This is a genomic window from Massilia sp. (genome assembly GCF_031995545.1).
Taxonomy (GTDB): Bacteria; Pseudomonadota; Gammaproteobacteria; order Burkholderiales; family Burkholderiaceae_D; genus Telluria.
The window spans coordinates 1-57,671 of sequence record NZ_DAMAGA010000013.1 but is presented as its reverse complement, the minus strand read 5'-3'; the positions used below and the strand labels follow the sequence as shown (position 1 = coordinate 57,671).

The following is a 57,671-nucleotide window of genomic DNA, read 5'->3' as shown; positions in this document are numbered from 1 at the left end:
GATGCTCAATGCGCACCAGGACTGGGTCGACGGCATCGCCCGCGCTGTGCTGGCGCCAAGCGTGAAATCAAACTGAGCTATCCGCACAGGCGCGATACAGCACGTCGCGCAGCCAGCGCTGGGCCGGATCGTGGTGGGTGCGCTCGTGCCAGGCCATCACCTTGGTGAACCCCTCGATCGCCAGCGGCGGCTCGCGCAGCGCCAGCCCGCCGATGCCTGCTGCCAGCCGGCTCGGTGCCACCGCCACCAGGTCGCTGGCGCGCAGGATCTCGGGCAGGATCAGGAACGAGGCCACCGACAGCGCCACCCGGCGCCGGCGCCCGATGCGCGCCAGCGCTTCATCGGTGATGCCCTCGAAACGGTCGCCCGCGTACGACACCAGCGCATGTTCGAGCGCGCAGAACCGGTCCAGCGTCAGTTCGCCCTGCGCGGCCGGGTGATCCTCGCGCATCACGCACACGTAGCGCTCGTCGAACAAAGGGCGCGCATGCAGGTCGGGCGGGGTGCTGTGTGTGGTCACCAGGGCCAGGTCGATGTCGCCGCGCTCGAGCTGCGACTGCACCTGGGCGGCATCGACCGGCGCCAGCGCCACCCGTACCTGCGGCGCGCTGGCGCGCAGCGCCGCCAGGAAGGGCAGGGCGATCGCGCGCAGCGCGTAATCGGTGGCGGCCACCGACACCGTCAGCGTGGCCTGGGCCGGATCGAAGGCGGGCGGCTGCAGCAGCGCGTCGATATCGGCCAGCACCTGCTTGAGCGGTGCCGCCAGCGCCAGTGCGCGCGCGGTCGGCACCACGCCGCGCTGGGCGCGCACGAACAGCGGATCGCCGAAGCTGTCGCGCAGGCGCTGCAGGATGCCGCTCATGGCCGGCTGGGTCAGCGCCAGGCGCGCGGCGGCGCGGGTGACGTTGCGTTCGTCGAGCAGGGCGTCGAGTGCGTGCAGCAGATTCAGGTCCATGTTTCGCAGGCTGGTCATGCGCGGATTGTGCCATAGGCGAACATCGCATCCCCGCTGCCGCTGGCGTTCGTGACCGTAGTGCTTGCTAGAATGGCAGCCCTTTCGGATTGTTATCAAGGAAACGATATGCTGTTGACGGCGTGGGCTACATTGGCGGTGCTGGGCGTTTATTTCTGGACCTGGGGCATGGCGGCGCGCGCCCGCATCACGCACCGCGTGCCGGCGCCATCGATGGAGGGACCGGAAGGTTTCCTGCGCGCGCACCGGGTGCAGATGAACACGCTCGAGATGCTGCCGCTGGTGCTGGTACCGCTGTGGCTGTGCGCCGTGTTCACCGGCGACCTGTGGGCCGCGGCCGGTGGACTGGTGTGGTGCGTGGCGCGCATCATGTATGCGCTGGGCTATTACCGCGACCCGGCAAAGCGCGAAAAAGGCTTCATCCTCGGCATGCTTGCTTGCGCAATGTTAATTGGCGCCACAATCTGTGGTCTCTTGGTGCAATAACTCGCAGAAACTGCGAACAATCATCGACAAAGTTCCCGTATGGAAATAAGCTTGAGGGCTGACCAACCAACAAGCAAATCGCGCATGACTCCGAGGGTCACCCGCGCGACAGGAGAACGATATGTTGTTTCTGAAGAGCACGAGTGTGACCAAGGCTCCCGGCATTTACGAAGTCGATGTCGCGGCCAAGCCGCCGGGCAAGACCTTCGGTGTGTTCCTGGCCACCGATCCGGATAATCCGCCAAACGCCGTCCTTGCCGGCCTGGCCGAACTCGGCTTCGCCAATATCCACCAGCAAAGCTATATCCACCGCGACAAGGGCAAAGTGCTCGACCTGCACTTCCAGAAAGACGGTACCGATATGTTCAAGGGCTGGAAGGCGGACGAGTGCAGTGCCAATCTGGCGGCAATCGACACGCTGTTCGGCAATGTCGGCATCAAGGTCGAGCCGCGCGTGATGAGCCTGGCCGAAGCCTACGCCTGATCGCCCGGCAAACTCGTCCGGGCGCTGCGCCGTCGTCGAACCACGTCGGTTCACGATAGTCCTGTATCCTTGAAACGTCGTTCCTGCAGCAGCGGGACCGGCGTTTTTCGTTCGTGGACTCGTTACCAAAGCACCGTGGATCTCTTTGCCGCAGACACCTCGCTCACCTCCATCCCTCTCGAAGACGGTGAACTGGCCTGGCTTGCCCAGCTGCCGCTGCCCTGGTCCAATGCCGACGTCATGGCACGCCTGGTGCGGGAAACCGACTGGCGTGAAGAAACCATCGTCGTCTATGGCAAGCGCCACCTGCAACCGCGCCTGAGCGCCTGGTACGGCGACGCCGCGTATTCCTATTCCGGCTTGCGTCTGGACCCGGCGCCGTTCACTCCCTTGCTGGAGACACTGCGTACGGCAGTGCAGGACGTTACGGGCCACGGTTTCAACAGCGTGCTGCTGAATCTGTACCGCAACGAACGAGACAGCATGGGCATGCACAGCGACGACGAACCCGAACTGGGACCCGAGCCGGTCATCGCATCGCTCAGCTTTGGCGATGTCCGCACCTTTATCCTGAAGCATAAACACAACAAGAAAACGGTTCGCCTCGATCTCACTGATGGCAGTCTGTTACTGATGTCAGGTTCTACTCAGAAATATTGGTTGCATGGCATTAATAAAGTGGCGCGAACGTTACAACCGCGTATCAACCTAACTTTCAGGAAAATCGGCTAACTCTCTGGTAATTATATCGATTCTGCTAGCAATTTAAGTTACTGACTGGTCAGTAAGTTACACTTTATTACAGTTCTTACCGAATCAGCACGGACTTGCGCTTTTGGCAGTGCTATCTTGGTCACATCGCGATTCGTTGGGAATTGCGAACCAGTTGAACAAGAAGAGGAATTCTGAGATGAAAAAGCTGATCATTGCACTGCTCGCAACCACCGCCGCCGTGTCGGCAGTCCAGGCCCAGGAAATCGCACCGCGCTTCTACCTCGGCGCCGGCGTCGTGGGTACCGACTATAAAGACGGCATGCGCGCTGGCGCAACCAACACCGACATCGACACCTATAAAGCTTCCGGCAAGATCTTCGGCGGTTACGAGTTCAATCGTAACTGGGGCGTCGAAATCGGCCACACCGACTTCCGTAGCGCCGACATCCACTACAACTTCGCCGGTGCCCCGGGCAACGGCCAGATCGACGGTCGTTCGAGCTATATCGCAGCCAAGTTCAGCACTCCTCTGAACGAACGTTTCGTGGGCTACGCCAAGCTGGGCGCCGCGCACAACAAGAACGAACTGTCGGCCGTCAACGCTTCGCTGAGCCAGCGTGAAAGCGACAACACCGTCTACGGCGGCCTGGGCGTGCAGTACAACATCAACCAGGACGTGTCGGTGATCGCCGAATACGAACGCTACGGCAAGAACCGTGACTGGGGTGTCAGCCCGAACAACTTCACCATCGGCGCGAAGTACGCTTTCTAAGCTGAACGCTCCCATGACAAAAAAGGCCCTGCGGGGCCTTTTTTGTTGCTCGTGGATAGCAAGCAGGATCGGTGCGCGGCTGGCGCCGCTGCTCACAGGCGCGCCAGCACCTGCTCCTGCGGCCGGGTAACCCACGGCGGCACGATCAGGCTCGGCGCCGGCGTGTCATGGCCGGCCGAGACGAAGCGATGCAGCGACGACCACGGCCAGTCGCGCGCTTCGTCACAATGGCCATGACGTACGGCGTCGGTATGGACGTAGTCGACCAGCGCGGCGTAATCGTCGTCGTCGCCGACGCGGTAATGGCGATAGTGGCGTTCCCACACGGCGCCGTCGTCGACCTCGGGACGGCCGGTCTTGCGCAGCGCTTTCGAGAATGCGATCTTGACCGCGCGCCAGCGGCTGGAACAGTCGTGGTCGCCCGGTGGCAGGGTCCAGATCGCATGGGCATGGTCGGGCAGCACGGCCCAGGCATCGACGTGGAAGGGGCGGCGCGTGCGCGCCAGCCGCATGGCTTCGCCGAATGCGGAAATATGTTCGGTCAACAGGGTACTGCCGCGGTCAAGCAGGCGCACCGTGAAGAAGAACGTCCCGCCCGGGACGCGGTTATGACAGTAATCTGGCATGGTCTGGTCGGCACCAGGCACGCATGGCGGCCGTGGTCGACAAACTTCCGGTAGTCCTCATCCACGAAGATTCTACACACAGTTATTTTATGACCGTGATTCGTTTCCGCTAATAAAAAAAGCCCGCCAGATGGCGGGCTTTCCTTTACGAAACAAGTGCTTGCGTCAGGATCAGGTGGTCAGCGGCTTGTAGCGGATACGCTTCGGCTTGGCGCCTTCTTCGCCCAGGCGTTTCTTCTTGTCGGCTTCGTATTCCTGATAATTACCGTCAAAGAAGGTGACTTGCGAATTGCCTTCGAAGGCCAGGATGTGGGTCGCGATACGGTCCAGGAACCAGCGATCGTGCGAGATCACCATCACGCTGCCGGCGAACTCGAGCAGCGCGTCTTCCAGCGCGCGCAGGGTTTCCACGTCCAGGTCGTTCGACGGTTCATCCAGCAGCAGCACGTTGCCACCTTGCAGCAGGGTCTTGGCCAGGTGCAGACGGCCGCGTTCGCCGCCCGACAGGTTGCCCACCACTTTTTGCTGGTCCGAACCCTTGAAGTTGAAGCGGCCCAGGTAGGCGCGCGACGGCATCTCGAAGCGGCCGACGCTGAGCATGTCGGCGCCGCCGGAGACGTCGTCGAACACGGTCTTGGTATTGGCCAGTTCGTCGCGGTGCTGGTCGACCAGCGACACGCGCGCGGTCTGGCCGATCTTGACTTCGCCGCTGTCCGGCTGCTCTTTGCCGGCGATCATCTTGAACAGGGTCGACTTACCGGCGCCGTTGGGGCCGATAATGCCGACGATCGCGCCTGGCGGCACGGTGAACGAGAGGTTGTCGATCAACAGGCGGTCGCCAAAGGCCTTCGAGACGTTCTTGAATTCGATGACTTCATTGCCCAGGCGCTCGGCCACGGGGATGAAAATCTCTTGCGTCTCGTTGCGCTTCTGGTATTCGAATTCGCTCAGTTCGTTGAAGCGGGCCAGGCGGGCTTTCGACTTGGCCTGGCGCGCCTTCGGATTCTGGCGCGACCATTCGAGTTCTTTCTGCAGCGCTTTCTGGCGCGCCGATTCGGTGGCTTCTTCCTGCTTCAGGCGTGCCTGCTTCTGGTCCAGCCACGACGAGTAATTGCCCTTCCATGGGATGCCATGGCCGCGGTCCAGTTCCAGGATCCATTCGGCGGCGTTGTCGAGGAAGTAGCGGTCGTGGGTGATGCCGACCACGGTGCCCGGGAAGCGCAGCAGGAACTGCTCCAGCCACTCGACCGATTCGGCGTCCAGGTGGTTGGTCGGTTCGTCGAGCAGCAGCATATCGGGCTTGCTCAGCAGCAGTTTGCACAGCGCCACGCGGCGCTTCTCGCCGCCCGACAGCACGCCGATCTTCTGGTCCCACGGCGGCAGGCGCAGCGCATCGGCCGCCATTTCCATCTGCAGGTTGAGGTTGCCGCCATCGGCCGCGGCGATGATCGATTCCAGACGCTCCTGCTCCTTGGCCAGGGCGTCGAAGTCGGCGTCTTCCTCGGCGTAGGCCGCGTACACGGCTTCCAGCTTGGCTTGCGCTTCGAAGGCTTCGCCCAGGCCGCTTTCGACTTCCTGGCGCACGGTTTTTTCAGGATCCAGCTGCGGTTCCTGCGGCAGGTAGCCGATGTTCAGGTTCGGCATCGGGCGTGCTTCGCCCTGGATGTCGGTGTCGATGCCGGCCATGATTTTCAGCAGGGTCGACTTGCCCGAGCCGTTCAGGCCCAGCACGCCGATCTTCGCGCCCGGGAAGAAGGACAGCGAAATATCCTTGAGGATCTGGCGTTTCGGTGGGACGATTTTGCCCACGCGATTCATGGTATAGACGTAATTGGCCATGCTTTAACTCTGGTGTTGTTCAAGGAGCACAGGATACGACAGAACCTGCGCCCGACACAGGATTTATTGGACCTCGCGGCCGAAATCCGGTGCCGGAATGCGCGCGCTCAGGATTTGGCCGGTGCGGGCGTACGGCGCAGCAAGCCTTCGCCGGCGAACAGGATCAGCGCGCCCCAGATCAGCGCGAAGCCGACCAGGCGGTCCGCCGTGAACGCTTCCTTGAACAGCAGCACGCCGAGCAGGAACTGCAGCGTCGGCGACAGGTATTGCAGCAGCCCCAGGATCGACAGCGGAATCTTGCGCGCGCCGGTGGCGAACAGCAGCAGCGGAATCGCGGTGAAGGGACCGGCCATGACCAGCAGCCATTGGGTGGTGGCGGACTCGGTGGTCAGGAACACGTTCTGGCCATTCACGGTCAGCCAGACCACATAGCCGGCCGCCAGCGGGAACAGCACCATGGTCTCGAACGACAATCCTTCCAGCGCACCCAGCGCCGCGGTCTTGCGCAGCAGGCCGTAGGCGCCGAACGAGAAGGCCAGGATCAGCGCGATCCACGGCACCGTGCCGGCCTGCCAGGTCAGCCAGCCGACGCCCAGGGCGGCGACTGCAATCGCCGCCCACTGGGCCGGCCGCATGCGTTCCTTCAGGATCAGGTAGCCGAGCATGATGTTGACCAGCGGATTGATGAAGTAGCCGAGGCTGGCTTCGATCACGTGGTGATTGGTGACCGACCAGATGTACACCAGCCAATTGGCGCTAAGCAGCAATGCCGACAGTACGAAGCTGAAGAACACGCGTGGCTGGCGTACCTGCTCCAGCCATTTCCACTGGCGCCGAAGTATCAGCAGGATCAGCAGGAAAGCGAGCGACCACACCATGCGGTGCGCCAGGATCTGCAGCGGCGGCACTTCATCGAGGGCGTGGAAATACAGGGGGAACAAGCCCCAGCACAGGAAGGCCAGAGCGGCGTAGAGGATGCCAGAGCGCATGGAAATGAAGAGAGGGGAATCGATTGCAAGAGCGGCATTATCCGCCAATCCGCACGAGGTTGCTGGCGCAGCCAATATTTACGGGGGTGTATGATGCCTCACGAAATGTTCTTGCAATTTAACGAGCGATATTCTATGGTGCGCCGCACCAATACAACAGCAATGGTGCAATCTTGACGCCTGAAAACAAGAAGAGCAGCCTGGCCGCACTAACCCTGGCGGCGGTCGGTATCGTCTACGGCGATATCGGAACCAGCCCGCTGTACACGCTGCGCGCGGTATTCGACCAGGAACATGGACTGCCTCTGCATCAGGCCAATATCATGGGCGTCATCTCGCTGATCTTCTGGGCCCTGACGATCATCGTCTCGCTCAAATACGTGACCCTGGTGCTGCGCGCCGACAACCGCGGCGAAGGCGGGATCATGGCGTTGATGGCGCTGGCCACCAATTCGGTGACGCGCCATTCGCGCTGGAGTTATCCGCTGCTGTTCATCGGCGTGGTCGGCGCCACCATGTTCTATGGCGACAGCGTGATCACCCCTGCGATTTCGGTGCTGGGCGCGATCGAGGGCCTGGAAGTAGCGGCGCCCGGCATGTCGCATTACGTGGTGCCGCTGGCGGTGGTGGTGCTGGTGGTGCTGTACAGCGTGCAGCGCCACGGCACGGCCGGCATCGGCCGCTTCTTCGGTCCGGTGATGCTGGTCTGGTTCCTGGCGCTGGCGGCGATGGGCATCATCAATATCCTCGAAGCGCCGGTGATCCTGAACGCGCTCAATCCGTATCACGCGCTGCACTTCATGCTGGCCAACAAGATGCTGGCCTTCGTCGCGCTCGGCGCGGTGGTGCTGGCGATCACCGGCGCCGAAGCGCTGTACGCCGACATGGGCCACTTCGGCCGCAAGCCGATCCGCATGGCCTGGTTCCTGATCGCCTATCCGGCGCTGACCCTGAACTACCTGGGCCAGGGCGGCCTCTTGATCGTCGACCCGACCGCGGTGGAAAACCCGTTCTTCCACCAGCTCGGCACCTGGAGCGTGATCCCGCTGGTGATCCTGTCGACCATGGCGGCCGTGATCGCGTCGCAGGCGACCATTTCCGGTACCTATTCGATGACCAAGCAGGCGATCGCGCTCGGCCTGCTGCCGCGCATGCGCATCATGCACACCTCGGAAAGCGAGATCGGCCAGATCTATATCCCGGCCGTGAACTGGCTGCAGCTGGTGGTGGTGCTGATCGCCGTGATCGGCTTCGGTTCCTCGGACGAACTGGCAGGGGCATATGGCATCGCGGTCACCGCGACCATGACGATGACCACCATCCTCACCTTCTTCGTGACGCGCTACCGCTGGCACCTGCCGCTGTGGGTGTGCCTGGGCGCGACCGGTTTCTTCCTGACCATCGACATCCTGCTGTTCTCGTCCACCGCGTTGAAACTGTTCCACGGCGGCTGGTTCCCGCTGCTGATGGGCCTGACGCTATTGATCCTGATGCTGACTTGGAAGCGCGGCCGCGAGCTGGTGTTCCAGAACCTGCAGAAGCATGCGATTCCGCTGGAAGCGTTCATGGAGTCGTTGTTCGTGGCGCCGCCGACGCGGGTGCCCGGCACCGCGATCTTCCTGCGCGGCGAAAGCGACGGCGTGCCGCATGCGATGCTGCACAACCTGTCGCACAACAAGGTGCTGCACGAGCGCGTGGTGTTTCTTACGGTGCACATCCGCGAGGAGCCGTGGGTGGCGCCGGACGAGCAGATCCAGATCGTCGACCTTGGCCACAACTGCTACCAGCTGAACATCCACTACGGTTTCAAGGACGAGGCCGACATTCCGGACATCCTGGAACGCAGCGGCGAGCTCGGCCTGCAGTTCGAGATGATGGAAACCTCGTTCTTCATCGCGCGCCAGACCGTGATCTCGGCCCCGGGCGGCGGCATGGCGCCGTGGCGCGAGAACCTGTACGTGGCGATGTCGCGCAATGCGCGCAGCGCGGCCGACTATTACCAGATCCGTACCAACCGCGTGATCGAGCTGGGGACGCAGATCGAGATCTGATGTGGGGACAGGAGGCAGGGAGGGCGTCGGAATTTCCCCACAGAATACAAATCGCTGACAAATTCACCACAGTTTCATGGAGCCGCTCCGGTAAGGTACAAAGTTTCGTTTCGCAAACTTTGTTTGCCCTTACCTTCCAAGGACCTACCATGAAGCTGAAGTTCCCAGTGATCGCCGCCTTCGCCGCCATGCTCGCCCTGAGCGCCTGCGGCGGCGGCAGCGACGACAATGGCGGCAACACCGCGGTCAGCAGCCCGACCACCCTGACCAAGACCGACATCGCCGTCGGCACCGGCGCCGAGGCCGTGACCGGCAAGCGCGCCACCGTCGATTACACCCTATGGCTGTACGACGCGTCGAAATCGGACTTCAAGGGCGTGCAGAAGGATGCCGGCAAGGGCTTCCAGTTCGCCGTCGGCAGCCAGGGCGTGATCCGTGGCTTCGACCAGGGCGTGACCGGCATGAAGGTCGGCGGCAAGCGCACCGTGCTGGTACCGTCCAGCCTGGGCTATGGCTCCACCGGTTCGAACGGCATTCCACCGAACGCCGGCCTGGTGTTCGAAGTGACGCTGACCAAGGTCGAGTAATCTGGTAGTGACGCCGGCCGGACCGGCGTCGATGGGCGGCGCGCACGACTGATCTGGCGCACGGTCCGCCATCCTGCAACGGGCGATGCTCGGGGCCCCGATTGGAGCCTCGAGCATGCGCCCGTTTTCTTTTTGTCTGCCCCTTTGCTTCCTGCTGATCCTGGGTGCTCCCGGCGCCGTGGCCGGCGAGCCGCCTGCCGGCAGGGCCGAGCGCGTCATCGGTCGCGCCTGCGATGCCGGTGCGCGCGCTGCGGACGCATCCACGCATGCCGCCGATGAGCCGCCGGCCTGGCTGCTGCTGGCCTCGGCCGTGGTGCTGTTGGGCGCCGGCCGCCTGGCGGGACGTCCCTGAGTCCACGCGTACTCCTGCGCTGGCGCAGAACCGCACCCATTCCTTTGCGCGATGGTTGAGATTCGTCGCACATGCAAAGGATCCGACATGTTTCTCCGCAAATATTTCTCAGATATCTGGACAACGTTTTCGCTGACGAGGCTGCTGCTGGTGCTTGCATATGCGTCGCCGTTGGCTGCGACGGCCGCGCCGATCTACCGCATGACGCTGCTGCCGCAGGACTTCAGCGCCGCGGCGCTCAACCGCGCCGGCCTGGTGGTCGGCACCGCGCAGGGCGGGGCGGCGATCTGGTCGCCCGAGACCACCACCTATCTCGGCGCGCTGCTGCCGGGCAGCCAGGGGCTGGCGATCAACGGCAGCGGCGCCATCGCCGGCATCGCCGGCGACGGCGTCTTCGTCTATGCCGGCGGCGCGCTCTCCAGTTTCAGCCTGCCACTGAGTACTTGGGCCACCTCGATCAACGATGCCGGCCAGGTGGCCGGCTTCTCCAGCGAAGCGTTCGGCATCCGGCGTGGCTTCGTGTATGCCGGCGGCGCCTTTACCGACCTGCCCACCTTCGGCGGCGAGATCAGCGTGGCGAATGCCATCAACGCCGGCGGCCAGGTGGCGGGTTACGCCAGCGTGGCAACCGATGGCAATGACTGGCCCGACCCGCAGCGCTACGCCGCGCTGTACAGCAACGGCCAGGGACGCAATCTCGGCTCGCTCGGCGGCCTGATCAGCGAAGCGAACGATGTCAGCGACAGCGGCTTCGTCGCTGGCTGGTCGACCCTGGCCGATGGCATCGGCGAGCGGCCCTTCCTGTTTTCGCCGCTTGAAGACAGCATGCGCGACCTCGGCACGCTCGGCGGCGTGGTCGCGCGCGCGAATGCGCTCAACAATGCGGGCGCCGTGGTCGGCCTGTCCGACATCGGCGGCGCCGACGGCTTCGATTACCACGCCTTCCTGTACCGGGCCGGCGGCATGGCAGACCTGAACGATCTGGTGGGCGGGCTGGGTGACTGGCGCTTGATCACCGCGACCGACATCAACGACGCCGGCCAGATCCTGGCCGAGGCTTGCCGCGACGGCCTGGGCGAGTGCCGCGCGGTACGGCTCGATCTGGTGACGTCGGTGCCGGAACCGGGCGTCTGGGCGCTGATGGCGGTGGGGCTGGTGGCGCTGCTGTGGCACGCGTGTCGGCGTGCGCGGTCCGGCGTGCAGCCCGATGCATCGGCGCCGGCAGCAGCAGGCGAGCATGTGCGCAAGAACATGCGCAAGGACATGCGCAAGAATGCAGGCAAACGCGCGCCGCTGGCGGCGGCTGCATTGGGCGCACTGCTGGCTGCGGGGCCGGCAGCTTCGGCCGCGCAGGCGCAAGCGGCTGCAGCGGCAGCGGTTGCACCGCCCGCGCCGCAGCAGGCGCCGCCCGGAGCGGGCCGTTTCCGCGTCACCTTCCTGCCGCCGGCGCTGGTCGCCAGCGCCATCAACAGCCGCGGCGACGTGGTCGGCTACAACGGCAGCGCCGCCGTTTGGGATGGCAGCACGCTGCGCGACTATGCGACGCTGGCGCCGGGATCGGCCGGATACGGGATCAACGGCCGCGGCGACGTTGCTGGCGGCTACCTGGGCGCGGCGTACGTGTTCTCGCCGGCGGGCGTGCGCAACGTGGCACGGCAGATCCTGCAGGGGTCGAGCTACGCCATCGCGCTCAACGACAGCGGCGTCGTGACCGGTGGCTCGTATTTCGGCGTGGGCGAGCGCTCGCGCGGCTTCGTGCTGACGGCCGGCGTGCTGCGCATGATCCCGAGCCTGGGCGGCGACTGGAGCAGCGCGGCGGCGATCAACCGCAGCGGCCAGGTGACCGGCACCGCCGCGCTCGAAGGCGATGCGATTCCCGAACCATTCCGCCACGCCTTCATCTTCCGCGACAAGACCATCGTCGACATCGGCACACTGGGCGGCAGGAACAGTACCGGCAACGACATCAACGATGCCGGCCAGGTGGCCGGCGGGGCCGAGACCGGGGCGCTGGACGAGAACGGCAATCCGGTGCAGCGGCCTTTTTTGTACAGCGGCGGTGCGATGCAAGACCTGAGCGTGCTGGGCGGCATCCCGAACGTCAGCTACGGCGTCGCGAACGGTCTCAACAATGCGGGAACGGTGGTCGGCGAATACGTGGCCGAGACGCCCGACGGCCCGGCATCGCGCGCCTTCCTGTACGAAGGCGGGCGGATGCGCGACCTCAACGAGCTGACCACGCTGCCGGCGGGCTGGGTGCTGAACTGGGCGCGCGACATCAACGATGCGCGCCAGGTGCTGGCGCAGGCTTGCGGCCCGCAGAGCTGCCTGTACGTGCGGCTCGATCCGGTGCCGTGAGCCCCGCCGCGTAGGTGCGATCAGCGCAGCATGTCGATGTGCATGATGCCGTCTTCGTCGTACGGCGCGGAGACGGTCTGGAAGCCGAAGCTCTGGTAGAAGCGTTCCAGGTATTGCTGGGCGCCGATGCGGATGCGGTGGCCCGGGTACAGCGCCTCGGCGCGGGCGATGCCTTCGTCCAGCAGGGCGCGGCCGGCGCCCGTGCCGCGTGCGGCGGCGGTGGTGACCACGCGTCCGAGCGACATCTCGTCGTACTTGGCGCCCGGCGCCAGCACCCGCAGGTAGGCGGCCAGCACACGCTTGCCGTCGACCGTGCGCCAGCCGAGCAGGTGGTGGGCTTCGAGGTCATGGCCGTCGATGTCGGGATACAGGCAGGTCTGCTCGAGGATGAAGACGTTCTGCCGCTGGGCCAGCACTTCGTACAGGTCGAACGGGGACAGGTCGGCGAAACGGGAGAATTGCCAGTCGATCAGGCTAGGAGTGGTCATGTGCGCAAAGGAATTGTCGGAAAGCGGACGGTATTGTGCCACGCCGCGCCGCCCTGGTTCGGCATCGCTTCGGCATCGATCAGGCCTCGCTTCGGCATCGGCTCGGCCCCGGTTGGCCGCCGGTTCGGCATCACTTCGGTATCACGTCGACCTCACTCGGCCGCGGTCTCGAAACCTTCCAGCACATTGACCGCATGAATACCCGCTTCCGCGCCGCCATGGCCGCCTTCGAACACGAAAGCGGTCGGCAGGCCGAGGTGGGCGATGCGCTCGCCCAGGCGCAGGAAGTCGCCGCTCTGCAGGCCGAAGCGAGCGTCCGCTCCGAGCGGGCAGGTATCGACGCCGAGCGACACCACCAGCGCCTGCGGCCGCGCCATCGCGAGCTTCACGCAGCCGGTCTCGAGCGCGGCGAACCAGTGGGCGGCCGTGCTGCCGGGCGGCAGCGGGATGTTCAGGTTGAAGCCGGCGCCGGCGCCGTTGCCGGTCTCGTCGGCGTGGCCGGTGTAGAACGGCCAGGCGCCGCGCGGGTCGGCGTGCAGCGAGACCACCAGCACGTCGTCGCGGCCGTAGAAGATGCCCTGCGTGCCGTTGCCGTGGTGGTAGCCGAGGTCGAGGATGGCGACTCGCTCCAGGCCGTCGTCCAGCAGGTGCTGGGCCGCCAGCGCGGCATTGTTCAGGAAGCAGGCGCCGCCGAAGAAGTCGATGCCGGCGTGGTGGCCGGGCGGGCGCGTCAGCGCGAAGGTACCGCGCTGGCCGCGGCGCAGCGCGTGCGCGGCGTTGACCGCGCAGTCGGCGCCGGTCTTGGCCGCGATCCAGGTGCCGGCAGTGAGCGGCGTGATGCAGTCGAACGAATACAGGCCTAGGCGGGCGATGAACGGATCGGGTTCGATGTCGGCGCGCAGGGTACGCACCGGCCAGGCGGCGGGCAGGGCGTCGCGGGCGGCATTGGCCGGGTCGAGCGCGATCCACTCGCTCCAGGCCGTGCGCAGGAAGTGCAGGTAGCGCGGGCTGTGCACCCGCTCGAGCGTCACCGGCGGCACGCCGTGCGGCGTCACGATCGCGCCCAGGCCGCGCCGCTCGCATTCGCGCAGCACTGCCGTAACTTGCTCGGGCCGGTCCAGCGGCAGCGCCTGATCACCGCGCCGGGGATCGGCGCGGCCGGCATGCTGGACGTGGTGTTCGTTATAAAACGTGAGCAAATTCACCTCGCGATCACGGCACCGGATGCCTCGGCCAACCGGTCGATCGGCCGGCCGGAACCAGCCCCGGCCTGCTTTCAGCGACTCCTACCTGCAGCGACAGGCTCTTAGTTGTTACCGCATAGTGTACTGCTGTTATAAGCGGCCACGAACTGATCGAAGCTGCCGGTATCCAGCCGTTCGATGGCCTCCTGCTCGGCGCGCGACGCGGCGGCGGTGTCGTCGAACAGCGCTTCCTCGGCCGGCATCAGCGGGCTTTCGCGCAGGGCGGCGGCGTGCAGCTTGCTTTGCTGCAGGCCGAAGGCGGCGGCCGAGCCGAGCGCGCGAATTTCTTCCAGCACCCGCGCCGACGGCGTTAGCGACGGATCCTCGACCTTGGCCTTCTGCCGGCCGAGCGCGGACTCGTGCACGCCTTCTTCGTTGTGGCCTTCGTCCAGCAGGCGTGCCACCGGGCGGATGCGCTCGATCAGTTCCAGCGCCCAGTCCTTGAGCGGCACCTCGATGCCGTCGCGGGTCAGGGTCAAGCCCGGCTTGCGGCCCTCCTTCACCGTGCGCGCGAAATTACGCGCGTGCAGCTGGCTGTCGTGGGCGCTGATCAGGGGGCTTTCCTCGAGCGCGCAGAACAGCAGGAAGGCATCCAGGAAGCGGCCGGTCTCGAGCGCGATGCCGACCGGTTCGAACGGATCGACGTCCAGGCAGCGCACCTCGATGTACTGCACGCCGCGGTTGCACAGCGCCTGCACCGGACGCTCGCCGGTGCGGATCACGCGCTTGGGACGGATGGTCGAGTAGTATTCGTTCTCGATCTGCAGCACATTGGTCGACAGCTGCACCCATTCGCCATCCTTGTGGGTGCCGATTTCCTGGTATGGACCATACGGACGATTCACCGCATCCATCAGGCTGGTGACATAGCTTTCCAGGCTGTTCTCGTGCGGGCTCAGGCCCGACTGGGCGTCGTTCTGGTAGCCCAGGTCGCTCATGCGCAGGCTGGTCGCATACGGCAGGTACAGGGTGTCGTCCGACAGCGTTTCCAGGTTGTGTTCGCGCCCGCGCAGGAAGCTGGTGGTCAGCGCCGGGGTGGCGCCGAACAGGTACATCAGCAGCCACGAATAACGGCGGAAATTGCGGATCATCGCAATATAGCTTTCCGACTGGAAGTCGCGCAGCGCATGGCGGCGCTCTTCGACGATGCCTTCGTCCTGCGCGAACAGCTGCCACATCTTTTCAGGCAGCGAATAGTTGTAGTGGATACCCGCGATGCATTGCATCGCCTTGCCGTAGCGCAGCGCCAGGCCGCGCCGGTACACGTGCTTGAGCATGCCGATGTTCGAGGTGCCGTAGTTGGCGATCTCGATCTCTTCCTCGGGCGGCAGTTCGCCTGGCATCGACACGCTCCACAGCATCTCGTCGCCCAGTTTGGCATAGGCGTAGCGGTGGATCGCGTCCAGGCGGTGCAGCGCCAGGCTGATGTCGTGCTCGGCCGGCGTGATGAATTCGAGCAGGCTTTCCGCGTAATCGGTGGTGATGTGCGGATGCGTCAGGGCCGAACCCATCGCCGCGGGATGCGGCGTGCGGGCCAGCTGGCCCCCCTGGTCGACACGCAGGGTTTCGCGTTCGATGCCGCGCAGGCCCTGGCCCAGCAAGGCGCGGTGTTCATCGTCGTCGAGCAGCGCCAGGCGGCGGTTGAATTGGTTCGACACAGTGTTTCCTTTCTTATACTGCCAGTTCTCGGTTGGTGCAGAGAGTAACCGAAAAACGGACGACGCGCCCGAGGGCGCCTCATTCCTGGCCGGCAGCGTCCACGGGTGGGGTTGTCACGGACTCGGGCGGCGCTGGCGCTGGTGTGATCGGCGGTGTAACGGGTGGCGCCGCCGGCGCCGGAACGGGTTCCGCAACCGGCGCCGTAGCCGGTTCCGATGCTGGCGCTGACGGTGACGTCGGCGCCGCAGGCTGCGCCGGCGGCGGCGCCTTCTCGGCCGCGATCCAGCGTCCCATCTGCCGCTCCAGTTCCGGCAGCGGCAGCGCGCCGCCGCCCAGCAGCGCGTCGTGGAAGCGGCGCAGGTCGAAGCGCGGGCCCAGCGCCGCCTGGGCCTGGGTGCGCAGCGCCAGGATGCGTAGCTGGCCGATCTTGTAGCCCAGCGCCTGGGCCGGGCGCGCGATGTAGCGGTCGACCTCGGCCGCATTGTCCGCCGGCGGATTGGCGGTATGCGCGTTCAGGTAGTCGATCGCCTGCCGGCGCGACCAGCCCTGGGCGTGGATGCCGGTATCGACCACCAGCCGCGCGGCGCGGAACATCTCTTCGTTCAAGTGCCCGAACAGCGAAAACGGATCCTGGAACAGGCCCAGCGTGGATCCCAGGCCCTCGGCATAGGTGGCCCAGCCTTCGCCGAAGGCGTCGTACCAGCCGTGGCGGCGAAACGCCGGCAAGCCTTGCAGCGCCTGGGCGCGCGCCACTTGCAGGTGGTGGCCGGGCACGGCTTCGTGCAGGGTCACGGTATCGACCTGCCAGATCGGCCGCGCCGCCAGCTGGGTGCTGTCGACCACCAGCGCCGCGGTGCGCTCGCCGCTGCCGGCTTCGTAAAAGGCGGCCGGCTGGCCCGGGCCGGGATTGCCGGAATAGGTCATCGGCTTGACCACGATGCCGGCGTCCGGAATCTCGTTCACCACCCGCCCCAGGCGGGCCTGGGCCAGCGCCAGCGTGCGCCGGTAGCGATCGAGCAGCGCTTCGGGCGAAGTAAAGAACAGGCGCCGGTCGCTGCGCGCGAAGGCGATGAAGGCGTCGAAGCCGCCGCGGAAACCGGTGCGCGGAATGATGCGCTCGATCTCCGCGCGCAGCCGCGCCACCTCCTGCAGGCCGAGCGCGTGCACCTGGGCCGGGCTCAGGGCGGTGGTGGTGGCACCCTGCACCAGGAAGGCGTACCAGTCGGCGCCGCCCGGCAGCGCGCCGGCGCCGATGCTCTCGCGCGCCAGCGGCACGTAATCCTGGCGCAGGAAGTTTTCCAGTCTGGCCAGCGCCGGCGCCACCTGGCTGTCCAGCGTGGCAGTGCCGATGGCGCGCAACTGCTCGCGCACGTCGGGCGCGATGGTGGCGGGAATCCGTTTGAACGGTGCGCCGAGCGGGCCGTCGGCCAGGCTTTCGCGCAGCGTGCGCAGGGCGTCCGGCACCGGCGCCACCACCGCGCGCGGCATTCGCCAGCCGGCGTTCAGGCCGGCGCGCAGCTGCGCCACCAGGCCGTCGACGTGGCCCGGGAGCGCCTGCAGGCGCGCCAGGTAGTCGAGGTAGTCGGCAGCGGTCTGGAACGGCATCTGCGCCACCAGCCGCGGCAGGCGCACCTGCAGGCCGTCGTAGGCGGTCACCGGTTGCGGATCGAAGGCGGTGAACATCAGGCTGGCCAGCGCACGCTCCTTGGCCGCGACGAACAGGTCGTACGAGACCTGGTCCTGGCCGGACAAGGCGCCGCGGTCGAGCGCGTGGGCGGCGTCCAGCATGCGCCGTTCGTGCTCGCGGGCGGCAGTGCGGGCGGCGAGCGAGGTGTCGTTCAGGCGTGCGTTGTAGCGCCGCTCGCCGAGTGCGGTGGCTTGTTCGGGATAATGGCGCAGTTGCCATTGCCAGTCGCGTTCATACAATTCGGCGGCCTGGTTTGCCACGGTCGTCGCCGCACCAGTGCCGGCCTCGACGTTGGCCGAGCAGGCCAATGGGGCGCACAGTAGGGCGGACGTGACGAGAGAGGCGAACAGGACGCGCATGCAGGCTCCGAAGTCGGGACTGGCCATTTTAGCAATCCCGCCCGAGGCGGCGCGCTCAGGAGATGCGGCGGTCGTCACCGCGGTCGATACCGAAGCGGCCTCCAGTGACGCGTTCGATATTGCCCAGGTCGCGCCAGCTCCCGATCTCGTCGAAGCCGCGCGCCTTGAGCAGGGCGCGCACGGCGGCGGCCTGGTCGTAGCCGTGTTCCAGCAGCAGCCAGCCGCCGTCTTCCAGGTGTTGCGGCGCGCCGTCGACGATGGTGCGCAGGGCCGCCAGGCCGTCGCCGTGGTCGGTCAGGGCATCGATCGGCTCGAAGCGCAGGTCGCCTTCGGCCAGGTGCCGGTCGCCCGCCACGATGTATGGGGGATTGGAGGCGATCACGCCGAAGCGTTCATCGCCGACCGCAGCGAACCAGTCGCTCTGCAGGAAGCGCACGCGGGCGCCGTTGGCGGCCGCATTCTCGCTGGCGATGGCCAGGGCTGCCTCGCTGACGTCGAGCGCGGTCACGTCGAGGTACGGCCGGTTGCTGGCCACCGCCACCGCGATGGCGCCGCTGCCGGTGCCCATGTCGAGCAGGCGGCTGCGCGGCGCGGCGCGCTCCAGGGCCAGTTCGACGATCAGTTCGGTATCCGGACGCGGGATCAATACCGCCGGCGTCACCCTGAACGACAGCCCGAAGAATTCGCGCTCGCCGGTGATGTAGGCGATCGGTTCGCCGTCCAGGCGGCGCTGCACCAGCGCCGTCACCTGGGCGGCTTCGGCGTCGGTGAGCACACGCTCGGACTGGGTGATCAGGGCCACGCGCGGCAGGTGCAGCGCGTGGCACAGCAGGATGCGGTTTTCGAGCGGGTCGAGCGGCAGCGCCTGGCGGGCCTGCGCGAGGGTGCTGCCGGGAGCGATCATGCCGGCGTATTACCTGCGTGCGCCTTGGCTGCGCGGCGCTGGCGCACCAGCACCCAGGCCAGCAGCACGGTCACCACCACGAACCACACGGCCGACCACTGCGGAATCGCCAGGCCCAGCACCTGGTCGACCGCGCCGGTGCACAGGCCGTCGGCGCGGAACAGCCACGGCAAGTATTCGGCAGTCGGGATCTTGTTGAGGAAGGTTTCCATCGGATCGATGCCGCACGAGAAGCCGGGGTTGGCGATCACGTACAGGTGCTTGCCGACCGTGTACAAGCCGCCCACGGCGCCCAGCAGCGCGACCAGGGTCCAGACCCGCACCTTGCCGCCGATCGCGCCGATCAGGCTGGCCACGCCGACCGCCAGGAACATATAGCGCTGGATCACGCACAGCGGGCACGGCTGCATCTCGAGTGCATGCTGCAGATAGAGGGCGACGGCGATCACGACAAAGCAGATCGCCGAGATGGCGTACAGGACCTGGCGGTTGGTGGGCAACATGGCGGTGGTTTCGTAAGAGAGAGCGGGAACGAGCGGGCCATTTTCGCATAAACGCGTGGCGCCGCTCCCGGCTATTTTCAGTCTGACAACTTAGCCGGGACTTAACGCCGGCACGCGACCACGCGAGCTCAATCGCCCAGCGCCGCCAGCTGCTCGGCCTGATGCTCGGCCGACAGCGCGGTGGTCAGTTCGGTCAGGTCGCCATCCATGATGAAGTCCAGCTTGTACAGCGTCAGGTTGATGCGGTGGTCGGTCAGCCGTCCCTGCGGGAAGTTGTAGGTGCGGATGCGTTCGCTGCGGTCGCCCGAGCCGATCAGGCTCTTGCGGGTGGCCGCCTCTTTCGATTGCTGCTCGCGCAATTGCGCATCTTTCAGACGCGCCGCCAGCACCTTCATGGCCGAGGCCTTGTTCTTGTGCTGGCTGCGGTCGTCCTGGCATTCCACCACCAGGCCGGTCGGCAGGTGGGTGATGCGCACCGCCGAGTCGGTCTTGTTGATGTGCTGGCCGCCGGCGCCGGACGCGCGGTAGGTGTCGATGCGCAGGTCGGCCGGGTTGATGTCGATGTCTTCCAGCTCGTCGGCCTCGGGCATCACCGCCACCGTGCAGGCCGAGGTGTGGATGCGGCCCTGCGTTTCGGTGGCCGGCACGCGCTGTACGCGGTGGCCGCCCGACTCGAACTTCAGTTTGGAATAGGCGCCGTTGCCGACGATGCGCACGATAACCTCGCGGTAGCCGCCCAGGTCGCTGGTCGATTCGGACACCATCTCCACCTGCCAGCGGTTGCGCTCGGCGTAGCGGGTGTACATGCGCAGCAGGTCGCCGGCGAACAGGGCCGATTCGTCGCCGCCGGTGCCGGCGCGGATCTCGAGGAAGATGTTGCGCTCGTCGTTGGCGTCCTTCGGCAGCAGCATCTTCTGCAGCTCGAGTTCCAGATCGGTCATACGCCCTTTCGCACCCTCGATCTCTTCCTGCGCGAACTCCTTCATGTCGGGATCCTGCAGCAGTTCCTGGGCCGCGGCGGTGTCGTCGAGTGCGCCCTGGTACTGGCGGTACACCGCCACCAGAGGCGACAGCTCGGCATGCTCGCGCGTCATCTTGCGGTAGTTGTCCATGTTCGCGGTCGCGTCCTGGCTCATCAGGAGTTCGTCGAGCTCGACCAGGCGGTTGGCGAGTTGGTCCAGCTTGAACAGCATGGAAGGTTTCATGGGCAATCTCTGGAATCGGGAAATCGAAGCCGCGTACTGATACGGCAGCGGGATGCGCCCGCAACGGGCGCGGATGGCACCCGGAGGCGCCGAAAGGAAAGGGCGCTAACGGCGCCCGCGGTACAGCTGCGGCAGCAGGTCGGCCAGGCGCGCGCGTTCGTCGCCCTGGGCGTGGTGCAGGGCCTGTTGCGGACCATGCAGGAATTTGGCGGTCAGGCCGCGCGACAGCGCTTCCAGCACCGCTTCGGCATCGTCGCCGCGCGCCAGCATCCTGCGTGCACGCTCGAGCTCGGCCAGGCGCAGCGCTTCGCTCGACTCGTGCAGCTCGCGGATCACCGGCACCACGGCGCGGTCGCCGACCCAGTGCATGAACGATTCGACCCGGGTCTCGATGATGGCTTCGGCCTGGCGCACCGCGGCCTGGCGGCTCTCCATGCCGGTCTGCACCACCTGCGCCAGGTCGTCGACGGTGTACAGGAACACGTCGTCCAGGCGCGCGACTTCCGGTTCGATGTCGCGCGGCACGGCCAGGTCGACCATGAAGATCGGACGGTGGCGGCGCGTCTTGACCGCGCGCTCGACCAGGCCGAGGCCGATCAGGGGCAGGGTCGAGGCGGTGCACGAGATCACGATGTCGAACTGGTGCAATTGCTCGGGCAAATCGGCGAGGCGGATCGCGCGGCCGTTGTAGCGCGTGGCCAGCGCTTCGCCGCGCTCCATGGTGCGGTTGGCGATGGTGACCGACTTCGGATTCTGGGCCGCGAAGTGGGCCGCGCACAGTTCGATCATTTCGCCGGCGCCGATGAACAGCACATGCTGGTCGGCGATGCGGTCAAAGATTCGATGCGCCAGGCGCACCGCGGCAGCGGCCATCGATACGCTGTGGGCGCCGATCTCGGTGGTAGTGCGTACTTCCTTCGCCACCGCGAAGCTGCGCTGGAACAACTGGTGCAGATAGGTGCCGAGGCCGCCGGCCTGCTCGGCGGTGCGCACCGCGTCCTTCATCTGGCCCAGGATCTGCGGCTCGCCCAGCACCATCGAATCCAGGCCGGAAGCGACGCGGAAGGCGTGGCGTACGGCGTCGTGCTGCGGCAGCAGATACAGGTGCGGACGCAGCTCGGCGTAGTTCAGGGCGTGGTAGTGGGCCAGGAACTGGGCCGATGCATCCAGCGGATTGGGCAGGCTGCTGGCCGCGTACATCTCGGTGCGGTTGCAGGTCGACAGGATCGCCGCTTCTTCGCCGCCGCTGGCATCATTGCCCGCACCCTGGCGCGCGAACCAGCTGCGCGCCGACTGCACCGCCTTGCCGATCTGGTCGGGCGCGAGCGCCAGCTGCTCGCGCAGCGAGACCGGAGCGGTGGTGTGGTTCAGGCCAACGGCAAGCAGTTGCATTCTGGAGGGGAAGAGTCAATGGACTGCCGCCATTATACCCTCTTGCTTTCAGGGTTTCAGGGAAGGCCCCCGGTTTTGCCGGTTTGTCAACCGGCGTACAGAAGGTCACTAAGGGTAACGAGCTTCAGGCGCCCAGTTTTTCCAGGCGGTAGCCGTAGCTGTACACCGGCACCAGGCGGAAGCCGTTCTCGGGGCGCAGGTGCAGCTTGTTGCGCACGCGCGAAACATGGGTGTCCATGGTGCGCGATGGGATGTCGGTATCGCGTACCCAGACCGACTCGTGGATGTAGGCGCGCGACAGCGGGCGGCCGATGTTACGGAAGAACAGCAGCGCCAGCGAGAATTCCTTTTGCGTGACGTCGATCGGCGCGCCATCCTTCAGCAGGCGGCCCGGACGGGTCTCGAAGGTGTAGGGGCCGAACTGCAGCTGCTCGGCGCTGTTCTGCGACGGGTAGGCGCGGCGCAGCAGGGCCGAAACGCGTGCCACCAGCTCGCCGCGGCGCAGCGGCTTGATCAGGTAGTCGTCGGCGCCGGCGGTGACGCCGGCGATGATGTCATCTTCCGCATTGCCACCGACCAGGAACATGGTGGGGGCATTAGAGGCCAGCTTTTCCTTGGCGCGGCGCAGTACCTCGGGCGCCTCCATGTCCGGCACGCCCCAGTCCATGACCAGCATGTCTGTGCTTTCCTTGCGCAACTGGGCGAGCAGATCGCGTGCGTTGTCGTAGGGCTGGCAGCTGTGGCCGGCGGCGCTCAGCACCTGGCAGATCAGGTCAGCTTGCTGGCGGTCTTGCTCGAGTACGGCGATCTTCATGATGACACGTTTATAATAAGTTGCCTATGTAGGAAGTCTCCTACAAGGGTTTAAGCAAAATATATCAGACTTTCACAAAACAGTGCTAACGGTAAACATCCAATTTGCATTTGAAGTCACGACCTGTTGTGTTAAGGGGACCACGTAGTATTTTTCCCTATAGACGTACACTGGAAACGTGATGTCATCCAGTTAAGAGAGGGAGAATGAATATGTTGTTTCCACGCAAAAGTGTGACTTTCGATGAGGATCGGGTACCGGTCAGCGGCGCCGAGGTCGATACGGTCCGGCAGCGCAGCCTGGCGCTGGTCAAAAAACGCGCCGCGATGTCGGCGGCGGTGGCCGCGGTGCCGGTGCCGGGCCTGGACGTGCTGGCCGATATTACCGGCTTCGCCAAGCTGGTCGACGAAATCAACGCCGAATTCGGCCTTACCCAGCAGCAGATCGAGCGCCTGCATCCGCGCCTGCGCGTGATCGCTTACAAGGCCGCGGCTTCGGTCGGCGGCATGCTGGTGGGCAAGCTGGTGACGCGCGGCGTGGTCGCGCGCATGTTCCGGCGCGTGGCGGGCCGCATGGCGGTCAAGACCACGGCCAAGATGGTGCCGCTGGCGGGGCAGATCGCCTCGGCCGCGATCGGCTACGCCCTGTTCAAGAAAATGGGCGAACAGCACGTCGAGGCCTGCGTGCGCGTGGTGCGCGAGCTCGACAAGGCGGGCGTGGACGATGTCGGCGCCCTGCCGCAGGTGCAGGCCAAGGAAGCGGCCGACGCGGTCGAGGAGACCGTCAAGGACATCCGGCGCGAGGCCGGCAAGGATGCCGCCCAGGCGCCGGGTTTGCCGACCTGAGCATGAGGACGTAGAAACGACAATGCCCGCACGGGCGGGCATTGTCGGTGCGTTGCTGGGCTGCGGATCAGCTATCCGGCAGCACCACGTTAACGTCGAGCACTTCCAGGTTGCCCTGGCGGTCGAGCGAGATCTTGATGTCGTCCGGGTTCACCTTGGCGTACTTCGAGATCACCGCGATCAGTTCCTGGTGCAGCGCGGGCAGGAAATCGGGCCCGGTACGGTTGGTCCGTTCGCGCGCGATGATGATCTGCAGGCGTTCCTTGGCGGCCGTCGCGCTCTTCTTTTTTTCGGGGAACAGGAAGGAAAGCAATGCCATCTCACTTGGCTCCGAAAATGCGCTGGAACAGTCCCGGCTTTTCGTAGTTGGTAAAGCGCAGCGGACGCTCTTCGCCCAGGAAGCGTGCGACCACGTCCTCGTAGGCGTCGGCCACGTCGGTGCCCTTGAAGTGGATCGCCGGGTTGCCTTGGTTCGAGGCGTGCAGCACCGATTCCGATTCCGGAATGATGCCGATCAGCGGAATGCGCAGGATTTCCTGCACGTCCTGGTACGACAGCATCTCATCGGCTTCGACGCGCTTCGGCGAATAGCGGGTGATCAAGAGGTGTTCCTTGACCGGCTCGGTGCCGCTCTGGGCGCGGCGCGACTTGGCCTGCAGGATGCCGAGGATGCGGTCCGAGTCGCGCACCGACGATACTTCCGGATTGGTGACCACGATCGCCTCGTCGGCGAAGGTCAGCGCCATCAGGGCGCCGTGCTCGATGCCGGCCGGCGAATCGCAGACGATGAAGTCGAAGTCCATCTTGACCAGGTCGTTGAGCACGCGCTCCACGCCGTCTTCGCTCAAGGCGTCCTTGTCGCGCGTCTGCGAGGCCGGCAGGATGAACAGGTTGTCGCAGTGCTTGTCCTTGATCAGCGCCTGGTTCAGGGTCGCTTCGCCATTGATGACGTTGATCAGGTCGTAGACCACGCGCCGTTCGCAGCCCATGATCAGGTCGAGGTTGCGCAGGCCGACGTCGAAGTCGATCACGGCGGTCTTGTGGCCGCGCATGGCCAGGCCGGTGGAAAAGCTCGCACTGGAGGTCGTTTTACCCACACCGCCCTTGCCGGACGTCACAACAATAATTCTTGCCACAAAAATGTCCTTTATTCAGTCACTGTGAGTTCGGTCAGGCGCGCGGTGACGCGCTCGCCAATGCCTGGATGTCGATGCGGTCGCCGACCAGGCGGATCTGGGTCGGCTGGCGCGCCAGGTCGCTCGGGAAGCCTTCGTCGAAGGTGCGGTACACGCCGGCGATCGATACTAGTTCGGGCTGCATCGACAGCGCGAAGATGCGCGCTTCGGCGTTGCCGGAAGCGCCGGCCAGCGCGCGGCCGTTGAGCGGCGCATACACGTGGATGCTGCCGTCGGCGATCAGTTCGGCGCCGTTGTTGACGGTCGCGGTGACAATCAGGTCGGCGCCGCGCGCATAGATGCGCTGGCCGGCGCGCACCGGGGTGTCGACGATCATGGCCGCGATCGCAGGCGGCAGGGCGGGCGCGGCCGGGATCGGCGCCGGCGCCGGTTCGGGTGCCGGCTCGGGCGCTACCGCCGCCGGCGCCGCTGGTGCCGCGGCCGGGGCCGCTTGCGGAGGCGTCGTTTCCGGCGGACGCGCGCCGCTGGTGCCGTCGTCCAGTGCCAGGCCGTTGGCGCGGATGGCGTCGATCATGGCCGGGCTGGCGCCGCGCACGGCGACCGCGTTCAGGCGGTATTTCTTCAGCAGCTGCACCAGCTTGGGCCAGTCGATCGCCGGCGCTTCGTGGGCGATGGCGGCGACATCGATCACCGCGAATTCGTCCTCGAAGAAATCCGAGACGCCGCCGGTCATCTGTTCCAGCGCCGTGTCGATCGCCTCCGGATCGGCCGAATGCAGGATCGTGGAAATGGCGACGACCGTGGAAATCTTGATCTCGATGGGCAGCGTGGTTTTGGGCATAAACAGGGATGGTTGGCGTTGCGCTCGTGCATTCTACTGTGAAAATTGTAGAAAAGGACAGAAGCGCACGCATCATTCCTAACGGAAATTGAACACGTACACGTTACTAATAATTAAGTTATGCGCTAGGTCAAACCTGCACGCTTGCTTTGTTGTTTGTGATGAATAAACTGCTAAGATTGATGTTGCTTAAACATCAGCCCGGACGGGCTCGCCGCCATTTGCATGTTTTAGTGCCTGCAATGTGCGGCCAGCCGCGATCCGCGCCTTGGGCGCCGCGCCAGTCGCGTCCGCCTGTCCTGGGGAAGTCTGAACAATGCCGGCTGGGGCCGGCTGAACGGAGAATGCACATGGAAGACGTAGTCATCGTGGCCGCCGGCCGCACCGCTGTCGGCAAGTTCGGCGGCACCCTGGCCAAGATCCCCGCCGCCGAACTGGGCGCGCAAGTCATCAAGCACCTGATCGAGAAGACGGGCATCGATCCCGCCGCGGTCAGCGAAGTCATCCTGGGCCAGGTGCTCACCGCCGGCGTCGGCCAGAACCCGGCGCGCCAGGCCGTGATCAAGGCCGGCCTGCCCGACATGGTGCCGGCCTACACCATCAATAAAGTCTGCGGCAGCGGCCTCAAGGCCACCCACCTGGCGACCCAGGCGATCCGCTGCGGCGACGCCCAGATCGTGATCGCCGGCGGGCAGGAGAACATGAGCGCCTCGCCGCACGTGCTGGCCGGTTCGCGCGACGGCTTCCGCATGGGCGACGCCAAGCTTACCGACACCATGATCGTCGACGGCCTGTGGGACGTCTACAACCAGTACCACATGGGCGTCACCGCCGAGAACGTCGCACGCAAGTACGAGATCTCGCGCGCCGAGCAGGACGAATTCGCGCTGCAGTCGCAGCTGAAAGCCGAAGCTGCCCAAAAAGAAGGCAAGTTCAAGGACGAGATCATCCCGATCGAGATCGCTTCCAAGAAGGGCACCACGATCTTCGACAGCGACGAGTATCCGAAGCACGGCAGCACCATCGAGGCATTGTCGAGCCTGCGTCCGGCGTTCAACAAGGAAGGTTCGGTCACCGCCGGCAATGCGTCGGGCATCAACGACGGCGCCGCCGCCGTGATCATGATGAGCGCGTCGAAAGCGAAAGAGCTGGGGCTCACGCCGCTGGCGCGCATCAAGGCGTATTCGTCGTCCGGCCTCGATCCGTCGGTGATGGGCATGGGCCCGGTCTCGGCGTCGCGCCTGTGCCTGCAGAAGGCCGGCTGGACCCACGAAGACGTCGACCTGATGGAAATCAACGAAGCCTTCGCGGCCCAGGCCATCGCCGTCAACAAGGAAATGGGCTGGGATACCTCCAAGATCAACGTCAACGGCGGCGCCATCGCGCTGGGCCACCCGATCGGCGCTTCCGGCGCGCGCGTGCTGGTGACCCTGCTGCACGAGATGGTCCGGCGCGACGCCAAGCGCGGGCTGGCCAGCCTGTGCATCGGCGGCGGCATGGGCGTGGCACTGGCGGTCGAGCGCGACTAAAGACGGTCGGGCGCGGCCGCACAAGCGGGCGCGCCCGACAGGAGTGGCACGCCGGCTGTTGCCCGATGTGGGACAGCCGGCGTTTTCAACCGATGGGCAAGTAGCACACAAAAAAACTGGAGAAGACAATGGCACGAGTGGCATTAGTAACCGGCGGCATGGGCGGCCTGGGCGAGGCGGTGTGCATCAAACTGGCCGCATTGGGATACACGGTGGTCACCACGCATTCGCCGGGCAACACCAAGGCCGATGCCTGGCTGCGCGCGATGCGCGAGCAGGGCTACGACTTCAAGGCCTACGCCTGCGACGTGGCCGACTACGATTCGGCCCAGGACTGCGTGCGCCAGGTCATGCAAGACGTCGGCCCGATCGACGTGCTGGTGAATAACGCCGGCATCACGCGCGACATGACCTTCAAGAAGATGGACAAGGTGAACTGGGACGCGGTGATGAAGACCAACCTCGATTCCGTGTTCAACATGACCAAGCCGGTGTGCGACGGCATGGTCGAGCGCGGCTGGGGCCGCATCATCAATATCTCGTCGGTCAACGGCCAGAAGGGCGCCTTCGGCCAGACCAACTACTCGGCGGCCAAGGCCGGCATGCATGGCTTCACCAAGGCGCTGGCGCTGGAAGTGGCGCGCAAGGGCGTGACCGTCAACACCATCTCGCCAGGCTATATCGGCACCAAGATGGTGATGGACATCCCGAGCGAAGTGCTGGAAACCAAGATCATTCCGCAAATCCCGATGGGCCGCCTGGGCAAGCCGGAAGAAGTGGCCGGCCTGGTCGCTTACCTGTCGTCGGACGAAGCGGCGTTCGTCACTGGCGCGAATATCGCGATCAATGGTGGACAGCACATGTCCTGATGGTTTTTTAAGCAGACAAGAAACACCGCTTCGGCGGTGTTTTTTTTGCCCGCTCCGGCAGACGGCCGCTATGCGGCGCTTCGGCGCCGGGTAGCAGGAAGAGAAATGCGTTACCCGATAAGCTTATTTCGTTTTCAAAAACACAATTTGTTAATTTATTGCATCGTGAAACGTGCGCGATGTGACATGTGCTAGAGTCAATGGATATCATTTAATTAATGCTTTTCGGCATTACGGTAGCCAGACTATATTACGCACAGGTGAGATCATGAAATTGAACAGGGAAGTCAGCCAGCGCATGAACATGCTGCGATTCCTCATGATCGTCGGCGTCGTCGTCCTGCACACGCCGCCGTTCCTGGCGCTGGGCGAGCAGCCGGTGACCTTGTTCGACCACTTCAAGTCCTTCTTCCAGGGCGCGGTGTTCCGTACCACGGTCCCGATCCTGACCTTCATCTCGGCCTACCTGGTGTTCACCGCCGGCCTGGACCGTGAGCCGCTCAAGCTGTACAAAAAAAAGTTCTATAGCCTGGTGGTGCCGTTCATCTTCTTCAATCTGGGCCTGCTGGCCATCACCTGGATCTGCCAGCGCTACCTGAACATCCATATCTTCCGCGAGCTGCTGCACGCCGACTTCATGGAGTGGATGGACGCCGCCTTCGGCCTGCGCGATTCGCCGGTCAACTATCCGCTGCACTTCCTGCGCAACCTGGTCGTGCTGGTGCTGGTCGCGCCGCTGCTCGGCATGCTGCTGCGCCGGGCGCCGTTCGCCGGTTTCGTCATCGTGTTCTGCATCGGCCATTTGAATCTCGATGGTCCGATCCTGTTGCGCGACAATATGCTGATCATGTTCTATATGGGCGGCATGGCCGCGCTGCTGCCGGTGAACATGCTGGCGCTGGACAAGTACCGGGTGCCGGCCCTGATCCTGTTCTGCCTGGCGTGCATCGCCGTGATCGAATTGCGCGTCAAGGATCTGAATTATCTGGTGTACGTGTCGCCATTCCTGGTGTGGCCGGCCGCCTCGCTGCTCACCAATACCCGGGTCGGGATCTGGATGACCCGCATGAGCTCGTACAGCTTCTTCATCTTCCTGGCGCACGCGCCGGTACTGGCGGCGGCCTGGTTCGTCTACAAGCGCTACCAGGCGCTGGTGCCGGCGCCGCTGTTCTGGTTCGTGACCCCGGTGCTGGTGGTGGCCTTCCTGGTAGTGACGTGGAAATTCCTGAACGCGGCCCTAGGCCCGGCGTTCGCCTTCGCCACCGGCTGCTACAAGAAAAAGAAACAGGCACGCCCGGCCGAGCAGCCGGCACTCGACATCGTGCCTGCCGCCAACCTGAAATAAGGCGTTGCCGCCCGCCTGGCCCGACGGCGACAAACGGCGGCCGGCGCGGCATCCCGGCGCGCTTCTAAAAGCGCATGTCGGTACGCTACAATCGGCACCTTGATTCCCTGAAAAGAGCTGCCATGCCCGTCACGCCGCCGTCCCTGTTTCCGCCGATCCAGCCCCTGCGCCACGGCATGCTCGCGGTCGACGAGCTGCACACGATCTACTGGGAAGAAGTCGGCAATCCGGACGGCATCCCGGTCGTCTTCCTGCATGGCGGCCCCGGCGCCGGGCTGTCGCCGCAGCACCGCCGCTTCTTCGATCCGCACACCTACCGCGTGATCCTGTTCGACCAGCGCGGCGCCGGCAAGTCGACGCCGCTGGGTGAGTGGCGCAACAACACCACGCAATTGCTGATCGAAGACATCGAGCGCTTGCGCGTCAAGTTCGGCATCGACAAGTGGCTGGTGTTCGGCGGCTCCTGGGGTTCGACCCTGGCGCTGGCCTACGGCGAAGCGCATCCCGAACGCTGCCTCGGCTTCGTGCTGCGCGGGATCTTCCTGTGCACGCGCGCCGAAGTCGACTGGTTCATCAACGGCGCCCAATGGTTCCACCCCGAGCTGTACGAGGAATTCGTGGCGCCGATCCCGCTCCAAGAACGGCATGACCTGCTGGGCGCCTACGCGCGCCGCCTGCTGTGCCACGACCCGGACGTCTACTGGCCGGCGGCGCGCGCCTGGAGCCGCTTCGAAGGACGGCGCGTGTTCCTGCTGCCGCAGCCCGAGGAAGTCGCATCCGACACGCTCGACCTGGGCGTCGGGCGGCTCGAGTCGCACTACATGCTCAACGGCGCCTTCGTCGACGACGACCAGCTGGTGCGCGACGTCGGGCGCATCGCGCATCTGCCGGCGATCATCGTGCAGGGCCGCTACGACGTGATCTGCCCGCCGCTGTCGGCCTGGCGCCTGCATGCGGCCTGGCCCGGCTCGAAGCTGGCGATGATTCCGGACGCCGGCCACGGCGCGCTGGAAGCGGGCATCGCGCGCGCCCTGGTGGCGGCCACCGAGCAGTTCAAGCGGCTCGGCCGCTTCGAATAGGGCAGCCCGGCGCGCCACGCAGCGCGCGCCGCGGGCTTGCCAGTGGCGCGGGCTGCTACACTAGGCATCAGGCACACCACAACAATTCGAACGTGTTTTCATGAATATCCAGATCAGCGACATCGGCCACGTCATCCAGCTGGCGATTGCTCCCGTCTTCCTGCTTACCGGCGTGGCCACCAAGCTGACCGTGCTGACCAACCGCCTGGCGCGCATCATCGACCGCACCCGGGTGCTGGAAGACCGCCTGAAGGTCAGCGCCAACGCCGAGTATTCGGAGGAGCTCGAACTGCTGTACCGGCGCTCGCACCTGGTCAACTTCGCGATCGCCTCCAGCACCGCCTGCGGCCTGCTGGTGTGCGTGGTCATCGCCATGCTGTTCGCGGGCGACACCACCGGCATCGTGCTCGACCAGTACATCGCGGCCTGCTTCGTGCTGGCGATGCTGGGCCTGACCAGCAGCTTCGTGTATTTCCTGCGCGAGATCTTCCTGTCGGCGCGCTTCATGCGCATGCAGCACCATAATTCGCTGCAGCAGCAGCCGCGCCCGACCATACCCGCTCCAAACGCATCATCAGAAAGCCCGTCATGAACGACTACCAACGTCCGCCGACCCTGCACCGCTACGCGCTGCGCACCGAACTCGAGAACTCGCTCAAGAACGGCCAGTTCCGCCTGGAGCCGAACGGCGGCTTCCTCAACCTGTCGTTCTCGACCGTGTGGGACAAGCGCCTGTTCGACATCATCACCCCGAGCGACGCCTGCCTGGTGATCCACAACACCGAGGAATTCGGCGAGCGCCTGCACCGCGCGGTGCAGCGCATGCTGCCCAACTGGGCCGGCATCGACGGCGCCATCGCCTACGGCGGCCGCTCGCCGCTGGGCGCCGCTTTTACCAAGAGCCCGGGCCAGGCACGCGAAAAGGAATGGCAGTTCGCCTGGCGCTCGATGTCGCCCGGCGCCAGCCTGAATCCGGTGGTGGTCAGCATCGGCAGCATCGAGCAGTTCGCCGAGCTGCGCGACCGCGAAAGCCATCTGGCCTGACAGGCCGCCGCTTCGCGCCTTCTTTATCAACCCCGCCCGCGCCGGCGGGGCGTCATGCCGTCATCGCTCCAGCCTGCCCGTCCTGCACGGGCAGCGCCCCGCTTACCCGCACCATCCGTCCAACGCCGGCCTCTGCGCACGATTGAACACGCGCTGCTCTGTGGAAAGAAAAAGACTATGATGTCTTTTTTTACACACACATTGTTGTAGTTTCGATATTTGTTTATCATTCCCTTCGATTAGCAGGAAACATTTCAGCCGTGCAGGCTCCTTCGGGAATGTCTTTATTGCCTTTGCGCGCACGTATCGCCACCGGAGTTGTGCCATGAATCTGACCACCGCCGTCAAAGAACGTATCGCGATCCTGCGTCCGTTACTGATCCTGGGAACCGTGTACGTGCATACCGGCGGAGTGGGCGATTCGATCGGCTGGGAGTGGAGCAATCCGTTCGAATACCTGATGGCGACGCTGCGCAACGGACTGTTCCGCTCGGGCGTGCCGATGCTGACGCTGATTTCCGGTTTCCTGCTGTTCGGCGCGGCGCTGGACAAGGCGCCACGCAAGATGCTCGCCAAGAAGTTCCGCACCCTGGTGATTCCATTCCTGGTGTTCAACCTGGCGTTCATCGCCCTGATGTTTCCGCTGGAAAGGTACTTCGGTTTCGCCTACCGCGTGCCGCTGACCGGCGTCGATCTGGCCGGCTGGCTCGACCGCGTGTTCGCGCTGACCGACACGCCGTTCAACATGCCCTTATACTTCCTGCGCGATATGGTGGTGCTGATCCTGCTGGCGCCCTTGTTCGGCTATGTCCTGCGCAAGGCGCCGTGGCTTGGCCTGGCGGTAGTGTCGGTGATCTTCTACTTCGACTACGACGGGCATCTGGTGCTGCGCAGTACCAGCGCCATCCTGTTCTACATCGGCGGCATGGCCGCGCTGTATGACTGGAAACTGGAAGCGTTCGACAAGCATGCGAAGCTGTGCGCGGTGCTGATCGCGGTGGCGTGCCTGACCTTCATCGCGCTGCGCGGAGAAAAGACGATCTGGCTGGCGCTGACCCTGCCATTCCTGCTGTGGCCGGCGGCCTCGCTGCTGCACGGCACCCGCATCGGGCGCTGGGCGCTGATGGGCAACAAGTACAGCTTCTTCGTCTTCGTCGCCCACTTCCCGCTGATGTTTTTGGGGTGGCAATTCATCCTGCACTACGCGCGCTGGGTGCCGTTCCCGATCTATTACGTGTTCTCGCCGCTGCTCACGGTGGCGTTCCTGGTCGTCGTCTACAACCTCTTGATGCGCATCGCGCCGTCGGTGTTCAGCGTCGTGATCGGCAACCGCGACAAGAGCGTGAAAGCCGGCACGCTGCAGCCGGGTGTGGTCAGCTACCGCCCGGTTCCGTGAAATCGGGGGCCAGGTACGCGCCGTAACCCGCGCACCCGCCGCTACTTATTTCTTGCGCACCACCACGCAGCCGATCGAATAACCGGCGCCGAACGAGCAGATCACGCCGTTCGAACCGGCCGCCAGATCGTCCTGGTACTTGTGGAAGGCGATGATCGACCCGGCCGACGAGGTGTTGGCATAGGTGTCGAGAATGACCGGCGCCTCGCCCGGCTCGGCGTCGCGCCCCAGCAGCGTGCGCACGATCAGCAGGTTCATGTTCAGATTGGCCTGGTGCAGCCAGTAGCGCGCCACATCCTTGGTTTCCAGTCCGGCCGCCTTGAGCGTGTTGGCGATGGTCTCGGCCGCCATCGGGCACACTTCCTTGAACACCTTGCGGCCTTGCTGGCGGAACAGCTTGTCGGGCGAGCCGACGCCGGCTTCGTCGAAGCGGTTCATGAAGCCGAAGTTGTTGCGGATATTGTTCGAGAAGCTGGTCTTGAGCTGGCTGTCCAGGATTTCCCACTGGTGCGCGCCGGTCGCCGTCTCGGCCGCTTCGATCACGATCGCGGTGCAGGCGTCGCCGAAGATGAAGTGGCTGTCGCGGTCGCGGAAGTTCAGGTGGCCGCTGGTGATTTCCGGGTTCAGCACCAGCACCGCGCGCGCACGGCCGCCGCGCACCGCGTCGACCGCAGTGGCGATGCCGAAGGTGGCCGAGGAGCAGGCCACGTTCATGTCGAAACCGAAGCCGTCGATGCCGAGCGCTTCCTGCACCTCGACCGCCATCGCCGGATACGGACGCTGCATATTGCTGCAGGCGACCAGCACCATGTCGATGTCGGATGGCTGCTTGCCGGCGCGCTCCAGCGCTTCGCGCGCCGCCGCCACGCACATCTCGGCCTGCAGCGAGACCTGGTCGTCCGGACGCTCGGCGATGCGCGCGGTCATGTGGGCCGGATCCAGGATGCCGCTCTTTTCCATCACGTAGCGCGACTTGATGCCCGACGCTTTTTCGATGAAGGCGCTGCTCGACGGCTCCAGTGCCGTCACTTCGCCGGCGGCGATGCGCACCGCGTTTTCCTGGTTGTGCAGTTCGACGTATGCGTTGAAGGCGGTGACCAGTTCGTCGTTCGAGATGGAGTGCGGCGGCGTAAACAGGCCGGTGCCGCTGATCACGACAGGTTTCATGTTGTTGAAACTTTCAAAGGAAATAACGGGACTTGCCCGCAAGATGCGCCGATTCTACACGCTCGGACCCAGCCTGGGAATTGGCGGCTTGGCTACTCTGGGAGCTACCCGAAACGCATGAGAGCTGGCGCAATGCGCGCTGAAGAATATGCAAGCGGCGGACGGCCCGCGAGGCCGCCGCCGGTGGCTTCGGGTCAGCGCGCGTGCTTCGCCAGCGTGGTGGCGCCCGCGCGCGGCGACAGCGCCACCTGCTGCCCCTTCAGGTGACGCAGCGCCTGCGCCAGCTGGAAATCGTCGCCGCTGCCGTAGTCGAGCGGTTTGCGCAGCCGTGCCTCGCCCAAGAGCCGCATCTGCTCTTCGATATCGTCCTCGCGGGTGGCGATTTCCTGCGCCTTGTCGTTCGACAGGTGGTGCTGCAGGTCGGCTTCGCGCATGCGCAGCGCGTTCAGGCCGTCGCCGTCGGCGGTTTCGTCGACCGCGAAGTCGGGCACGATGCCGCGCGCCTGGATCGAGCGTCCGGCCGGGGTGTAGTAGCGCGCCGTGGTCAGCTTGACCGCTGCTTCGCGCCCGATCGGGCGGATGGTCTGCACCGAGCCCTTGCCGAAGGTCTGGCTGCCCAGGATCGCGGCGCGCTTGTAGTCCTGCAGCGCGCCGGCCACGATCTCGGAGGCCGAGGCCGAACCGGTATTCACCAGCACCACCATCGGCAGCGACTTGAACGCCGCCGGCAGCGCCGCCAGCGGATCGGCGCCGCTGCGCAGCATGTAGAACTCGGGGCGGCCGTAGAAGCGCTGGCGCGAATCCTCGAGCTGGCCGTTGGTCGAAACGATTTCGGCGTTCTTCGGCAGGAAGGCGGCGGCGACCCCGATCGCGCCCTGCAGCAGGCCGCCGGGATCGTTGCGCAGGTCCAGCACCAGGCCTTTCATGTCGGGGTCCTCGCGGTACAGCGCCTGCAGTTTGGCCGCCATGTCGTCCACGGTCGGCTCCTGGAATTGCGAGATGCGCAGCCAGGCGTAGCCCGGCTCCACCATCTTCGCCTTGACGCTTTTCTGGACGATTTCGCGCCGTTCGACCGTCAGGCGCAGCGGCGCCGGCAGGTCCTTGCGCGCGATGGTGAGCGTGACCCGGGTGCCCGGCTCGCCGCGCATGCGCTTGATCGCGTCGTCGAGCGGCACGCCCTGCACCGCGAAGCCGTCGATGTGGGTGATCAGGTCGCCCTCCCTGATGCCGGCCTGCGCCGCCGGCGAGTCTTCCATTGGCGTGACGATTTCAATGAAACCTTCTTCGCTTTCGACGATCTCGATGCCGAGGCCGACAAAGCGGCCTTCGGTGCCTTCGCGCAGCTCGCGGTAGGCGCGCGGGTCGAGGTAGGCCGAGTGCGGGTCGAGCGATTCGACCATGCCGGCGATCGCCTGCGACAGCAGCTGCCCGTCCTGGACCGGCTCGACGTAGTCGGACTTGATCACGCCATAGGCGTCGGCCAGCTGGCGCAGCTCGGCGATCGGCATGCTGGCCTCGACCGGCGGCTTCAGGGCCAGGGCCGAAAACTGCATGGTGAGGCCGATGCCGGCGATCGCGCCCAGGCCGACGAGGCAGGAGTTCTTGAATGTGGAGCCCATGGAAAGCCAGTATAAACGCGATCGCGCGCCACTGCGGAGCAGGGCCTTGCGCTGCAACGCCCTACGATGCCGACGGCATCGGTGCGCCGGCGCGCGCCAACGTCAAGATAAGGGGGAGTTGCAAGAAGTAAAGACGTGTTGCACTTCACATGCCGTTAGTAAGCAATTGTAAGAATGCAAGCGAGCTGAGGGGAGGCAGCCTATAGTCGGAACCAGTTTTTCTCTCTCTCCACTTCTTGAAGTGGTCTTCGCCCGCGGCCCCCTCCGCGGGTTTTTTTTTGGTCCGTACCATCCGGCGCGCGCTGTGCCGGCAACGGGGCTGCCTCTGCGTTTGATTGTACTCGCCTGTCGCCGATCGGCCCGCGATTGCTTGTCATTCTGTTGTCATCGTCCAACACATGCATATGCCAAAAGGCCTGCGGACGATGTATCGAAAAGTAAAAAACACAGCAAGCCCCGTGCCGACTGTTTCTCACCCGCTAGAATGCTTTTCTGCCGGATGCCGTGCGTGCTTCCGGCGAAGCTGATTTTTGTCTGCAAAAACATCATTGCAAACCACATTGCAAGTAAGGACTTTCCCGTGAAGCGATACCTTCTGAGCACCCTGACCCTGTCCATGATGGCGGCCTTCGCCGCCCCGGCCATGGCCGCCGACGCCGCAGCTGCGGCCGTCGCCGCTACGGCTCCTGCCAAAGCAGGCCCGATCTCCGGCATCGACACCCAATTCATCGACACCAGCGTGCGCCCACAGGACGACTTCTTCACTTACCTGAACGGCAAGTGGCTGAAGGAAACTGAAATCCCGAGCGACAAGGCCAGCTGGGGTACCTTCATGAAGCTGCGCGACGACACCACGCCGCAGCTGCGCGCCATCATCGAGGGCGCCCAGAAGAGCCGCATCGGCGCCGGTACCGAAATGCGCAAGATCGGCGACATGTACACCAGCTACATGGATGAAGCGCAGCGCGAGACGCTGGGCGTCAAGCCGCTGAGCGCCGAACTGTCCAAAATCCGTTCGCTCAAGAACAAGCAGGGCCTGCCGGCGCTCGCCGCCCACCTGGCCAAGATCGGCGTCGCCACGCCGTACGGCATCTACGTCGGCCAGGACGCGCGCGAATCGACCCGCCACGTCACCTACATCAGCCAGAGCGGCCTGGGCATGCCCGACCGCGACTATTACCTGAAGCTGGACGACAAGCGCCTTGCCGAAACCCGCGCCGCCTACGAGCAGCACGTCGGCAAGACGCTGGCGCTGGCCGGAGCGAAGAATGCCGCGGCCCAGGCCAAGGCGATCGTCGACTTCGAGACCGAGCTGGCCAAGGTGCAGTGGACCAAGGTCGAGAACCGCGACCCGGTCAAGCGCTACAACAAGATGACGGTCGCCGAGCTGGCCAAGCTGGCGCCGGGCTACGACTGGAATGCGGCGCTGGCCGCGGCCGGCGTCGCCAACAAGCTGGATACCATCATCGTCTCGCAGCCGAGCTACTTCAGCGGCCTGAACGCGGTGCTGGCCAAGACCGACCTGGCTACCCTGAAGTCGTACTTCGAATGGCAGCTGCTGCGCGAATACTCGCCGTACCTGTCGAAAGCCTTCGTGGACCAGAACTTCGCCTTCTACGGCACCGCGCTGACCGGCGTCACCGAGCAGCAGCCGACCTGGAAGAAGGGGGTGGCCACCGTCGAAGGCACGCTGGGCGAGCCGCTCGGCAAACTGTACGTGGCCGAGCATTTCCCGGCCGAGCGCAAAGCGCGCATGGAAGAACTGGTGAAGAACCTGATCGTGGCCTACGGCCAGTCGATCGACAACCTCGAGTGGATGAGCCCGGCCACCAAGAAGGAAGCCCGCGCCAAGCTGGCCAAGTTCACCCCGAAGATCGGCTATCCGGACAAGTGGCGCGATTATTCGAAGCTCGACATCAAGGCCAATGACCTGGTCGGCAACGTGATGCGTTCCTCGACCTTCGAGTACAACCGCAACATCACCAAGCTGGGTAAACCGATCGACCACACCGAGTGGGGCATGACGCCGCAGACCGTGAACGCCTATTACCGCAGCTCGATGAACGAGATCGTGTTCCCGGCCGCGATCCTGCAGCCGCCGTTCTTCGACATGCGCGCCGACGATGCGGTGAACTACGGCGCGATCGGCGCCGTGATCGGCCACGAAATCGGCCACGGTTTCGACGACAAGGGCAGCCAGTCGGACGGCGACGGCAACCTGCGCGACTGGTGGACCGAGTCGGACCGCGCCGCCTTCAAGGCGCGCACCGACAAGCTGGTGAAGCAGTTCAACGGCTTCAGCCCGCTGCCGGGCTATAACGTCAACGGCGAACTGACGCTGGGCGAGAACATCGGCGACAACGCCGGCCTGTCGATCGGCTACAAGGCGTATAAATTGTCGCTGAACGGCAAACCGGCCCCGGTGATCGACGGCTTGACCGGCGACCAGCGCTTCTTCATGGGCTTCGCCCAGGTGTGGCGCTCGAAGATGCGCGAAGCGCAGCAGATCAACCAGGTCAAGACCGACCCGCACTCGCCAGGCCAGTTCCGCGCCAACGGCACGCTGTCGAACATGCCTGAATTCTACGAGGCGTTCAACGTGAAGCCGGGCGACAAGATGTACCTGGCGCCGGAAGATCGCGTGATTGTCTGGTAAGACAGCAGTTCGGACGGGCCGGCGCCATCGAATGCGCCGGCCCGTTTTCCATCAAAAAAACGGAGAGAACATGAAACGACATCTGATGAGCGCTGCCGCACTGCTGCTGGTGGCCTCGCTGGCACAGGCGCAGTCGAATGCGCCGGCTGCAAAGAACGCCACCCTCACCACCGGCATCGCGCTGCAATACATCGAGCCAAGCGCGCGCGCCCAGGACGACTTCTTTGAGCACGTCAACGGCAAGTGGCTGAAAAGCGTCGAGATCCCGGCCGACAAATCGAGCTGGGGCGCCTTCCACAAGCTGGCCGACGACACCCAGCCGCAGCTGCGCGCCATCATCGAGCGCGCCGTGGCCGACAAGAACGCCACCGCCGGCACCGAAGTGCGCAAGATCGGCGACTTCTACGCCAGCTACATGGACGAAGCACGCCTCGAGCAGCTGGGCGTGGCGCCGCTGAACGAGCAGCTGGCGCGCATTGCCGCGGTCAAGGACAAGGCCGCGCTGCCGGCGCTGTTCGCGCAGCTGAACCGCATCGGCGTCAACGTGCCGCTGTCGTTCTACATCCACCAGGACGCCAAGGATTCGACCAGATACGTGGCCGATCTGCACCAGGACGGCCTGGGCATGCCGGACCGCGACTACTACCTGAAAACGGACGACGCCAAGCTGGCGGAGATCCGCACCAAGTACCAGCAGCACATCGAGAAGATGCTGACGCTGGCCGGCGGCAAGAACGCCGCTGCCGATGCGAAAGCCATCGTCGAGCTGGAAACCGAACTGGCCAAGGTGCAGTGGACCAAGGTCGAGAACCGCGATCCAATCAAGACCTACAACAAGGTCGAACTGTCCAAGCTGGCCGCGATGGCCCCGGGCTTCGACTGGAACGCGTGGCTGGCCGCCTCCGGCATCCAGGGCAAGACCGACTACGTGATCGTCAGCCAGCCGAGCTTCTTCAAGGGCTTCGCCGAAGTCCTGAACCGCGTCCCGCTGTCGACCTGGCAGGCCTACCTGCAGCTGCACGTGGTGAACGGCTACGCCAGCTACCTGTCGAAGGCCTTCGTGGACCAGCGTTTCGCCTTCCACGGCACCACGCTGGCCGGCATCCCGCAGCTGGAACCGCGCTGGAAGCGCGGCGTGTCGACGCTGGAATCGAGCTTGGGCGACGCGGTGGGCAAGCTGTACGTGAAAGAGCACTTCCCGGCCGAGCGCAAGGCGCGCATGGAAGAGCTGGTGAACAACCTGCTGGCTGCCTACAAGCAGTCGATCGACACCCTCGACTGGATGAGCCCTGCGACCAAGAAGGAAGCGCAGGCCAAGCTGGCCAAGTTCACGCCCAAGATCGGCTACCCGAGCAAGTGGAAAGAGTACACCGCGCTGACGGTCAAGCGCGACGACCTGGTGGGCAACGTGATGCGTTCGCGCGAAGTCGAGTACAACCGCGAACTGAACAAGCTGGGCAAACCGATCGACCGCGACGAGTGGGGCATGACGCCGCAAACCGTCAACGCCTACTACAACCCGGAACTGAACGAGATCGTGTTCCCGGCCGCGATCCTGCAGCCGCCATTCTTCGACGCCAAGGCAGACGACGCGGTGAACTACGGCGGCATCGGCGCCGTGATCGGTCACGAGATCAGCCACGGCTTCGACGACCAGGGTTCGCAGTACGACGGCGACGGCAATATGCGCAACTGGTGGACCGAGGAAGACGGCAAGCGCTTCGGCGAAAAGACCAAGGCCCTGATCGCGCAGTACGCCGCCTTCAGCCCGCTGCCGGGCTACCATGTCAACGGTGAACTGACGCTGGGCGAAAACATCGGCGACAACTCGGGCTTGGCGATCGCCTATAAAGCTTACAAGCTGTCGCTGAAGGGCAAGCCGGCGCCGACCATCGACAAGCTCACCGGCGACCAGCGCTTCTACATGGGCTGGGCCCAGGTATGGCGCGCCAAGATGCGCGAGCCGGCGCAGATCGCCCAGATCAAGACCGACCCGCACTCGCCGGCGCAATACCGCGCCAACGGCACGGTGAAGAACCAGCCGGGCTTCTACGAGGCGTTCGGGGTCAAGGCAGGGGACAAGATGTACCTGGCGCCGAAGGAGCGCGTGATCATCTGGTAAGTGGTGTGGATAGTGCCGATAATATGTCGGCACCACCATGACACCTGTACCAGGATTGTTTGCCTCAAGACCGTCATTCCCGCGCAGGCGGGAACCTAAGTTCGATGCACACCGCTAGCTCAGAGCTAAGTGGCTGCGCACGAAAACTTGGGTTCCCGCCTGCGCGGGAATGACGGTTTTTAGGTGAGCGAAGGAACAGCGTTATTGCGACTCACGCCGCCTGACGCGCCATCCCGGCCGCGGCGCCGCGCCGGCCTTCGGCCAAGCGCGAGAAGATCGCCAGCTGGCCGGCGGTGGTGTCGTCCCAGCTGAACTTTTCGGCATAACGGCGCGTCGCCGCATGGTCCGGATAGTTGGCGCGCAGCTGCATCACCGCTTCGGCCAGCTTTTCATGGGTGCGCTCGGCCATCAGCACGCCCGCCTCGGGCGCGGCCACCACTTCCGGCGTGCCCCACACATTGCTGGCCACCACCGGCGTACCGCAGGCCATCGATTCGAGCAGCACATTGGCCCAGCCTTCGCGGCTCGAGGCCAGCACCATGGCGTCGGCGGCGTTGTAATACTTTTTCAGTTCGGTCTGCGCCACCGGGCCCAGGAACTTGACGCGATCGGCCACGCCCGTTTCCACGGCCAGGGTTTCCAGGCGCTTGCGCTCCGGGCCGATCCCCGCGATCAGGAGCTTCACGCCCGGCAGCAGGCCGAGGGCGCGGATGGTCATGTCGTGCGCCTTGCGCGGATCGAGCACGCCGACCGAAATCAGGGTGAAGCCGTCGATGCCCAGTTCGGCGCGCGCGGCGGCGCGGTCCAGCGGCGCGAAGCGCTGCAGGTCGACGCCGTTGCGCAGCGGCGTGATCAGGTCCGGCGCCACGCCCAGGCCCACCATCTCGTCCTTGAGCGCGTTGCACACCGTGATGATGCCGTCGGCCTGCGACGCCGCTTCCAGGATCATGGAGCGCGGCCGCGCGAACTGCGGGATCAGGTTGATGTCGGTACCGCGCGCGGTGATCACCACCGGCTTGTTGAAGTACTTGCCCAGTTTGACCGCGGCCACGCCGTCCGGATAGAAGTAGTGGGCGTCGAGCACGTCGAAATCGTAGCCTTCGTCGATCATGCGGCCGATGACCGGCTTGACGCAGGCCGCCATCAGGCCCGGCGCCATCTCCATGCCGATCTTCGGGAAGTGCAGGTAGCGCGGGTGCTGGACGTCGATGCCGTAGCGGACTTCGCGGTCCGGCACCTGGGCGAAGTGGGCATACTCGCCGAAGCGCGGGTGCTTGAACGGGAACCAGGGCACCGGGGCGACCACGCGCGACTCGACCTGGCCGCTGGCCAGCAGGTAGCGCAGGCGGGTCTCGACGAAGATGCCGTGATTCGGACGCACGGCATTCGGGAACAGGGAACTGAAGGTCAGGAGTTTCATGCTGAAAAATCGTGGGCCTAGCGTAACTTCTCGTAGGCAAGTATAGAAATGTTTGTTGCAAGATATTTCATTTCTTCTCAAACCTCAACCGAATCTCAATCGAATCGCGGGAAATTTACAATATAATAATTTCCGATCATCATTTTATGTGCTGAAACACAACCCGGAGCAGGGCCAGGCCGGGGCTGCCGCAACCGTGTGGCAGATTTCGCGCAAGCAACTCTACAATCCTCGTGCCTGCCACAGGCGTCTACTCTGGATAAGAACTCTCATGAAAATTTCAGTTATCGGTACCGGTTACGTGGGCTTGGTCTCGGGAGCATGTTTTGCCGACGTCGGCAATAACGTCCTGTGCCTCGACATCAACGCCAGCAAGATCCAGATGCTCAAGGACGGGCAGATCCCGATCCACGAGCCGGGCCTGGACAGCATGGTCATCGCCAATGCCGGCGCCGGCCGCCTGCATTTTTCGACCAGCTACGATGACGCGGTGGCGCATGCCGACGTGATCTTCCTGGCGGTCGGCACCCCGCCGGACGAAGACGGCAGCGCCGACCTGACCCACATCCTGGAAGCGGCGCGCCAGATCGGCCAGCGCATCGACAAGCCGATCGTGATCGTCGACAAGTCGACCGTGCCGGTCGGCACCGCCGACCTGGTGCGCCAGGCCGTCAAGGGAGAAATCGACAAGCGCGGCGCGCAGGTCGCCTTCACCGTGGTCAGCAATCCGGAATTCCTGAAGGAAGGCGCCGCCATCAACGACTTCATGCGGCCCGACCGCATCGTGGTCGGCAGCGACGACCAGGAAGCCACCACCCTGATGCGCCAGCTGTACGCGCCGTTCAGCCGCAACCACGAAAAGCTGGTGGTGATGGATGTGCGTTCGGCCGAGCTGACCAAGTACGCGGCGAACGCCATGCTGGCCACCCGCATCAGCTTCATGAACGAACTGGCGAACCTGGCCGAACTGCTGGGCGCCGACATCGAAGCGGTGCGCCAGGGCATCGGCATGGACCCGCGCATCGGTTCGCAATTCCTGTACGCCGGCATGGGCTATGGCGGTTCGTGCTTCCCGAAAGACGTCAAGGCGCTGGTCAAGACCGCAGGCGGCCACGGCCAGCAGCTGCACATCCTGGAAGCGACCGAGCGCGTCAACGACCTGCAGAAGAACGTGTTGTACCGCAAGGTGTGCCGCTTCTTCGATGGCGAAGCCAATCTGCGCGGCAAGACGATCGCCCTGTGGGGCCTGTCGTTCAAGCCGAACACCGACGACATGCGTGAAGCGCCGAGCCTGGTGCTGATCCGCGCCCTGTTCGCGGCCGGCGCGCGCGTGGTTGCCTACGATCCGGTGGCGAGCACGGAAGCGCTGCGCGTGCTGAACGCCGAGCATGGCGAAGGCAAGTGCGCCGAATTCCTGACCATCGCCGCCTCGGCCGAGGAAGCGGTGCGCGGCGCCGACGTGCTGGTCCTGGTGACCGAATGGAAGGAATTCCGCTCGCCGGACTGGAAATCGCTGGCCCAGACGCTGAAGCACCGCGCCGTGTTCGACGGCCGCAACATCTACGATCCGCACACCGTTGCCGCCGCCGGCCTGGCCTACGAAGGCATCGGGCGCGCGGTGCAGGCGAGGGCGCAATGAGCGGCCGCCGCATCCTGGTCACCGGCGCCGCCGGCTTCGTCGGCAGTTTCGTCGCCGCCCGCCTGGCGGCGATGGGCCACCAGGTGACCGGCTGCGACAATTTCAACGACTATTACGATCCGCAACTCAAGCATGACCGGGTCGCGGCCCTGCTGCAGCCTGGCGGCATCGCCTGCGAAAAAGTCGATATTGCCGACAACGCGGCACTGGTGGCGCTGTTCGAGCGCGTGCAGCCGGAACTGGTGGTGCACCTCGCGGCCCAGGCCGGCGTGCGCTATTCGCTGGAAAATCCGTCGGCGTATATCCAGTCGAACCTGGTCGGTTTCGGCAATATCCTGGAAGCCTGCCGCCAGCACAAGGTCGAGCACCTGCTGTACGCCAGCAGCAGCAGCGTCTACGGCAGCAATGCCAAGGTGCCGTTCAGCGAAGCCGACCAGGTCGACGAGCCGGTCTCGCTGTATGCGGCGACCAAGAAGGCCAACGAGCTGATGGCGTATTCGTACAGCCACCTGTACGGCTTCCCGGCCACCGGCCTGCGCTTCTTCACCGTCTACGGCCCTTGGGGCCGTCCGGACATGGCCTACTTCAGCTTTACCGAAAAGATGGTGCGCGGCGAGAAGATCCCGGTGTTCGCCGAAGGCAAGCTGACGCGCGACTTCACCTATATCGACGACATCGTCGAAGGCGTGGTGCGCCTGCTGTTCAAGCCGCAGCCGGAGCAGGGTGGCAAGGCGCGCCATGCGGTCTTCAATATCGGCAACAACCAGCCGGTGATGGTGCTGGACTTCGTGCGCACCCTCGAGCGCGTGCTGGGTGTGGAGGCGCAGCTGGATTTCCAGCCGATGCAGGCCGGCGACGTGCCGGCCACCCACGCCGACACCAGCCGCCTGCAGGAATGGGTCGGCTACAAGCCGGCCACGCCGCTGGAGACCGGGCTGTCGCATTACCGCGACTGGTACCGCGGCTGGCGCAGCTGAGCCGCAATCCGGCACACAAAGCAAAAGGGCAGCCTGGGCTGCCCTTTTTCGTTGCAGCGCCGCTTGCGCGGCGCCTGCCTGCAGACTCTTCTTACAGCGCCGACTCGTAGGCGCCGATATCGAGCTTGCCCACGACCGGACGGGTGGCGCCTGCGGCCGGGTGCACGTACACGGCGGTCGGCTTGAGCGCGAAGCCGCTGGCCGCCTTGCCCGGGTCCGACGCGGCGCCGATCACCAGCGCGTTGACGGTCGGGATCAGGTTGTAGGCGAGACGGTTGACGAAGCCCGGCGCCACCGAACGGTAGTTGGTCTTCTCGACCGCGCCGACCTGGTTGGTCAGGGTGCCGGTGCCGCTGAAGATATTGTTCTGCAGCAGGATCTTCTTGGTCACACCGCTGCCGACGAATACGAAGTTGCCACGCGCGCTGTCGTCGTTCAGGAAGGTGTTGTTCACCACGTACAGGTCGTGACCCGGGTTGCTCGCGCCTTCGACGCCGTACGACACCAGGGCCGGATTGCTGTGCGAGGCCGGCTGCTGGATCACGTTGCCGATCACGTACGAGGTGCCGGCGTTCGGCAGGTCGATCTCGTAGCTCGGCTTGCCGGTTGCGGTAGTGCCTTTTTCGCCCGGCGCGGTGGTCGAGAAGCGGTTGTAGGCGATGGTGTTGACCCGGGCGCGCGACTTCAGGTTGTGGCCGACCACGGCGTCGTGCGAGAAGTTGTAGCGGAAGGTCAGGCTGCCGACATTGCCGATGTACACGTTGTGGGTCTGGCCGCTGCCTTCGCCGTTGTGACCGAACTCGGTGTTTTCGATGACGATCTTGCTGGCGGTGTTGGCGCCGCTCAGGATGCCGTTTTCGTTATCGTGCAGGAAGGACGAACGCAGCGTGAAGTTGGTGCCTTCCAGGCGCAGTGCGGCGCCGTTCTTGTCCTTTACCTTGGCGCCGTACATCTCGACGTTTTCGATGGTGATGTTGTTGCCCTGGACTACCCAGATCGCCTTGCCCATTGCGTTCTTGCCGGCGGCATCGATCTTCGGGCGGCCGTTGACGCCGCGGATGGTCAGGTTGGCCGGCTTGATGCCGCACACGTCGCCGCTATAGGTGGCGTTGCCGGCGATTTCGACGATGTCGCCGGCCTTGGCCACGGCGAAAGCCTTGCATGGGGTGGTGTAGGTCTTGCCGGCACCGACCGACAGGGTGGCGGCCGAAGCCGGGACGATGGCAGCCAGCGACAACACGGCCAGCGACATGCGGGACAGGGAAAGGAGTTGAGCTTGCATGGGAAGAGAGTCCTTGACTTGACGATTGTGTAATCTGGAGATTTCCTGCGACACATTCAGAATACCCCAATTCCAGCCGGAAAGAACGTTACCAATTGTAAGAATCCAGCTTGGGGCAATGCTTTTCATAGGGAAAGCAAAGAATGCTTGTGATCTTATCAGCGCCTAAAAAGTCGCTAAAAAACGTCATTTTCTATTGATGGGCATGACGAAAAGTTGCTTGTTCGGGGTAACCGCGGCGGCGCAGCACAATGCTGAGCGGATATAAAAAACCCGGTAGTGATGAGCTACCGGGTTGGCTGACATGATCCGGAGATCAGCGCGGGATCACTGCGAACTGCGGTGCGCCGGTGTAGTCTGGCTGGCCGCCGCGGGTGATGAAGGTGTTCCAGGCTTTCTGGCCCTGGGCACCCGAGATCGAGACCGAGTACGCCAGTGCCGGCTGCATGTTCGACGGGTAGCCGATCGCCGACGACGAGTAGCCGGTCATTTCGCCCGTTTTCAGCTTGAGCAGCTTGGCCATCTCGGCGCTGGCGCAGGTCAGGGCGCGCAGTGCTTCGCTCTGGTTGGCGACGGCGACTTGCTTCATCGTCGAGTAGATCGCGCTCGAACCGCTGTCCTTGATCTTCATCGAGTACATCGCAGCATCGATCCAGCACAGGCCGCCATCATTCATGCGCTGCAGCGAGTATTTCGCTTTCCAGTTGAGCAGACGCTTGGCTTCGGTGAAGCCGAGGTCGGTAGCGTGGCCGATCACCGAGGTGAAGAAGTCGTCCTGCCATGGTGCGACACCGGTACCGCTCTGGTAAGCGAAGGCGCCGTTGAGCAGCACGCCGAGCTGGTTCGCCTGAGCATTGTCGCTATAGGTCTTGTTGTACCACGCCAGGTTATTGTTCACGAACGAGGTGAAGTGCGACTTCAGCTTGTCCGCATCCGGCGTGATGTAGGCCGCGTCGAGCAGCGAACGCAGACCCCATGCCTGGCCACGCACCTGGTTCGACTGCAGGATGCCCTTGGCCTGCTCGCGGTAGTTCGGGTTCGGTGCCAGCACGTTGTACATCGCCCAGAACTGCAGCTCTTCCAGATAGTAATAGTCACCGGTGACCATGTACGGCAGATAGGCCAGCGACGGCTGGTGCGACATGTCGTGCGTGAACGGCGAGGTGCAGCCGTCGGTCGTCGCGCAGGCCGGGAACGATTCGCGCTTCTTGGTGACCGGGTTCTGGGTGTCGCCCGGACGGCCCTGGATGGTCATGTACGGGAAATCGACGATGCTGATCGGACGGTCGGTCAGCTTGTCGCGGTAGTGCATCGACCAGGTGCCGCCGAGGTCGCCGTTGCCGAGGGTAACTTCCTTGGCGCGCTTGTCCATGGTCAGCAGATACATGACCGACCAGGCCGGCAGCAGGCCGATATCCGAACGGCCGCCGGTGCTCGGCATGTAGCCGTTGGCGCTGCCGACTTTCATCGGTTCCGATTTGTCCGCAGTCCAGCCGCTCTTCAGGGCGGCCAGACTGGCTTCCTTGATGGCCAGGTTCTGATCGTAGTTGGCGACGGCGCCGGTGGCGATCAGGTAAGCGGTGTCGTGCTTGACGACCACGGCGTCCGGATTGACGGCACCTTGCCAGAACACCTTGCGCCAGCGCGCGTGGTGCAGGTGGGTCAGGGCCGGCTTGGCGTACACGCTCTTGCCGCCGACCAGCACTTCCGCGTCATAGGTGAAGTTGCTCGGCGCTGCTTCATACGCCCAGTTGTTCTCGACGGTGACGTCGACACGCGCCTTCTTGGCGCTGTCGTACCAGCGCACGGCAAAGCGCGCGGTCAGGTGCGGGTGCTGCACGCCGCTGGCGGTCTTCAGCGGTGCCGAGACCAGCCATTCGTTGGCCGAGGCGCCGGCCAGCCAGCTGGTAGTCTTGCCGGCCTTGATCAGTTCGTCGGCCGACGCGCTGTAGCGCACGCCGGCGATGGTGGCGTTGACCGAGGCATTGAAGCCGCTGTTCAGGAGCTGGGCGGTGCTGGAGCCGGCCAATGCCGACTGGGAACCGGCGGTGACCAGGTCCATCTTGCGGGTCTGGCCGGCGGCGATGGTCGGGACCACGCCCGAGATGACCGCATGGCGCACCGAGCCGTCCGGGTGGAAGGCCTTGGCATCGACCTGCAGCGGCAGGGTTTCGCCATTGTCGAAACGGCCGATCAGGGCAGTGCCCTTGGCCAGATCGCCGGCCGCGAACACCTGGCCGAAGGTGAACGGCACGCTGGTCTGGACGGCGGCGGCGCCGTTTTCCAGACGTACGTTGGTGATGGTACGGGCTGGCGCGGTCATGGCCGGCGCGTTGGCGTCCGGCTTTGCTGGCGTCTGGCCCGATGCACCGCGGCCCGAATAAATGCTGGATGCGGTGGTGCCCATCGATGCGTTACTGATTGCATCGGTGGTGGCGACGCCGGCGGCGTCGGTGCTCACGGTGCCGGTCGCGCTGACGCTGGCGGCACTGCTGGAAAGGGTGTTGCCGGTGGTGGCATCGCCGCTACCGCCGCCGCAGGCGACGAGGATGGTACCGCAGAGGGTGACGGACAGGGTGCGTGCGACCAGGGTGTTCAGGGAGGTGGACATGTAATCTCTTCAGAAGTTGCTGTGGCTGTGAGAATTTTCCGCCACGGGACAACCAGAAGGTTACGCCAAAGCAAAAGAGATTCCCATAGGAATCAAACTTTCTGTGTGGAATTTCTCCCAAATGCAACACAAACTTATCCGCTATTTAACGAATATTATTCGTATGAAAAGCGTTGCATTGGCAGATTTATTTTGTTTGATTACAACAGACAAGCAATTGTGACAAGGTCTTGGACAGACGATGATGAAGGGAAATTATTTCTCAGCAATGACCACCAGTCAACTAAATAGTTAACTGTTGTAAATTAATTATGTAACGAATCGAAACGCTACTTGGCAGACAAGACCATGTAGTCGACCGCCGCCTTGACTTCGGCATCGGAGGCCGGCGATCCGCCTTTCGGCGGCATCACACCCACCTTGCCCTGGAAGCCCTTGATGGCATGCTCATATAAAGTGGCGCTGCCCTGGGCGATGCGCGCGCTCCAGGCCGCCTTGTCGCCCAGCTTCGGCGCACCGGCCACGCCGGCGGCGTGGCACACCATGCAGGCGCTGTCGTACAGGCGCTTGCCGTCGGCATTGGCCACGGCCGGGCCGGCCGCCGGCGTTGCGCCGGGGGCAGTTGCGGTTGCGGCGGCCGGTGCCGGTGCCGGGGCCGGCGTCGCGGCGGACGCCGGCGCACCCGCAGCTGTGTCGGAAGCGGTGTCCGAAGCAGGGGCGGGCGCCGGAGCTGAAGCCGCGGTTGCGGCCGGCGCTTCCGGTTCCTTGAAGCTGGCGCCGCTCTTGTTGGTCATGAACACCACGGCGCGCGCCACCTCGACTTCGTCCAGGTCGGGATTGCCGCCCTTGGCCGGCATCGCGCGGATGCCTTCGATCGCATGCTTGATCAGGGTGTCGTACCCCTGCGCCAGGCGCGCGCCCCAGCCGGCGTTGTCGCCGGTCTTCGGTGCGCCGGCCGCGCCGCTGTCGTGGCAGGCGGCGCAGGTGGCGGCATAGACGGCGGCGCCGGCCTGCAGCACGCGCGGCGCGTTGGGGTCGATCAGGGTAAAGCCGGCTTCGGCGACCGGCCGCAGGCGGGCTGCGATCGCTTCGGCATTCTGGCCGTCGGTACCGGCGCCGGTGACGGGCACGTTGGTGACAAAGGAAACCAGCAGGATGATGCCGAGGACAATGACCAGGAAGAAGCCGGCAACAGCAATGACCAGCTGTTTCGGTGTCCGGATCAGGGATTGGTGTTCTTGATGTGCGTCGCTCATGATTTCCTTAATAGGTATTAAAAAAACCTGCCACTCTGACGTTGGGACGACTAATTCAATGCCGGAATGCAAACTCCGGCAATCGGCCGATTATAGTCTCAAAGTTTGCAGACTGTAACTAAAATTGAAAGCAGAGCACGGCAGTTCCCCATGGACGGCACGGCGGAAAGACTGTATCCTTCGCTCACTCGTTGTACCCCCTCCCGCGCGGCTGTAGCTCAGTGGATAGAGTATTGGCCTCCGAAGCCAAGGGTCGCTGGTTCGATCCCAGCCAGCCGCGCCACCTTCCTCCCTATATTGTCCGCACCGTTGCTGTCACAGCCGCTGCCAGCCATGGCAATGCCTCATCAGTCGGATTGATTCCTCGTCCTTCCTTTCAGCAGACCGCAGGGATGCCGCCATGCCGCCGCTCTTCGCACACGTTTGCATGCTGCTCGCACGCCCTTGCACGCTGGCCGCGCCAGCGGGGGAGCACAATCCATTGTGGACATTTATCTAGATCAATCACTAGTTAATGCCCCTGCGCACGATTCGTGCAAATAAAAGCTTGTCCACCAGAAAATGCTAATATTGCACAAGAAGTACAGACATGCTAACTAAGCAATTTTCTTATGGTCGATATGGTGGTCATGCGCATGCAACCATGCGAACGTGACAACATTCTGTGTAGCGGACTGGTCTGAAAAGCCACAGTTCATGCAGTTTGCGTCGATAGTTAATGTATTGACGTAAAAAATTGGTAACAATATCTCGGTATTGTTGTTACTCTCCGACAAAACAGCTGAGCTTCGGTTGAGCACCGCCGCACCCCCGTGCTATAGTAAAGTTAGCATAATTGCAAAACCCAATTCTCGAACGGAACGATAATGAAAGCAGATGAGGTCGTAGCAGTAGTAGGACTGGGATATGTCGGCTTGCCGCTGGCAGTGGAATTTGGCAAGAAGGTACGCACCATCGGCTTCGACCTCTCCGTGAGCAAAACCGAGAATTACAAGAAATTCATCGATCCGACCGGCGAAGTCTCGACCGAGCAGCTGCAGGCGGCGCGTCACCTGGAAGTGACCACCGATCCGGCCATGCTGGCCCAGGCCGACTATGTCATCGTCGCCGTCCCGACCCCGGTCGACATCGCCCACGTGCCCGACTTCACGCCGCTGATCGGCGCCAGCACCTCGGTCGGCAAGAACCTCAAACGCGGCGCGGTCGTGATCTTCGAATCGACCGTGTATCCGGGCGCCACCGAGGAAGTCTGCATCCCGCTGCTGGAACAGCATTCCGGCCTCAAGTGGAAAGACGGCTTCAACGTCGGCTTCTCGCCGGAGCGCATCAACCCGGGCGACAAGGAACACACGCTGACCAACATCCTCAAGGTGGTGTCGGGCGACAACGACGAGTCGCTCGAGCGCATCGCGCAGATGTACGAGACGGTGGTCACCGCCGGCGTCTACCGCGCCTCGAGCATCAAGGTCGCCGAAGCGGCCAAGGTCATCGAAAACACCCAGCGCGACCTGAACATCGCGCTGATGAACGAACTGGCGATCATCTTCGACAAGATCGGCATCGACACGCTGGAAGTGCTGAAGGCCGCCGGCACCAAGTGGAACTTCCTGCCGTTCCGTCCGGGCCTGGTCGGCGGCCACTGCATCGGCGTCGATCCTTACTACCTGACCCACAAGGCCGAGATGATCGGCTACCACCCGCAGGTGATCCTGGCCGGGCGCCGCATCAACGACGGCATGGCCAAGTTCGTGGCCGAGAAGACCGTCAAGTCGATGATCTCGTCGGGCGTCAGCATCAAGGGCGCCAAGGTCAACCTGATCGGCCTGACCTTCAAGGAAAACTGCCCCGATCTGCGCAACTCGAAGGTCGCCGACATCGTCTATGAACTGCAAAGCTACGGCGTCGACGTGCACGTGTACGACCCGATCGCCGAAGCCGACGAAGCGCAGCACGAATACGGCATCGCGCTGGAGAGCTGGGACAGCCTGCCGAAGGCCGATGGCGTGATCGTGGCGGTGCCGCACAAGGAAGTGCTGGCGCTGTCGCTGACCGATTTCCAGTCCAAGCTGAACCCGGGCGGCTGCTTCATCGACGTCAAGTCGCAGTTCGATCCGAAGGCGCTGGGCGAAGCCGGTTACTGCGTCTGGCGTCTGTAAGCCGGTGGCCGCGCCCGCCCTGCGGGGGGCGGCCGGCGCAACCCGGAAAGTGCTTTATAAAGTGAACCAGCAGGTGGATAAGTAAGTGGACAAGTAAGTGGGAAAGTAAGTGGACAAGTTCCAGGACGTGCAGCAATACCTCGCCCGGAACAGCCATCGCTGGCTGGTCACCGGTGCGGCCGGATTCATCGGCTCGAACCTGGTCGAGGCCCTGCTGCGCCTGAACCAGCGGGTGGTCGGTCTCGATAATTTCGCGACCGGCCAGCGCCGCAACCTGGAACAGGTGCGCGCCGCGGTCGGCGCCGCGGCGTGGGAACGGTTCGAACTGGTCGAAGGCGACATCCGCCAGGCGCAGGATTGTGCTGCGGCGTGTGGCGGCAACGGCGCCGGCGTGGAGTATGTGCTGCACCAGGCCGCACTGGGGTCGGTGGCGCGCTCGTTCGACGATCCGGTCGCGACCAACGCGACCAATGTCGACGGCTTCCTGCAGGTGCTGGTGGCGGCGCGCGACGCCGGGGTCAGGCGCGTGGTATACGCCGCCTCCAGCGCCAGCTACGGCGACCAGCAGGATCTGCCGAAGGCCGAGGACCGGATCGGCGAGCCGCTGTCGCCGTACGCGGTGAGCAAGTATGTGGGCGAGCTGTATGCCAACGTGTTCGGCCGCAGCTATGGCCTGGAAACGATCGGCCTGCGCTACTTCAACGTGTTCGGCCCGCGCCAGAACCCGGAAGGAGTGGGCGCCGCGGTGATCGCGCGCTGGGCACGGGCGCTGATCCGCAACGACGCGCTGTACATCAACGGCGACGGCGAGACCAGCCGCGATTTCTGCTTCGTCGACAACGTCGTGCAGGCGAACATCCTGGCGGCGCTGGCCGATGGCGAAGCGGCCGGCCAGGTGTTCAACGTCGCGCTCGGCGAGCGCACCAGCCTGAATGCGCTGTATGGCATGATGCGCGACGCGCTGGCGCAGCGCTTCCCGCACGTGGGCGCGCACCGTCCGCAGTATGCCGAATTCCGGCGCGGCGACGTGCGCCACTCGCAGGCGAACATCGGCAAGGCCACCGCGCTGCTGGGCTACCGGCCCACGCACCGTATCGAAGCAGGTTTGAAGCAGACGATGGACTGGTATGTCCGTCACCTGGCGCAATGAAGCCGGCACCGGCCGGCACTATGAAGAATAACGCGATGCAGAACCAGAAAAGTAACAAGAAGCCCGGAGGTCACCGTGTTCAGGATTTCTAATCACTACGTGTCGAAAATCGTATTCGTGCTGCTGTTTGTCGAGCTGCTGGTGCTGTTCGGCGCCGCCTACATCGGCGTCGCCCTGCGCATGATGGAATACGAAGGGTCGGTGCTCCAGCTCGACCACCTGTTCACATCGGCCTTCGCGTTTGCCGCCGCCATCATCTTCAGCATGAGCGCGATGGGCATGTACCAGCTCGACTACGACGAAGGCCTGCGCCACCCGTTCTTCATGAAGCTGATGCCCTCGTTCGTGATGGGCTTCATCATCCTGGCGCTGGTGTTCTACATGGCGCCCGAGCTGTACCTGGGCCGCGGCACCATGCTGCTGGTGTTCGCGCTGGCCGGCTGCGGCATCTTCCTGGCGCGCATGGTGTTCTTCAAGACTTCCGAAGCACGCCTGCTGCAGACCCGCATCATGTTCCTCGGCGGCGGCCCGCTGGCCAAGGAATGCAGCGAACTGGCCACCCGCAAGTCGCGCTACCACAGGTACGACATCGCCGGCTTCATCCCGAACCCGAACGAAGAACTGTGCGTCTCGTCGTCCAAGCTGGTGACGATGCGCGAAGGCGACTCGCTGGTGTCGCTGGCGCGCCGCAACAACGTCAGCGAAGTGGTGGTGTCGGTGCAGAACCGGCGCGGCGGCTTCCCGATCAAGGAACTGCTCGACTGCAAACTGCAGGGCATCAAGGTCACCGACGCCGCCACCTTCTTCGAACGCGAAACCTGCCAGATCCGGGTCGATTCGCTGCAGCCTTCGTGGCTGGTGTTCGGCGGCGGCTTCGACCAGAGTTTCGTGCGCACCTTCATGAAGCGCAGCTTCGACCTGGTGTGCAGCTGCATCATCCTGGTCATGACTTTCCCGCTGATGCTGGCCGCCGCGCTGGCGGTGTGGCTGGAAGACCGCGGCCCGGTGTTCTATTCGCAGGAACGGGTCGGTAAGGACGGCAAGATCTTCCGCGTCCACAAATTCCGCTCGATGCGCGCCGACGCCGAAAAGAACGGCAAGCCGCAGTGGGCGGCGCAGAACGATCCGCGCGTGACCCGCGTCGGCAACTTCATGCGCAAGACCCGCATCGACGAACTGCCGCAGATCCTCAACGTGTTCAAGGGTGACATGTCGTTCGTCGGCCCGCGTCCGGAACGCGCCTACTTCGTCGAGCAGCTGATCGAGGTGGTCCCGTATTACAACGTGCGCCACAGCGTCAAGCCGGGCATCACCGGCTGGGCCCAGGTGCGCTACGGCTACGGTTCCTCGGCCGAGGACGCGCTGCAAAAGCTGCAGTACGACCTGTACTACGTGAAGAACAACAGCCTGTTCCTGGATATCCTCATCCTGATCAATACGCTGAAAGTCGTCCTGTTCCGCAGCGGGCGCTGATCACCCGGTGACCGAGCGTGCGCATCAGCCGGCGGTCTTGCCGCCGGCGCCTCCGTCCCGCCCATCCCGCATTCCCTGCCGCCCATGGACGTCGCTTCGCTGACCAGCATTGTCGTATATAGCCACGCGCTGGCGGCGGTCTGCTTCGCGCTGCTGATGGTGCCGCTGCGGGTGCCGCTGCGCGGGCGCCGCATCGCGTCCTCGCACCGCGTCGCGCTCGGCCTGGCCTGCCTGTTCACGGTGCTGTGGGCGGCCTCGCTGGCCTGGGAAGCGAGCAACGGCACCCTGTGGTCCAGTTTCACCGACGGTTTCGAGATTCTGCGCAACGCCGGCTGGTCGCTGTTCCTGCTGGCGCTGCTGGGCAACTGGCGCGCTCCTGGCAGCCGCCTGCCGTTCGGCCTGCGGCCGTCGCTGGCAGTCGCCGCCGCGGTCTACCTGGGCTGCCTGCTGGCCAACCTGCTGGGCCACTGGGACCTGGCGCAGGTGCGCGAGCATGGCCAGGCGCCGGCGGCGCTGCGGGTGGCGATGGCGGTGTGGGGCATGCTGCTGGTCGAGCAGGTGTACCGCAACCGCTCGATCCAGGAACGCTGGGCCGTCAAATTCGCCTGCCTCGGCGTCGGCGGCCTGTTCGCCTACGATTTTTACCTGTACAGCCACACCATGCTGTTCCGCGAGGTCGATCCCGACATCTGGGCCGCGCGCGGCCTGGTCAACACCCTGAGCGTGCCGCTGGTGGCGGTGGCACTGGGCCGTTCGCGCTCGTGGAGTTCGCCGCTGTCGCTGTCGCGCCGCGCGGTGTTCCATTCGGCGGCGCTGTTCGGCTCCGCCACTTACCTGCTGGCGATGGGCTCGGCCGGCTACTACCTGCGCTTCGTCGGCGGCAGCTGGGGCACGGTGATGCAGGTCGCCTTCCTGTTCGGTACCCTGATCCTGCTGGTCGGGATCCTGTTCTCGGGCACCTTCCGCGCCTGGCTCAAGGTCTTCATCAGCAAGCACTTCTACCGCTACAACTACGACTACCGCGAAGAGTGGATGCGCTTCACGCGCACCCTGTCGCAGCCCGGCCCGGGCCTGGGCGTGCGCGTGATCGAGGCGGTGGCGGCGCTGGTCGAAAGTCCCGGCGGCGCGCTGTGGCAGCGGCGCGAATCGGGTGTCTACGAGCCGAGCGCGCACTGGCACATGCCGGCCCTGAGCGCGTCCGAGCCGGCCGACTCGCCGTTCTGCCAGTTCCTGGAGTCGAGCCAGTGGGTGGTCGACCTGCACGAATACGGCCACAGCCCGGACAAGTACGATGCGCTGGCGCTGCCGGGCTGGCTGGCCGAGTATCCGCGCGCCTGGCTGGTGGTGCCGCTGATCCTGCACGGCAGCCTGTCCGGCTTCGTGCTGCTGCACACGCCGCGCAGCCCGGTCAAGCTGAACTGGGAAATCATCGACTTGCTCGAAATCGCCGGCAGCCAGGCCGCGGCGCACCTGGCGCAGCAGGACGCGGCCGACGCGCTGCTGGTGGCGCGCCAGTTCGAATCGTTCAACCGCATGTCCACCTTCGTGGTGCACGACCTGAAGAACCTGGTGTCGCAGCTGTCGCTGATGAACGCGAACGCCGCGCGCCACAAGGACAACCCCGAATTCCAGGCCGACATGCTGGAGACCGTGTCATACTCGGTACAGAAGATGAAGCTGCTGCTGCAGAAGCTGGGACGCAGCGAGTCCGGCGAGCAGTCGGCGCCGCTGGCGATCGACAAGGTGGTGCGCCAGGCGCTGGCGCTGAAGGACGCGTTCGAGCCGCATCCGCGGCTGCAGGTCGAGACGCCGGGCCTGCTGGTGCTGGCCGAGCGCGAACGGCTAGAGCGCGTGCTGGGCCACCTGATCCAGAACGCGATCGAGGCCACGCCGCGCAGCGGCAGCGTCGTCATCCGGGTGGCGCGCCACGCGGGTCATGCCGACGGCGCCGGCGTGCTGGTCGAAATCGCCGACACCGGCGAAGGCATGAGCGAAGACTTCATCCGCGAGCGCCTGTTCAAGCCGTTCGAGTCGACCAAGTCGGCCGGCATGGGCATCGGCGTGTTCGAGAGCCGCGAATACATCCATGAACTGGGCGGCCGCCTGGAAGTGACGAGCAGCCCGGGGCAGGGCACCACTTTCCGGGTGCTGCTGCCGCTTCACCAACACGGCATGCAGGTGGCCGGGCGCGCCGCCTGACGCCTGCAGCGACAGCCAAGAGGGAACCTGAGTGACGCAACATAAACCGAAACTCCTGATCATCGAGGACGACCCGGGCCTGCAGAAGCAGCTGCGCTGGAGCCTCGACGCCTACGACGTGGTGCTGGCCGGCGACCGCGAAGCGGCGCTGGCGCAGATCCGGCGCCACGAGCCGGCGGTGGTGACGATGGACCTGGGGCTGCCGCCCGACCCGGACGGCTCGACCGAAGGCCTGGCCACGCTGCAGCAGATCCTGGCCCTGGCGCCCGACACGCGCGTGATCGTCCTGACCGGCAACCAGGAACACAGCAACGCGGTCAAGGCGATCGCCATGGGCGCCTACGACTTCCACCAGAAGCCGGTCGACCCCGAGGTGCTGAACCTGGTGATCCAGCGCGCCTTCTTTTTGCACAACCTGCAGCAGGAAAACCGCCGCATGCAGCAAAGCGGCGCCGATTCGCCGCTGGGCGGCGTGATCTCGCGCGACCCCGGCATGCTCAAGGTCTGCCGCACCATCGAGAAAGTGGCCCCGACCTCGGCCTCGGTGATGGTGCTGGGCGAATCGGGCACCGGCAAGGAAGTGCTGGCGCGCGCGCTGCACGCGCTGTCGCCGCGCGCCAAGGAACGCTTCATGGCGATCAACTGCGCCGCGATCCCCGAGAACCTGCTCGAGAGCGAATTGTTCGGCTACGAAAAGGGCGCCTTCACGGGCGCGGCCAAGCAGACCAAGGGCAAGGTCGAACTGGCGCACGGCGGCACCTTCTTCCTGGACGAAGTGGGCGACCTGCCGATGCCGCTGCAGGCCAAGCTGCTGCGCTTTTTGCAGGAGCGCGTGATCGAGCGCATCGGCGGCCACGAAGAGATTCCGGTCGACGTGCGCATCATCTGCGCCACCCACCAGAAGCTGAAGGACCTGTGCGCGCAAGGGCGCTTCCGCGAAGACCTGTATTACCGCCTGTCCGAGATCGTGGTCACGATCCCGCCGCTGCGCCAGCGCGAAGGCGACGCGGCGCTGCTGGCGCACCACTTCAAGAACAAGTTCTGCAGCCAGGAAGGGCGCCCGTCGCTGCATTTCGCGCCGGACGCGATCGCGGCCATCGAGAACTACACCTGGCCGGGCAATGTGCGCGAAATGGAAAACTACATCAAGCGCGCCGTGATCATGGCCGACGGCAACACCATCGTCGCCGACGACCTGGGCCTGCCGGGCGAAGGCTTCGAGGAAGAGCCGATCAACCTGCGCCAGGTGCGCGACGAGGCCGAATACAAGGCCATCGTCAAGGCGCTGGCGCGGGTCGACGGCAACATCGTCAAGGCGTCCGAGGTGCTGGGCGTAAGCCGGCCGACGCTTTACGACCTGATGGGGCGGCACGG

48 protein-coding genes and 1 tRNA gene (1 of these 49 running past the window's edge) are annotated in these 57,671 nt (G+C 64.6%); 27 read left to right on the top strand and 22 right to left on the bottom strand.

The window, feature by feature from the left end; all coding sequences use genetic code 11:
• A protein-coding gene (locus tag RTQ83_RS11770; RefSeq protein ID WP_312514568.1) for an SRPBCC domain-containing protein crosses the window boundary here: on the top strand, positions 1–76 show its end. It extends 446 nt beyond the left edge of the window; only the last 76 of its 522 coding nucleotides appear in the window; the start codon falls outside the window, past its left edge; its stop codon occupies positions 74–76.
• Here RTQ83_RS11770 and RTQ83_RS11765 read toward each other — a convergent pair.
• Positions 68–973 (bottom strand): LysR family transcriptional regulator, encoded by a 906-nt coding sequence (locus RTQ83_RS11765; protein WP_312514566.1) that lies wholly within the window; start codon positions 971–973, stop codon positions 68–70. The genes RTQ83_RS11770 and RTQ83_RS11765 overlap by 9 nt on opposite strands.
• Positions 974–1,081: 108 nt before the next feature.
• Between RTQ83_RS11765 and RTQ83_RS11760 the strand changes: the two genes are divergently transcribed.
• The 4 genes from RTQ83_RS11760 (at position 1,082) to RTQ83_RS11745 (ending at position 3,429) form a co-directional block, all read left to right on the top strand.
• On the top strand, positions 1,082–1,459 hold the full coding sequence (locus tag RTQ83_RS11760; protein ID WP_312514564.1) for an MAPEG family protein: 378 nt from the start codon (positions 1,082–1,084) through the stop codon (positions 1,457–1,459).
• Positions 1,460–1,580: 121 nt separating this feature from the next.
• Complete coding sequence (locus tag RTQ83_RS11755) at positions 1,581–1,943, top strand: hypothetical protein (RefSeq protein ID WP_312514562.1); 363 nt, start codon at positions 1,581–1,583, stop codon at positions 1,941–1,943.
• Positions 1,944–2,078: 135 nt separating this feature from the next.
• Complete coding sequence (locus RTQ83_RS11750; protein WP_312514560.1) at positions 2,079–2,675, top strand: alpha-ketoglutarate-dependent dioxygenase AlkB; 597 nt, start codon at positions 2,079–2,081, stop codon at positions 2,673–2,675.
• A 178-nt stretch (positions 2,676–2,853) separates the two neighbouring features.
• A complete protein-coding gene (locus tag RTQ83_RS11745) occupies positions 2,854–3,429 on the top strand; it encodes a porin family protein (RefSeq protein WP_312514558.1) in 576 nt (191 codons plus the stop codon).
• A gap of 92 nt (positions 3,430–3,521) precedes the next feature.
• Here RTQ83_RS11745 and RTQ83_RS11740 read toward each other — a convergent pair whose 3' ends face one another.
• From RTQ83_RS11740 to rarD, 3 genes are all read right to left on the bottom strand, one after another.
• Positions 3,522–4,055: an REP-associated tyrosine transposase gene (locus RTQ83_RS11740; RefSeq protein ID WP_312514556.1), complete on the bottom strand. Its 534-nt coding sequence runs from the start codon at positions 4,053–4,055 to the stop codon at positions 3,522–3,524.
• A gap of 171 nt (positions 4,056–4,226) precedes the next feature.
• On the bottom strand, positions 4,227–5,894 hold the full coding sequence (gene ettA, locus RTQ83_RS11735; RefSeq protein ID WP_312514554.1) for an energy-dependent translational throttle protein EttA: 1,668 nt from the start codon (positions 5,892–5,894) through the stop codon (positions 4,227–4,229).
• A gap of 107 nt (positions 5,895–6,001) precedes the next feature.
• Positions 6,002–6,883 (bottom strand): EamA family transporter RarD, encoded by an 882-nt coding sequence (gene rarD / locus RTQ83_RS11730; protein WP_312514552.1) that lies wholly within the window; start codon positions 6,881–6,883, stop codon positions 6,002–6,004.
• Positions 6,884–7,056: 173 nt separating this feature from the next.
• On the opposite strand from rarD, the gene RTQ83_RS11725 reads away from it, so the two are divergent.
• From RTQ83_RS11725 to RTQ83_RS11710, 4 genes are all read left to right on the top strand, one after another.
• Positions 7,057–8,934 carry a potassium transporter Kup gene (locus RTQ83_RS11725; protein WP_312514550.1) on the top strand — a complete coding sequence of 626 codons (1,878 nt, stop codon included), beginning with the start codon at positions 7,057–7,059 and terminating at the stop codon, positions 8,932–8,934.
• Positions 8,935–9,083: 149 nt separating this feature from the next.
• Positions 9,084–9,521, top strand: coding sequence for an FKBP-type peptidyl-prolyl cis-trans isomerase (locus RTQ83_RS11720; RefSeq protein WP_312514548.1), 438 nt, complete (start codon positions 9,084–9,086; stop codon positions 9,519–9,521).
• A gap of 115 nt (positions 9,522–9,636) precedes the next feature.
• A complete protein-coding gene (locus tag RTQ83_RS11715; RefSeq protein ID WP_312514546.1) occupies positions 9,637–9,873 on the top strand; it encodes a hypothetical protein in 237 nt (78 codons plus the stop codon).
• Positions 9,874–9,960: 87 nt separating this feature from the next.
• Positions 9,961–12,231 carry a PEP-CTERM sorting domain-containing protein gene (locus RTQ83_RS11710; protein WP_312514544.1) on the top strand — a complete coding sequence of 757 codons (2,271 nt, stop codon included), beginning with the start codon at positions 9,961–9,963 and terminating at the stop codon, positions 12,229–12,231.
• A gap of 20 nt (positions 12,232–12,251) precedes the next feature.
• On the opposite strand, the gene RTQ83_RS11705 is transcribed toward RTQ83_RS11710, so the two are convergent.
• The 9 genes from RTQ83_RS11705 to RTQ83_RS11665 form a co-directional block, all read right to left on the bottom strand.
• Positions 12,252–12,719, bottom strand: coding sequence for a GNAT family N-acetyltransferase (locus tag RTQ83_RS11705; protein ID WP_312514542.1), 468 nt, complete (start codon positions 12,717–12,719; stop codon positions 12,252–12,254).
• Positions 12,720–12,871: 152 nt separating this feature from the next.
• Positions 12,872–13,918 (bottom strand): histone deacetylase family protein, encoded by a 1,047-nt coding sequence (locus RTQ83_RS11700; RefSeq protein ID WP_312514678.1) that lies wholly within the window; start codon positions 13,916–13,918, stop codon positions 12,872–12,874.
• A gap of 107 nt (positions 13,919–14,025) precedes the next feature.
• On the bottom strand, positions 14,026–15,621 hold the full coding sequence (gene gshA, locus RTQ83_RS11695) for a glutamate--cysteine ligase (protein WP_312514540.1): 1,596 nt from the start codon (positions 15,619–15,621) through the stop codon (positions 14,026–14,028).
• Positions 15,622–15,700: 79 nt separating this feature from the next.
• On the bottom strand, positions 15,701–17,668 hold the full coding sequence (locus tag RTQ83_RS11690) for a DUF885 domain-containing protein (protein WP_312514538.1): 1,968 nt from the start codon (positions 17,666–17,668) through the stop codon (positions 15,701–15,703).
• Positions 17,669–17,723: 55 nt separating this feature from the next.
• The gene (gene prmC, locus RTQ83_RS11685; RefSeq protein WP_312514536.1) at positions 17,724–18,572 is read right to left on the bottom strand and encodes a peptide chain release factor N(5)-glutamine methyltransferase; all 849 of its coding nucleotides are present in this window, start codon (positions 18,570–18,572) and stop codon (positions 17,724–17,726) included.
• Entirely contained in the window at positions 18,569–19,075 is a 507-nt protein-coding gene (locus tag RTQ83_RS11680) for a disulfide bond formation protein B (RefSeq protein ID WP_312514534.1), read from the bottom strand. The genes prmC and RTQ83_RS11680 overlap by 4 nt, the downstream gene beginning before the upstream one ends.
• 128 nt (positions 19,076–19,203) lie before the next feature.
• On the bottom strand, positions 19,204–20,280 hold the full coding sequence (gene prfA, locus RTQ83_RS11675; protein ID WP_312514532.1) for a peptide chain release factor 1: 1,077 nt from the start codon (positions 20,278–20,280) through the stop codon (positions 19,204–19,206).
• Between the two features lie 105 nt (positions 20,281–20,385).
• Positions 20,386–21,672 (bottom strand): glutamyl-tRNA reductase, encoded by a 1,287-nt coding sequence (gene hemA / locus RTQ83_RS11670; protein ID WP_312514530.1) that lies wholly within the window; start codon positions 21,670–21,672, stop codon positions 20,386–20,388.
• A gap of 124 nt (positions 21,673–21,796) precedes the next feature.
• Positions 21,797–22,486, bottom strand: coding sequence for a response regulator transcription factor (locus RTQ83_RS11665; RefSeq protein WP_312514528.1), 690 nt, complete (start codon positions 22,484–22,486; stop codon positions 21,797–21,799).
• Positions 22,487–22,719: 233 nt separating this feature from the next.
• Here RTQ83_RS11665 and RTQ83_RS11660 point away from each other — a divergent pair, with 233 nt between their 5' ends.
• Positions 22,720–23,331, top strand: coding sequence for a hypothetical protein (locus RTQ83_RS11660; RefSeq protein ID WP_312514526.1), 612 nt, complete (start codon positions 22,720–22,722; stop codon positions 23,329–23,331).
• 67 nt (positions 23,332–23,398) lie between these two features.
• On the opposite strand, the gene minE is transcribed toward RTQ83_RS11660, so the two are convergent.
• From minE to minC, 3 genes are read right to left on the bottom strand one after another with little or no spacing between them, the layout of a single operon-like run.
• Positions 23,399–23,650 (bottom strand): cell division topological specificity factor MinE, encoded by a 252-nt coding sequence (minE, locus tag RTQ83_RS11655; protein ID WP_290417909.1) that lies wholly within the window; start codon positions 23,648–23,650, stop codon positions 23,399–23,401.
• Position 23,651: 1 nt separating this feature from the next.
• Positions 23,652–24,467, bottom strand: coding sequence for a septum site-determining protein MinD (gene minD, locus RTQ83_RS11650; RefSeq protein ID WP_312514522.1), 816 nt, complete (start codon positions 24,465–24,467; stop codon positions 23,652–23,654).
• Positions 24,468–24,501: 34 nt separating this feature from the next.
• On the bottom strand, positions 24,502–25,308 hold the full coding sequence (gene minC / locus RTQ83_RS11645) for a septum site-determining protein MinC (protein ID WP_312514520.1): 807 nt from the start codon (positions 25,306–25,308) through the stop codon (positions 24,502–24,504).
• A 350-nt stretch (positions 25,309–25,658) separates the two neighbouring features.
• Here minC and RTQ83_RS11640 point away from each other — a divergent pair, with 350 nt between their 5' ends.
• The 7 genes from RTQ83_RS11640 (at position 25,659) to RTQ83_RS11610 (ending at position 32,570) form a co-directional block, all read left to right on the top strand.
• Positions 25,659–26,837 carry an acetyl-CoA C-acetyltransferase gene (locus RTQ83_RS11640; protein WP_312514518.1) on the top strand — a complete coding sequence of 393 codons (1,179 nt, stop codon included), beginning with the start codon at positions 25,659–25,661 and terminating at the stop codon, positions 26,835–26,837.
• 128 nt (positions 26,838–26,965) lie between these two features.
• Positions 26,966–27,706, top strand: a complete 741-nt coding sequence (gene phbB, locus RTQ83_RS11635; RefSeq protein WP_312514516.1) for an acetoacetyl-CoA reductase — start codon at positions 26,966–26,968, stop codon at positions 27,704–27,706.
• Positions 27,707–27,974: 268 nt separating this feature from the next.
• On the top strand, positions 27,975–29,051 hold the full coding sequence (locus RTQ83_RS11630) for an acyltransferase (protein WP_312514515.1): 1,077 nt from the start codon (positions 27,975–27,977) through the stop codon (positions 29,049–29,051).
• A gap of 122 nt (positions 29,052–29,173) precedes the next feature.
• A complete protein-coding gene (pip, locus tag RTQ83_RS11625; protein ID WP_312514513.1) occupies positions 29,174–30,130 on the top strand; it encodes a prolyl aminopeptidase in 957 nt (318 codons plus the stop codon).
• Positions 30,131–30,230: 100 nt separating this feature from the next.
• The gene (locus tag RTQ83_RS11620) at positions 30,231–30,722 is read left to right on the top strand and encodes a DUF2721 domain-containing protein (RefSeq protein ID WP_312514511.1); all 492 of its coding nucleotides are present in this window, start codon (positions 30,231–30,233) and stop codon (positions 30,720–30,722) included.
• A complete protein-coding gene (locus RTQ83_RS11615; RefSeq protein ID WP_312514509.1) occupies positions 30,719–31,174 on the top strand; it encodes a hypothetical protein in 456 nt (151 codons plus the stop codon). Before RTQ83_RS11620 ends, RTQ83_RS11615 begins: the two co-directional genes overlap by 4 nt.
• Before the next feature lie 325 nt (positions 31,175–31,499).
• Entirely contained in the window at positions 31,500–32,570 is a 1,071-nt protein-coding gene (locus RTQ83_RS11610) for an acyltransferase (protein ID WP_312514507.1), read from the top strand.
• A gap of 45 nt (positions 32,571–32,615) precedes the next feature.
• Here the strand turns inward: RTQ83_RS11610 and RTQ83_RS11605 are convergent, their stop codons facing one another.
• Positions 32,616–33,737 (bottom strand): beta-ketoacyl-ACP synthase III, encoded by a 1,122-nt coding sequence (locus tag RTQ83_RS11605; RefSeq protein ID WP_312514505.1) that lies wholly within the window; start codon positions 33,735–33,737, stop codon positions 32,616–32,618.
• A 194-nt stretch (positions 33,738–33,931) separates the two neighbouring features.
• A complete protein-coding gene (locus RTQ83_RS11600) occupies positions 33,932–35,356 on the bottom strand; it encodes a S41 family peptidase (protein ID WP_312514503.1) in 1,425 nt (474 codons plus the stop codon).
• A gap of 580 nt (positions 35,357–35,936) precedes the next feature.
• On the opposite strand from RTQ83_RS11600, the gene RTQ83_RS11595 reads away from it, so the two are divergent.
• Both RTQ83_RS11595 and RTQ83_RS11590 read left to right on the top strand, forming a co-directional pair.
• The gene (locus tag RTQ83_RS11595) at positions 35,937–38,012 is read left to right on the top strand and encodes a M13-type metalloendopeptidase (RefSeq protein WP_312514501.1); all 2,076 of its coding nucleotides are present in this window, start codon (positions 35,937–35,939) and stop codon (positions 38,010–38,012) included.
• Positions 38,013–38,082: 70 nt separating this feature from the next.
• Positions 38,083–40,134 (top strand): M13-type metalloendopeptidase, encoded by a 2,052-nt coding sequence (locus tag RTQ83_RS11590; protein WP_312514499.1) that lies wholly within the window; start codon positions 38,083–38,085, stop codon positions 40,132–40,134.
• Between the two features lie 211 nt (positions 40,135–40,345).
• Here the strand turns inward: RTQ83_RS11590 and RTQ83_RS11585 are convergent, their stop codons facing one another.
• Positions 40,346–41,554 carry a glycosyltransferase family 4 protein gene (locus RTQ83_RS11585; protein ID WP_312514497.1) on the bottom strand — a complete coding sequence of 403 codons (1,209 nt, stop codon included), beginning with the start codon at positions 41,552–41,554 and terminating at the stop codon, positions 40,346–40,348.
• Between the two features lie 271 nt (positions 41,555–41,825).
• Here RTQ83_RS11585 and RTQ83_RS11580 point away from each other — a divergent pair, with 271 nt between their 5' ends.
• Both RTQ83_RS11580 and RTQ83_RS11575 read left to right on the top strand, forming a co-directional pair.
• Positions 41,826–43,193, top strand: coding sequence for a UDP-glucose/GDP-mannose dehydrogenase family protein (locus RTQ83_RS11580; RefSeq protein ID WP_312514495.1), 1,368 nt, complete (start codon positions 41,826–41,828; stop codon positions 43,191–43,193).
• On the top strand, positions 43,190–44,170 hold the full coding sequence (locus RTQ83_RS11575; protein WP_312514493.1) for an NAD-dependent epimerase/dehydratase family protein: 981 nt from the start codon (positions 43,190–43,192) through the stop codon (positions 44,168–44,170). The genes RTQ83_RS11580 and RTQ83_RS11575 overlap by 4 nt, the downstream gene beginning before the upstream one ends.
• A gap of 91 nt (positions 44,171–44,261) precedes the next feature.
• Here RTQ83_RS11575 and RTQ83_RS11570 read toward each other — a convergent pair whose 3' ends face one another.
• From RTQ83_RS11570 to RTQ83_RS11560, 3 genes are all read right to left on the bottom strand, one after another.
• Complete coding sequence (locus RTQ83_RS11570; protein ID WP_312514491.1) at positions 44,262–45,452, bottom strand: hypothetical protein; 1,191 nt, start codon at positions 45,450–45,452, stop codon at positions 44,262–44,264.
• A 316-nt stretch (positions 45,453–45,768) separates the two neighbouring features.
• Positions 45,769–48,063 carry a hypothetical protein gene (locus tag RTQ83_RS11565; protein ID WP_312514489.1) on the bottom strand — a complete coding sequence of 765 codons (2,295 nt, stop codon included), beginning with the start codon at positions 48,061–48,063 and terminating at the stop codon, positions 45,769–45,771.
• 329 nt (positions 48,064–48,392) lie between these two features.
• Positions 48,393–49,319, bottom strand: a complete 927-nt coding sequence (locus tag RTQ83_RS11560) for a c-type cytochrome (RefSeq protein WP_312514487.1) — start codon at positions 49,317–49,319, stop codon at positions 48,393–48,395.
• 207 nt (positions 49,320–49,526) lie between these two features.
• Between RTQ83_RS11560 and RTQ83_RS11555 the strand changes: the two genes are divergently transcribed.
• The 6 genes from RTQ83_RS11555 to prsR all read left to right on the top strand — a co-directional run.
• A tRNA-Arg gene (locus tag RTQ83_RS11555) sits at positions 49,527–49,602 on the top strand.
• A gap of 583 nt (positions 49,603–50,185) precedes the next feature.
• Entirely contained in the window at positions 50,186–51,475 is a 1,290-nt protein-coding gene (locus tag RTQ83_RS11550; protein WP_312514485.1) for a nucleotide sugar dehydrogenase, read from the top strand.
• Positions 51,476–51,584: 109 nt separating this feature from the next.
• A complete protein-coding gene (locus RTQ83_RS11545; RefSeq protein WP_312514483.1) occupies positions 51,585–52,625 on the top strand; it encodes an SDR family oxidoreductase in 1,041 nt (346 codons plus the stop codon).
• Between the two features lie 75 nt (positions 52,626–52,700).
• The gene (locus RTQ83_RS11540; RefSeq protein WP_312514481.1) at positions 52,701–54,098 is read left to right on the top strand and encodes a TIGR03013 family XrtA/PEP-CTERM system glycosyltransferase; all 1,398 of its coding nucleotides are present in this window, start codon (positions 52,701–52,703) and stop codon (positions 54,096–54,098) included.
• Between the two features lie 84 nt (positions 54,099–54,182).
• On the top strand, positions 54,183–56,297 hold the full coding sequence (gene prsK / locus RTQ83_RS11535) for an XrtA/PEP-CTERM system histidine kinase PrsK (RefSeq protein WP_312514479.1): 2,115 nt from the start codon (positions 54,183–54,185) through the stop codon (positions 56,295–56,297).
• A 31-nt stretch (positions 56,298–56,328) separates the two neighbouring features.
• Positions 56,329–57,671 (top strand): PEP-CTERM-box response regulator transcription factor (gene prsR / locus RTQ83_RS11530; protein WP_312514477.1); only part of this gene is annotated, 1,343 nt, incomplete at its 3' end.

Coding starts and splice junctions, on each gene's coding strand:
- prfA (WP_312514532.1), bottom strand. CDS start 20,280: ATGAAACCTTCCATGCTGTTCAAGCTGGACCAACTCGCCAACCGCCTG.
- RTQ83_RS11580 (WP_312514495.1), top strand. CDS start 41,826: ATGAAAATTTCAGTTATCGGTACCGGTTACGTGGGCTTGGTCTCGGGA.
- RTQ83_RS11755 (WP_312514562.1), top strand. CDS start 1,581: ATGTTGTTTCTGAAGAGCACGAGTGTGACCAAGGCTCCCGGCATTTAC.
- minE (WP_290417909.1), bottom strand. CDS start 23,650: ATGGCATTGCTTTCCTTCCTGTTCCCCGAAAAAAAGAAGAGCGCGACG.
- prsK (WP_312514479.1), top strand. CDS start 54,183: ATGGACGTCGCTTCGCTGACCAGCATTGTCGTATATAGCCACGCGCTG.
- RTQ83_RS11765 (WP_312514566.1), bottom strand. CDS start 973: ATGACCAGCCTGCGAAACATGGACCTGAATCTGCTGCACGCACTCGAC.
- RTQ83_RS11560 (WP_312514487.1), bottom strand. CDS start 49,319: ATGAGCGACGCACATCAAGAACACCAATCCCTGATCCGGACACCGAAA.
- RTQ83_RS11715 (WP_312514546.1), top strand. CDS start 9,637: ATGCGCCCGTTTTCTTTTTGTCTGCCCCTTTGCTTCCTGCTGATCCTG.
- RTQ83_RS11720 (WP_312514548.1), top strand. CDS start 9,084: ATGAAGCTGAAGTTCCCAGTGATCGCCGCCTTCGCCGCCATGCTCGCC.
- RTQ83_RS11710 (WP_312514544.1), top strand. CDS start 9,961: ATGTTTCTCCGCAAATATTTCTCAGATATCTGGACAACGTTTTCGCTG.
- RTQ83_RS11640 (WP_312514518.1), top strand. CDS start 25,659: ATGGAAGACGTAGTCATCGTGGCCGCCGGCCGCACCGCTGTCGGCAAG.
- prmC (WP_312514536.1), bottom strand. CDS start 18,572: ATGATCGCTCCCGGCAGCACCCTCGCGCAGGCCCGCCAGGCGCTGCCG.
- RTQ83_RS11600 (WP_312514503.1), bottom strand. CDS start 35,356: ATGGGCTCCACATTCAAGAACTCCTGCCTCGTCGGCCTGGGCGCGATC.
- RTQ83_RS11690 (WP_312514538.1), bottom strand. CDS start 17,668: ATGCGCGTCCTGTTCGCCTCTCTCGTCACGTCCGCCCTACTGTGCGCC.
- phbB (WP_312514516.1), top strand. CDS start 26,966: ATGGCACGAGTGGCATTAGTAACCGGCGGCATGGGCGGCCTGGGCGAG.
- RTQ83_RS11575 (WP_312514493.1), top strand. CDS start 43,190: ATGAGCGGCCGCCGCATCCTGGTCACCGGCGCCGCCGGCTTCGTCGGC.
- RTQ83_RS11620 (WP_312514511.1), top strand. CDS start 30,231: ATGAATATCCAGATCAGCGACATCGGCCACGTCATCCAGCTGGCGATT.
- RTQ83_RS11550 (WP_312514485.1), top strand. CDS start 50,186: ATGAAAGCAGATGAGGTCGTAGCAGTAGTAGGACTGGGATATGTCGGC.
- RTQ83_RS11585 (WP_312514497.1), bottom strand. CDS start 41,554: ATGAAACTCCTGACCTTCAGTTCCCTGTTCCCGAATGCCGTGCGTCCG.
- RTQ83_RS11615 (WP_312514509.1), top strand. CDS start 30,719: ATGAACGACTACCAACGTCCGCCGACCCTGCACCGCTACGCGCTGCGC.
- RTQ83_RS11760 (WP_312514564.1), top strand. CDS start 1,082: ATGCTGTTGACGGCGTGGGCTACATTGGCGGTGCTGGGCGTTTATTTC.
- RTQ83_RS11705 (WP_312514542.1), bottom strand. CDS start 12,719: ATGACCACTCCTAGCCTGATCGACTGGCAATTCTCCCGTTTCGCCGAC.
- RTQ83_RS11590 (WP_312514499.1), top strand. CDS start 38,083: ATGAAACGACATCTGATGAGCGCTGCCGCACTGCTGCTGGTGGCCTCG.
- RTQ83_RS11610 (WP_312514507.1), top strand. CDS start 31,500: ATGAATCTGACCACCGCCGTCAAAGAACGTATCGCGATCCTGCGTCCG.
- RTQ83_RS11570 (WP_312514491.1), bottom strand. CDS start 45,452: ATGCAAGCTCAACTCCTTTCCCTGTCCCGCATGTCGCTGGCCGTGTTG.
- RTQ83_RS11680 (WP_312514534.1), bottom strand. CDS start 19,075: ATGTTGCCCACCAACCGCCAGGTCCTGTACGCCATCTCGGCGATCTGC.
- RTQ83_RS11665 (WP_312514528.1), bottom strand. CDS start 22,486: ATGAAGATCGCCGTACTCGAGCAAGACCGCCAGCAAGCTGACCTGATC.
- rarD (WP_312514552.1), bottom strand. CDS start 6,883: ATGCGCTCTGGCATCCTCTACGCCGCTCTGGCCTTCCTGTGCTGGGGC.
- RTQ83_RS11565 (WP_312514489.1), bottom strand. CDS start 48,063: ATGTCCACCTCCCTGAACACCCTGGTCGCACGCACCCTGTCCGTCACC.
- hemA (WP_312514530.1), bottom strand. CDS start 21,672: ATGCAACTGCTTGCCGTTGGCCTGAACCACACCACCGCTCCGGTCTCG.
- pip (WP_312514513.1), top strand. CDS start 29,174: ATGCCCGTCACGCCGCCGTCCCTGTTTCCGCCGATCCAGCCCCTGCGC.
- RTQ83_RS11745 (WP_312514558.1), top strand. CDS start 2,854: ATGAAAAAGCTGATCATTGCACTGCTCGCAACCACCGCCGCCGTGTCG.
- RTQ83_RS11740 (WP_312514556.1), bottom strand. CDS start 4,055: ATGCCAGATTACTGTCATAACCGCGTCCCGGGCGGGACGTTCTTCTTC.
- ettA (WP_312514554.1), bottom strand. CDS start 5,894: ATGGCCAATTACGTCTATACCATGAATCGCGTGGGCAAAATCGTCCCA.
- minC (WP_312514520.1), bottom strand. CDS start 25,308: ATGCCCAAAACCACGCTGCCCATCGAGATCAAGATTTCCACGGTCGTC.
- RTQ83_RS11630 (WP_312514515.1), top strand. CDS start 27,975: ATGAAATTGAACAGGGAAGTCAGCCAGCGCATGAACATGCTGCGATTC.
- RTQ83_RS11605 (WP_312514505.1), bottom strand. CDS start 33,737: ATGAAACCTGTCGTGATCAGCGGCACCGGCCTGTTTACGCCGCCGCAC.